Here is a 56544-nt window from a genome sequence, read left to right on the forward strand (position 1 = left end):
CTCGTGTGCATTTTGTTTTGTGCAAACCGCACGCGAGACCGCGGGTGCAGCGCGCACCCGGTCTTCCCTGCGCCCTCATTTTCGAGGGCAAGGAGATTTCTGGCAAAGCTCGGGCGCGACGCGCCGCGAGATCGCGAACGCGTATTTAGGACTAGGACACCGTCATTGCGAGCGCAGCGAAACAATCCATCTCGCCGCGCAAAGAAAAGGATGGATTGCTTCGCTTCGCTCGCAATGACGAATGGGCTTTTTGAAATTCGAATCGGAAATGTGCAGCGGCGCTACCGGAATGCGTCGCCCCTACGACGCGACCGCGCCAAACCGCGCCAGAAACTGCTTCTCGGCCTTGGCTGCGGTCCATGGCGTCAGATATTCGCGCACGGTTGGTTCGGGCAGGCCGGGGTCTTTGCCGAACAGACGCTTGGCTTCGGCTTCGGCAAAGCCTGCCAGATGGGTGGCTTCGAGATAGGCCGCGCCGCGGTCGGCGGCCTTGATCGCCTGCGTAATGGCATCCGCCAGTACCGGCGGCAGGCCGAAGCGGATATGGATCGCGGCCAGCAGGCGTTTCTCCACCACCTTGTAATCGCCGCCGATCACAGCCTTGAACGGCGAGATCATGTCGCCGATGACATATTCCGGCGCATCGTGCAGCAATGCGGCGAGCCGGAATTTGAGATCGACGCGCGGCATCTGCTCGCGCAGCACGGCTTCCACCAGCAGCGTGTGCTGCGCCACCGAAAAGATATGCGCACCGCTGGTCTGGCCGTTCCAGCGCGCGACGCGGGCGAGGCCATGGGCGATATCGGCGACCTCGATGTCGAGCGGCGAGGGGTCGAGCAGATCGAGCCGCCGCCCCGACAGCATCCGCTGCCAGGCTCGGGTCGAGACATCGGAAGATTTGCCAGCCATCCTTCTTGTCGTCATTTGGCCTTGAGGCGGGGCTTGCGATGTTGTCCGCTGCAGGTCTCGTGGCAGAAGCACGTGACCAGATGGTCGTTGACCATGCCGGTGGCCTGCATGAAGGCGTAGACGATGGTCGGGCCGACGAACTTGAATCCGCGCGCGCCGAGCTCCTTCGATATTTTGATCGACAACGGCGTCGAGGCCGGCACGCTGGCGGTGGTCTTGAACTGGTTGACCTTCGGCTTGCCGTCGACGAAGTCCCACAGGAATTTCGAGAAGCCCGCGCCTTCTTCCATGATCTTGAGATAGCCCTTGGCGCTGTTGACGGCGCCTTCGATCTTGGCGCGGTTGCGGACGATGCCGGCATCGTTCATCAGCGCGTGGACTTTCTTCTCGCTGTAGCGCGCGATCTTCTCCGGCTGGAAATCGTCGAAGGCTTTGCGAAAGTTCTCGCGCTTGCGCAGGATCGTGATCCAGGAAAGGCCGGCCTGAAAGCCGTCGAGGATCAGCTTTTCATACAGCGCGCGGTCGTCATACTCAGGCACGCCCCATTCGGTGTCGTGATAGGCCATGTAGAACGGATCTTCGCCCGGCCACGGGCAGCGGGTCTTGCCGTCGGCGTGCAGGCGTGCGGAACGGCTCATTGAACTTTGCTCATGCGACGGTCTGCTTCGGCGGCGTGCGCACGTCGTTCGGATCGGTGAGGCGGATCGCAAGCCCGCCGGCCGACAGTGTCAGGCCGGCGTCGAGCGCGTCGGCGACGCGATCGGTCCGCACCAGCGCGATGCCGTGGCCGCCGGCGGTCGATCCCATGGTGCCGACCGGCTTGTCGCCGGCGACGACGGGGATGCCGGCCTCAGGCGAGAAATCTTCCAGCGTGACCCGAACCGCGCGGGTGCGCGCGGTGCCGCGATGCTGCATCCGCGACACCACCTCCTGCCCGACGTAGCAACCTTTTTCGAAATCGACGCCGTGCAGGCGGTCCATATTGGTCTCGTGCGGAAACGCGTCGCTGTACATGAAATCGAGGCCGCCGCGCGGCACGCCCGCGGCGACGCGACGGACCTCATAGGCGGCTTCATCGACGAGCTCGGCGCCGATCAAATCGGCGACCTTCTGCTTGAGCTCTTCGGGAACCAGGATGCGCCAACCCAGCGTTTCATTGCGCGGGTCGGCAAACGAAAGATCAGGCTTCATCGCGGGCTCACCGTCCCACGCCGCGAGCACGCCGAGGCTGTCGGACAGGTTCTCCACCGCGACCTTGGCGCGCAGCTTATAGAAGCCGAGCTTGTCGGTCAGGCCTTTTGCCAGCGGGCGCGGCACATCGATCAGGAACCCACCGCCGTGACCATCAGGGGCCTCCGTGATCAGGAAATCCGCGGTGATCTTGCCCTGCGGCGTCAGCAGCGCACCGAACCGGCCAAGGCCGGGCCGCAGCAGCGTGACGTCGGTCGTGACGAGGCCGTTGAGGAAGTTGCGGGCGTCCTCGCCCGAAACCTTGACCACGCCCCGGTCGGTAAGAAACGCTGCTTTCATGCGCTGAAATGGCCTGTTTTGGAGGTTCTGCTTCGAACTTCTCTGGAAGTTCTCTTCAAGTTCCTGGGGAAACAAAGGTGCCGGATATCACATGGGAACGTAAGGCGCTAAGGTGCCGTCAACAAGCCCGAGAGGCAGCCTAAAGCGGGCATCGAGGACCGATGAATCAGCGATTTGATACCATTCTAAAATCCGGCACCGTGGTCAATCAGGACGGCGAGGGCCTCCGTGACATCGGCATCACCAATGGCCGGATCGCCGCGATCGGCGGGCTTGGGCAGGCGTCCGCCGCCGAGACGATCGACTGCAAGGGCCTGCACATCCTGCCCGGCGTGATCGACACCCAGGTGCATTTCCGCGAGCCGGGCCTGACCCAGAAGGAAGACCTGGAAACAGGATCGCGCAGCGCCGTGATGGGCGGGGTCACCGCGGTGTTCGAAATGCCGAACACCGATCCCCTGACCGTCACCGAGGCGACCTTCAGCGACAAGATCAAGCGCGCCCATCATCGCATGCATTGCGATTTTTCGTTCTTCATCGGCGGCACCCGCGACAATGTCGCCGATCTGCCGGAACTGGAACGCGCGCCGGGCTGCGCCGGCGTCAAGGTGTTCATCGGCTCTTCCACCGGAGCGCTGCTGGTCGAGGACGACGAAAGCCTGCGGCGGATCTTTGCGGTCATCAAGCGCCGCGCCGCCTTCCATGCCGAGGACGAATACCGCCTCAACGAGCGCAAGTCGCTGCGCATCGAAGGCGATCCGCGTTCGCACCCGGTGTGGCGCGACGAGACCGCGGCGCTGATGGCGACGCAGCGGCTGGTCAATATTGCCCGCGAGAGCGGCAAACGGATTCACGTGCTGCACATCTCCACCAAGCAGGAGATCGACTATCTGCGTGACCACAAGGATGTCGCGTCCTGCGAGGCGACGCCGCATCACCTCACATTGGTGGCGCCGGAATGCTACGAGCGGCTCGGCACCCACGCCCAGATGAACCCGCCGGTGCGCTCGGCCGATCACCGCGACCGCATCTGGTACGGCATCGAGCAGGGCATCATCGACGTGCTCGGCTCCGACCACGCGCCGCATACGCTGGAAGAGAAAGCGAAAACCTATCCGGCCTCGCCCTCGGGCATGACGGGTGTGCAGACGCTGGTGCCTGTCATGCTCGACCACGTCAACGCCGGGCGCTTGTCGTTGCAACGTTTCGTCGATCTCAGCAGTGCCGGCCCCGCGCGGCTCTACAACATCGCGACCAAGGGCCGCATCGCCGCGGGCTACGACGCCGACTTCACGGTCGTCGATCTCAAGCGCTCTGAGACCATCACCAACAAATGGGTGGCTTCGAAGGCGGGCTGGACGCCCTATGACGGCATGCGCGTCACCGGCTGGCCGGTCGGCACCTTCGTGCGCGGCAAGCGGGTGATGTGGCAGGGCGAACTGACGACGCCATCGACCGGCGAGCCGGTGCGGTTCCTGGAGACGTTGAGGGTGTAGCATCGGGTGTCGTCACCCGCGAAGGCGGGTGACCCAGTACGCCGCGGTCTATCGGTTCAATCGCTGGCGTCTCTGGAATGCTGGGTCGCCCGGTCAAGCCGGGCGATGACAGCGGAGTGTGCAGATGGATTACTGCCTCGCCAGCGACAGCGAAAATTCGCCATTGCGTACGCGCGCGGGAAGGCCTTCGACGAATTTCGCCACCGCGTCCTCGCCATAGGTCGAGACCAGTTCGGCCAGCGCCGTGAACAGGCTCGCCTGCGCCAGGCAGTCGCCGTCGACGCCATCGTGGCGCGCCTCGGCCCAGGCCTCATGGAGGTAGCTGAGCGCCGCCTGCTTCTGCTCGTGATCGGGAAGCGGGTCGCGGGCGATGGAATAAGACGCAGGATGGCTCATGAAACTCGACAGACGTTGCGCGCGTTCCCCAGCGGAGCGCATCTGATCGCTAAGCTGTAGCATGCGCCGCAGGGCCTGCTAGGCCACATCTTTAAGAAAGGTTAACGCCGCTCCCGGCATTTGATGGGGTCGCGGGTTCCGCGGAAAAATCCTGCGAAATGCAGTCGAGTAGGGCCTGCGGCGTGGCGCAGACATGCAGCGCGCCGGCCCCGATCAATTCGTCCTTGCTGCCATAGCCGTAGAGCACGCCGATTGCCTGCATGCCGTTGTTCTTGGCGCCGATCATGTCGTGGCTGCGGTCGCCGATCATCAGCGTTCTGGCCGGATCGACCGAAGCGGTCTTCAACGCGTATTCCAGGAGATCGGACTTGTCGACACGGGTGCCGTCGAGCTCGGAGCCGAACACATGCTCGAAATGATGGCGCAGCCCGAAATGCTCGACGATGCGTGTCGCGAACACATGCGGCTTGCTGGTGGCGACAAACAACCGGTGGCCGGACTGGCGGAGCTTCGTCAGCACTTCGCTGATCCCGTCATACACGCCGTTCTCGTACAGCCCGACGTCGGAAAACCGCTCGCGGTACAGCGACACGGCGCGGTCGGCGGAATCTTCCGCACCCAGCAGTCTGACAAAACTGGCGCGCAGCGGCGGGCCGATGCACCAGGTCAGTTCGTCTTCGGTCGGGATGCTGTGATGGTCGAGCTTTTGCAGCGCATACTGGATCGAGCGCGTGATGCCGGGCTTGGGGTCCGTCAGCGTGCCGTCGAGGTCGAAATAAACAGCGTCGAGGGGCATGTCAGTTCGCATAGCGCGCGGTGAGATCGCGTGAAATCTTCGAGCCTTCCTCGATGTAGCGGCGAATCGCGATCGAGGCGGCGGGCGTGCAGGTGCGGTAGGTCTGCTGGAAGCCGTTATAGCCGCGGTTGAAGCCGGCGATCATGCGCGCGCGGCGTTCGCCCGAAGGCGTTTCGGCATCGACCAGCGCCTGCATTTCGTTGCGCCATTTCGCGCCTTCATTGTTGCCGCAGATGCCACGCAAATAGTGCAGCGTGCCGAGGATTTCGGCCAGCCGCTGCAAATCGCGGTCGAACGGCGCGGCGCCATCCTGGGCCCGCGCGGGCGCCAGATGGCAGGCCGAGATGAGGATGAGGACGGCGAAAAAGTGCTTGCGCATTTGGGGGTCCAGAACCCGCCCGATATGCCCCCTCAATGCGCCGGTGGCAAGGCGCTAAACCAGCTTCCGTGCCGCTGCTAAGACCTCCAGGAGGCCGCCGGTGAGCCTGAGATCGCCGAGCGCATCGGGGTCAAACCATCCGAAATCGTCGTGCTCGTCGTTCAGGACCGGCTCCCGGGCGGTCCAGCGCGCCGCGAACGACATGATCAGATAATGCCCACCGCCGCCGGTTCCCGGCAGCACTTCGCGCCAGCCGGCCAGCGCCAGAATCTCGATTCGCAAGCCCGTTTCCTCGTCGACCTCGCGATGCAGCGCCGTATGCAGCGATTCGCCGAATTCGACCCGGCCGCCGGGGAACGAATAAAAGCCCTTGCCCGGCGAGCGCGAGCGGCGGACCAGCAGCACCTTGCCGTCGCGAAAGATCGCGCCGCTAACGGCGAGTTGGGGACGGGTGGGCGGGGCTAGGGAATCCAAGGCCTGTTCCGGAAAAGTGGAAGACGGTTTCGGGCCGGATCATGCCCGATCGATGCGGGAAGGTCTAATGCGGGCTACGGATTTGTGCGGATACGGCCGAGCTGAGGCGGCTAGTTCGACATGATGGTTTCGACGTCGGCCTCGGTGGCGCCGTTGATGATACCGCCGGCCAGCGCCACCAGCGGCTTGACCCAGCCGGTGGCCTGCTCGGCGAGCGTGGCGCGGGTCTTGTCCTGGCGGGCTTCGCGCATCGCCGAGCCTACCGCGGTCAGGATCGAGGTCATGGTGTTGGCGACGTTGTCGAACTCGGTGCGAATCTTGGGGTCGGCCAATTCGTAGGCCTCGATCGCGAGATCGCGGGCCTTGAAATTGGAAGCCCAGAAATGCTCGGCGTAGGACAGCGGGGTCCAGGTCAGAAAATCCTCGGCGCATTCCGGCATGTCCGGAACCATCTCGAGCAGCATGATGGCTTCGTTGAAATGATTCAGATAGTCGGTGGCAAGCCCGGTGCGGGGGTTGATGTTTGCGGCGCGCAGAACCGCGGCGCGGGCCTCATCGATGGGGCCCGTGCGTGGCGGCGGTGTCGGGCGATCGGGTCGCGCTGCTGTGGCGGCCGGTAAGCTCATCTGTTCCAGTGTTAACAACTGGGGTTAAAAGGGATTAAACGGACACCCATTCGGGTTAGATTATGTGCGGACGTTTCGTAATTACCTCGCCGCCGGCGGCACTTAGGCAGATTTTCGGCTATGCCGAGCAGCCCAATTTCCCGCCGCGGTACAATATTGCTCCAACCCGGCCGATCCCGGTGGTGATGCTGGAGAATGGCGGCCGGCATTTCCGGTTGATGCGCTGGGGCCTGGTGCCGGCCTGGGTCAAGGACCCGCGCAAGTTCTCGCTGCTGATTAATGCCCGCTCCGAGACGGTGCGGGAAAAGCCCGCCTTCAAGAACGCCATCAAGCGGCGGCGCTGCCTGATTCCCGCCGACGGCTATTACGAATGGCAGGATTCGAGCGGCCGCAAACGGCCGTTCTTCATCCACCGCCGCGACGGCAAGCCGGTCGGCTTTGCCGCATTGGCCGAGACCTGGATGGGGCCGAACGGCGAGGAGGTCGACAGCGTTGCGATCGTCACCGCGCCGGCCAGCCGCGATCTGGCGGCGCTGCATCACCGCGTGCCCGTGACGATCGCCCCCGAGGAGTTCGAGCGCTGGCTCGACGGGCGGACCAATGATGCCGACGACGTCATGGCGTTGTTGACCGGCCCCGCGGAAGGCGAATTCGCCTGGCACGAGATTTCGACGCGGGTCAATCGCGTCGCCAATGACGACGCGCAATTGCTGCTGCCGATCACGGAAGAAGAGCGCGCGGCCGAGGAGCCGAAGCCGAAGAAGGCCGTGCGCAAGGCGGCAGCGGCGCCGGAGGATGAAGGACAGGGGAGCTTGTTTTAACTCCGCGTCGTCCCGGCGAAGGCCTGGCGAAGGCCGGGACCCATAACCCCAGGAAGAAGTTTTGCGAATGGTCTCTGCTACCGAGCCTTCATCGAGAGATCACGCGGTATGGGTCCCGGGTCAAGCCCGGGACGACAGTTGAGGCGAGGCGACACCTACCGAAAAATATTCAGCGCCGCATATTGCAGCAGCATGATCGTCTTGGCATCCGCGATGCGGCCGTCGGCGATCATCGCGAGTGCGGAATCGATCGGCAATTCCAGCACCTCGATGTCCTCGCCTTCGTCGGCTAGGCCGCCGCCGCTGCCGATCCGCATCGAGGCTTCATACTCGGCGACAAAGAAGTGCAGTTTCTCCGTCACCGCGCCCGGGCTCATGAAGGCCTCGAACACCTTCTTGACGTCATGGAGTCGATAGCCGGTTTCCTCTTCGGCCTCGGCGAGGATTCGTTCCTCCGGCGATGCATCGTCGAGCATGCCGGCGGCGGCTTCGATCAGGAGATCGTCATGGCCGTTGACGTAGGCCGGCAAGCGGAACTGCCGCACCAGCACCACGGTACGCAAGGCAAGATTATACGGCAGCAAGGCTGCGGCGTTGCCGCGGTCATAGACTTCGCGGGTTTGCGTCTGCCATTCGCCGTTGCCGCGGCGGTAGTCCAGCGTGATGCTCTTCAACAAGTACCGGGCATGGGAGAGGACACGCTCGTCTTTGATGCGGATGCGGTCGGAGATGGTCATGGTGCCTGCCGTTACATGGCGTTTTCAAGCGAAGTCGGAATCGGTTCGCGCTAGGAAAACGCGTCAAACAAAAGCCTACGGCGTCGGCTCGCGGCCGTCGAGCCATTTGGCAAAGACGATCGTCTGCGCCTCGGCATAGCCGTTCGACTGGTAGAACGCGCCAGCGCGGGCGTTCTCGCGCCGGACCATCAATTGCACCTTGGCCATGCCGGCTGCGCGCAGCCAATCCTCGGCCGCGTTCATGATGACGCGGCCATAGCCGCGGCCGCGGCGTTCCGGATCAGTCGCGACGTAATAGACCCAGCCGCGATGGCCGTCATGGCCGACCATGGCGGTCGCCACGATGGCGCCGCCGTCGCGGCCAATCAGCACGGTCGAATTCGGCCCGCGCCGCGCCAGCGCGATGTCGGATTCCGGATCGTTCCACGGCCGCGTCAATCCGCAGGCCTGCCACAGCGCGACGACGGCGGGGATGTCGGCGTCCGCGATCGGCGCGATGGCGAGTGGCGGAAGCGGCTTTGGCACTGGTGCGTTCACAGCACCTTGCCGGGGTTCATGATCCCGGTGGGATCGAGCATCGCCTTGATGCTGCGCATCAGTTCGATCGCGACTTTGTCTTTCACGTCGGGCAGTTCGTCGCGCTTGAGCACGCCGATGCCGTGCTCGGCCGAAATCGATCCGCCCATCCGCAACACGATCGCGAACACGACCTCGTTGACCTCGTGCCAGCGCGCCAGGAAGTCCGCGGTATTGCCGCCGACCGGCTGGCTGACATTGTAATGGATGTTGCCGTCGCCGAGATGGCCGAACGGCACCGGCCGCGAGCCCGGGATCAACTTCACCACCGCCGCGTTGGCCTCTGCGATGAAATCAGGCACGGCGGCGACCGGCACGGAAATGTCGTGCTTGATCGAGCCGCCTTCCGGCTTCTGCGCCGCCGACATCTCGTCGCGAAGCTTCCAGAACGCCGAGCGCTGGCTGAGGTTCGCCGCGATCACGGCGTCATCGACGATGCCTTCTTCCATGCCCTTGGCCAGGATCGATTCCAGTGCGTCGCGGGCATCATCGCGTGAGGATGACAATTCCATCAGCACGTACCAGGGGTGCTTGCACTCCAGGGGATCGCGGATGTCGATGCCGTGACGGATGCTGAAATCCACGGCGATGTCGGCCAGCAGTTCAAAGCTGGTCAGGCTGCCGGCCGCCTCGTTCTGCGAGATCGACAGCAGCTTCAGCGCCTGCGCCGGCGATTGCAGGCCGACATAGGCGGTCTCGATCGCACGCGGGTTTGGGAACAGTTTTAGCGTCGCCGCCGTGATGATGCCGAGCGTGCCTTCGGCGCCGATGAAGAGATTGCGCAGATCGTAGCCGGTATTGTCCTTTTTCAGCTTCGACAGCGAGTTCAGGATCCGCCCGTCGGCCAGGACCACTTCCAGGCCGAGCGCCATCTCGCGCGCCACGCCGTAGGCGAGCGCAGCCGTGCCGCCCGCGTTGGTCGAGAGATTGCCGCCGATGGTGCAGCTTCCTTCGGCGCCGAGCGACAGCGGAAACAGCCGGTCGACGTCGCGGGCGCGCTGCTGGGCGACCTGCAGCACCACCCCGGCCTCGCAGGTCATGGTGTTGGAGGCGGCATCGACCTCGCGGATTTTATCGAGCCGCCGCAGCGAGACGACGACCTCGCCATTATGCGGCGTCTGGCCGCCGACCAGCCCGGTATTGCCGCCCTGCGGCACCAACGCGATTTTATGCGCGGTGGCGAGTTTACAGATTTCGGACACTTCCGCGGTCGATCCCGGCCGCAACACCAGCGGCGAGCGCCCATGAAACAGATCGCGCTCCTCGGTGACGTAGGGCGCGATATCGGCAGCATCCGTCACCGCATATTTGTCGCCGACGATCGCGCGGAATTTCGCGATCAGTTCGGGCGGAATCTGTGGCGCGGCAGGCTGGACGATATTCATGGTCTGGTTTCACTCCCGTCCGATTCACTCCCGCCCGACTGCGGCGCGGCGCAGCCGGTCGTTGATGGCTTCGCCCAGTCCATCGTTGGGAATGGGCATCACGGCGATGGTTTGCGCCGCCTTGCTGTCGAGCGCGCGAAGATAGCCGAACAGATTGGCGGCGGCCTCGCTGAGATCGCCGCGTACGGACAGATTCATCACCGCGGCGGCGGCGTCAATTCCCGAAACTGCATCGCTGCCGAACGCCAGCAGCGCCTCGCCGGGCTCGATCTGAATTGCACCGAGCCGTACACGTGTTCTCGGAGCATAATGCGACGCCAGCATGCCCGGCGCCAGCGGCTGGGCGCTGTCGCTCTCGGCGTCCGCAGGCGGTTGCTCGAGCGCACGGCCCAGCACGCGCTCGATGTCGGCGCGCGGCAGGCCTCCCGGGCGCAGCAGCATCGGTTCGTCGAAAATCCCGACAATGGTCGATTCGACGCCGACCGCGACCGCGCCGCCATCGACGATCAGGTCGATCCGGCCCTCCAGATCGCTTTGCACATGGGCGGCCGTCGTCGGCGAGACGTGCCCGGACAGATTGGCCGACGGCGCCACCACCGGCCGGCCGAAGACGCGCAGGATGTCGCGCGCCACAGGGTGTGCCGGTATCCGAATCGCGACGGTCTCGAGCCCTGCGGTGGCGAGGTCGGCGACCGCGCACTGTTCGGTCTTCGGCAGCACCAGCGTCAGCGGCCCCGGCCAGAACGCCTCGGCCAGCCGCAAGGCGGCCGCGTCAAAACGGCCGATTTCGCGCGCCGCGGCGAGATCGCCGACATGGGCGATCAGCGGATTGAAGGCCGGCCGGCCCTTGGCTTGGTAAAGCCGGGCGATTGCGGCCGCGTTGGTGGCATCGGCGCCCAGCCCATAAACGGTCTCGGTCGGGAACGCGACCAGCCCGCCTTCGCGCAAACAACGCGCTGCAGAGGCCACCGCGGCCTCGCTGGGGGGCAAAACCGACGTTTTCAGGCTTGTATTCACAGGGATTAATTCCTCAAATCGGTGCCTTGCGGTGACCGAAACCGGCAGCTATAAGCCGCGTTCTTAGTCGGAGTGTGGCTCAGCCCGGTAGAGCACTGCGTTCGGGACGCAGGGGTCGCAGGTTCGAATCCTGCCACTCCGACCATTAAATCAATGGCTTGCGCGACCTTCTCGCGGCCTCTTATTGACCAAAAATCCCGGTTTTGCACGCAAAATGCACGCAGCATTTTCGGGGCGCACGAGACGGTCTTTATCACGCACCCGATGGTGCAGGAGAAGGCCGTCAGGAGCACGTTGAGCCCGGGCACCCGCGCGACGTTCTGCGAGCGTATGGCGAATCAACGTTGCGTTGATGCGGTCCTCGAGACCGGCCCTCTTCACCAGATGCGTCATCGTCAATGATGAAGCCGTCATCGAATCGCTCGCCGGTGCTACTGAGGTTCGATCCTGGCTTCCGTGACGGCCGCTGCCCAGCGCTCCGCTTGGGCATTCACAAACGCCGCGAAGGGTTCGGTCGTGTCACCCTGCGGCTCGAAACCGAAGTCGAGGATTCTGGCCTGCACGTCCGGCAAGCGAAGCGTACGATGCGGTCGATCTCGATCGCGAGCTTATCGATGATAGGCATCGGTGCCTGACACGCTGCTGGCCGTTGTTGCCGGCCGATCGCCGTGATGAATTCGAAACAGGGAGATGAAAATGCAGGAACCGGAAGGACGCGAAATCGGTCGCATCTATTTTCCCTCATCTCCCAGCGAATTCATAACTGCATTCGCTCATTTCCATCGGGCCGAGATTGCCCGCATGGCCGGATGGCGAGATCGCATCGACCGGACCACCAATTGGGCCATTACGCTGGTCGCCGCGATGCTCTCGGTCTCGCTTTCGACGTCGAATGCGCACCACAGCGTGCTGATGTTTGCGATGGTGCTGGCATTCTTCCTGCTGATGATTGAGTCGCGGCGCTACCGCTTCTTCGACGTCTATCGGTCTCGCGTGCGCCGGCTGGAGCGCAATTACTACGCCAAGCTGTTTGATCCCGGCGTGAAAGCGGAGGAGGACTGGCAGCGCATCATGGCTGCCGATCTCTTGGCGCCGACATTCGTGATGTCGATGGCAGAGGCCGTGTCGCGAAGGTTGCGACGCAACTACATCTGGATATTCCTGATCCTGCTGGGCGCATGGGCGCTCAAAGTGACCTTTCCCTCCTTCAGCGGCGAGGTCCCGCCGGCTCTCACCTTCCACGATTGGGTCAGGAATGCCGGCGTGGGTCCGGTTTCCGGCTGGATCATATCGGCGGTCATGCTGGCTTTTTACGGCTGGATCGTCATCGCTGCATTGAGGACGCGCGGCCGTCAGGGCGAACTCGCGCATGGCGATGCTCATGTGTGAGGCGTGCAGGCATGTCTTTCGAACTTGGAGGTGGGACTGCAAGCAACGAATCGATGTCAGCGAACTTTTTCTACGCGACCTTCACGCAGCGGCGGAATCGAATTGGTATTCGCCGTGGTGTGATTGAATCATCGCGATCCGTGGCGGGCGTTCGATCCCCGGCCTCTTGCTTGCGGAGGTTCGAGAACGACCTGCTTCAGATCGCTGCCGCCGCTCACCACGACGATGACGAAATTGAGTTTGCCATTGTCGTCCATCAGGCTTCCGCCAATGGCTCGTCCCGACGCTACTTGTTCCGCGATGATGACGGCGTCCGACAGCTCTTGCCGGACGGTCCGCAGTGCCATGACGTTGTTCCTGTCGTCCGGATTGAGGTCCTTCAGGTGCGACACTGTTTCCGCGCCGATCGTGTCGCCGGTTTTTGCATCGATCGCATGTTCCCAGACACGGTTATCCTGGACTGTCTTCACGCGATAAACCGGGGAGCCCGACGCGCCATCGAAGCTGATATCCGCGGTTCTCGAGCCGGCGTGCCGCTTTTCAGCGATTCCCATCGCCTGGCGCAGCGATAGCTGTGCCGCACGGAATGCCTCGAGCTCGCGGCTCACCGCCTCCTGGTGGATGCGATCGTCCTCTGCGCCTTCCTCCTGAGCTGCCTGCGTGGCCGATAACGGGGGTATCGCAAATGGTGGAGCAAGCGCGAGGAGGGAGAGAAGGATGACCGCAAATCGTTGCTTGTTTGACATCGGCTGCTTTCGTTGTTTGCACGTGCCGGATTGAAAGTCGGGCGATTATCAATTGCCGCTGGCGAGATGCCGCCTGGTTGAGACGCCGGACATCGGCGCAGGTTCCAGTTCGTCTGGCGGAGGGGATACCGACCAGACACGGTTGCCGCGCGCCCTGTCGTAACCGTACTGGAACAGCGCGCGCATATAGGCGGTGTCGAAGCCGGAGGTCGGCGAAGCCGGCTGATCGCCTTCGATGTAAGTCAGGTTGAATCCGAACTTGTTGCGGCGGGCGAAGATATAGGTGCTGTACAGAATCGAGCGGGTCTGGATTTTCGTCATCGTCGACGACGACCGCGCGGCGATTTCGACAGTGGCATTCCGAACCAGCTTGAATTCACGCTCGACCTTGTTGTTGATCAGGATGTAGAGCTGCAGATTGTCCAGCTTGCCCGGCTTGGCATCGTGCAGCAGGTAGGCCTCCGGCAGCGTCAGGACAGGCGCGGTCACGCCGCCATCGACGTGCATCTCCTCGAAACGCTTGCCGTTGGCTTCCGCGCTCACCAGCATCGGCGGAAACACGACGGGCAGGCTCGCCGATGCGGCGACGACGTCCCGGAACAGGTTCAATGCTGCGGGCGTGCGGAGCGAGGCGATGCGTCCCATGTCCCAGATCGCGGTGCGCTGCGAATCGAGATTGGTCGTGACGACGAGCAGTCGCCGCCCCTTGGCGTGTTCGGCTGCGACCGACGCGACGAAGTCGGCATCGATATATTTGGCCACCAGTTCGCGCAGCCGGGCGTTGCCGAACAGGCCCGCCCCGAAGATGGCATTGAACGGGTTCGGTGCGTCGAGAAGGCTCTCGGCGATGCCGCTGGTGTAGAGCTCACGCAAGGTCGCGTCATGGCCGGGACCGAGAAACGCGAATGGCGCGATGAGCGCGCCGGTGCTGACACCCGACACGATCGAGAACGAGGGACGGCTGCCGGTCTCGGTCCAGCCGATAAGCACACCGGCGCCATAGGCGCCGTCGGCCCCGCCACCGGATAACGCAAGGTAGGTGCGGGGTCCGCGCAGCATGGCCTGTGCGGGATATTGCCGGAATGTGGCGGCGGGCTCGTCGGCGTAGCGGCGCAAATCCGTCAGATCGAGGACGCGCGCGGAGGATGCCTCCGCAACACTGTGCGGCGTCCTCGGCAGCGACGAACATCCGGCGGTGAGAAGGCTGAGCGCTGAAACCATGGCCAAGGCTACGGATGTCCGAAGACCGATGCAGTTCATGACATTTCCGGATTGGAAGTGAGCGCTCAGGGGCAACCCGCCGCGTATCGGGAGTCGCTTCGCCATTCGGCCCATCGGGATGCGGCGACCATTCGCTCCGTCAGGCGCCGGCGATTGCTGGACGGCGGCGGCTCTCGCCGCTCCGGCCTGGACCGGATTCCGTCACACGCATCCGGACGCACCGCCGGAAAAAGGGCCGTTTTGACGCCATAAGACACATCCGAACCAATCAAGTGAGTAATCACTTACTAAAGTTGGCTGACTGAAAAGTCAATAGCGGATCATGTATACGGTATCAAAATACCTTAACGGATTGGTGAAAGGATTCAGCCTGCGCACTGCAGCAGACGGCAAATAGGGTAGGGTCTGGGAGTGACCAAGCATATCACCGACCGCGCAAGGATGGCCCGTCACTGGCTGATCCTTGCAGACGATCTGACCGGAGCCGCCGACTGCGCCATTGCGTTCGGCAGGATGGGGCGTGAGGCGGTCGTGACGTGGGGTGACGCCACAAAGCCGTCGCATCGCCAGGCAGCTGTTTGGGCTCATGACGTCGCAAGCCGCGGCCTTTCGTCCGAAGCCGCGGTGGCGCGCCATCTCGGCGTGCTGGCGCGCTTGCCGATGTCCGAACGTGCGCTGTTCAAGAAGATCGATTCAACGTTGCGAGGACAGCCCGCGGCGGAACTGGCCGCGACGCTTGCCCATCTGAAGTCAGGGGCCGAGCGGATATTTGGCGTGCTGGCACCAGCCTTTCCGGCAACCGGCCGCACCACCGTCGATGGCCGGGTCCTCGTTCACGGCGCGGCCTTGGAAGAAACCGAGCTGTGGCGGCGCGATCACACCTATCCAAATGCCGATCTCGTCGACATTCTCGCGGCCGCCGGAATTTGCAGCGAGAAGGTCACGCTTGCCGCTGTGCGTGGGGGCGATCTCGGAGCCAGGTTCGCAACGATGGCGGATCGGTCGGCCACCGTGGTTGCCATCTGTGACGCCGAGACCGAGAATGATCTGGCCCTGATCGCGGAGGCGGGGCTGCATGCATCGCCTGCGAGCGTCTTCATCGGCAGCGCGGGTCTTGCGCATGCGCTGGCGAATCTGGAGGGACGTGGCGGCAGCGAAGCGCTGCGTATTCCCGCCAGCAAGTTCGGAACGCTCACCGTCGTCGGTTCGCTCGCCGCTGCCTCCCGTGTCGCGGCACGCCGCTTGAGGGAGACGGGAACCGCCGCATATTTTCCGGTCGAATTGAAAGCCCTGGCTGGAAATGATGTCGATCGCGCGGAACTTGCTTCCGGAGTGATGGCGCGTCTCGCTGATGGTGGCGATGCTCTCGTCGAGATATCGCTGAACGATTCTCCAAACATGTCGGTAGGGCCGCTTCTGGCCCACAATCTCGCGACAGCGCTGCAAGTCGCCGCGCCCGTGATCGGTGCGATTGCGGCAACGGGCGGCGAAACCGCGGCAGCGCTCTTGTCGGGCCTTGGCGTCAACGCTATCCGTCTTGCCGACGAGATCGAACCCGGCGTGTCGCTCGGCCTCACGCTGGGCCCGCTGTCCGTTCCTGTCGTCACCAAGGCGGGCGCATTCGGCGACGAGGATAGTCTTGTACGCATCAACGAGCGCCTTCACGCCGTTCGAACCAGAGGAAGTTTTGCATGAGCCGCCCGACGATTGCGATCACGATGGGCGATCCCGCCGGCATCGGGCCCGAAGTGATCATGAAGGCGCTGGCCCAGGAGGCGACGCGGGCGATCTGCAATCCGCTCGTGATCGGCGACGCCAACCGGCTGCGCAAGGCAGGCCGGCTTGTCGGCGCGTCGGTTGCGGTCGATGCACTCGGCGATGCCAAGCAGGCGGACTTTGCCGCAAGCGCCGTGCAATGCCTGGACCTGAAACTGGTGCCGGACGATTTGCCGTTCGGCCAGGTGTCGGCAGCAGCAGGTGAGGTCGCCTATCGCTGCATCGAAAAGGCCGTCGAGGTGGTGCAGGCAGGCGGCGCGCAGGCGATCTGCACTGCGCCGCTGTCGAAGGAAGCTCTTCACGCAGCCGGCCACAAATTTCCGGGTCACACCGAATTGCTGGCGCATCTCACCGGAACGCCCGAAGTCTCGATGATGCTGGTGTCATCGAAGCTCCGCGTCATCCACGTCACCACGCATATCGGTCTACTCGATGCGATCGAGAAGATCGAGCCCGGCCTCGTCGAACGCGTGATCTCGCGCGGACACGGCGTACTGGTACGCGCCGGCATCGCCAATCCAAGAATTGGTGTTTGTGCGATCAATCCGCATGCCGGCGAAAACGGGTTGTTCGGCCGCGGCGAGGAAGCGGCGAAGATCGCGCCCGCGATTGACGCCTGCCAGCGCCGTGGCTGGGATGTACGCGGCCCGCTGCCGGCGGACACGCTGTTCTTCCTGGCTGGCCGCGGCGATTACGACATGGTGGTTGCCATGTACCACGATCAGGGTCACGGCCCCATCAAGGTACTCGGGCTGGAAGCGGGTGTTAACATCACGGTCGGCCTGCCCATGATCCGGACCTCGGTCGATCACGGCACGGCTTTCGACATTGCGGGCAAGGGTATCGCGGATGAGCGCAGCCTGATCGAGGCGCTGCGGCAGGCGGCCGATCTGGCGCCGGACGCGGATCTCCGCGATCGTGTGTGACTAAGTATGGGTGTTTAATCCGGCGCTCCTGATCGCGCAGGCAAATTGCGGAGGCTCCATTGACGTCGTCGAGCGGGGACACGACATATCCCCGCACTGTCGATCCACGTCACCGCTCAGGAGAAAATATGGACGCGCCGCCTAATATCGATCCCGTCACAGCGCATCCTGACGGTGACGTCGTGCACTGGCTGACCAACGGCACGCGCGATCAGCGCTTCATCGACAATATTTTCGGTGAGCTTTGTGTCCGGCTCCAGCAAGCCGGCATTCCCGTCAAACGGGCGTCGCTTCATATCCTGATCCACCATCCGCAATGGCTTGGCGCCCGGATCAGGTGGGAAGACGGGATGCGCGAGGCCGAGATTGCGAGAGTGGACTACGATGTTCAGGAGCGATCCGAATATATCGGCAGTCCTGCCAACGAAATCCATGACGGTGTCACCGAGGTACGCGAAAATCTCGAGCGCGATCCCTCGCTGGGCCGCAAGCACGCCGTCTATGACGAGATGCGGGCGAAAGGCCTGACCGACTATGTGGCGTGGCCGCTCTATCATACGCTCGGCAAGCGGCACATCGTGACCTTCGCAACCGACCGGTCCGGCGGTTTCGACGCCGCGCATATCGCAGGCCTGTTGAAACTGTTGCCGGTGCTGGCGCTGGTCAGCGAAATCCGGGTCAAGAACCGGCTGGCGCGTACGCTACTGGAAACCTATGTCGGATCGCATGCCGGCGAGCTCATTCTGGCGGGCGCCACCAGGCGCGGAACCGGGACCACGGTACGCGCCGCCATCATGATCTGCGACTTGCGTGATTTCACCCGGATCTCCGACAACTGGCCGCGCGATGACGTCATTGATCTCCTGAACGGCTATTTCGACGCGATGTCGGAGCCGATCGCGCGGCATGGCGGCGAAATACTGAAATTCATCGGCGACGGTCTGCTCGCCATTTTTCCGCTCAGCCAGCCCTCGGCCTGTGCAAATCTGCTGCATGCCGTGACTGAGGCCCGTCAGGCCATGACGGCGCTGAACGAAAAGAACAGCGAAACCGGCCGTGCGCCGCTGAACTACGGCATCGGCGTCCACGTCGGCGACGTCATGTACGGCAATATCGGGTCGCGCAGCCGGCTCGACTTCACGGTTATCGGTCCGGCGGTCAACATGGCTTCGCGTCTTGAAGCCCTCACCAAACAATTAGGGAAAACGGTGCTGCTGTCCCGCGCGTTCGCCGACTCTGTCGAAGGCGATTTCGATCTCGAGCGCGTCGGTGAACATCCGGTGCGCGGCTTCAATGACCCGATCGAGCTGTTTGCGTATCACGGCTGAATGCCCGATCTACGCCCGCGCGTCTCCGATCGCTTGACACAAGGCGTTCTTGTTCTCATTATGTTCTCTCTGCGAGAACCTCGTCGAAACGTCATGGGCGAACGGTCGGATGGCAACGACAGCCACCATCCTCCATGCGGACCTGGATGCTTTCTATGCCTCGGTAGAGCAGCTGCTTGATCCATCGCTGCGCGGCAAACCCATTGCCGTCGGTGGTGGGGTTGTGCTTGCCGCGTCTTACGAAGCCAAGGCCTTCGGTGTCCGCGGCGGCATGCCCGGACGGCAAGCGTGCGAACTCTGTCCGCACCTCATTTTTGTCAGCGGGCATTTCAGGGAATACCAACGGCTGGGCGATGCCGCCATCAAGGTGATCGGCGATTTCACGCCCCTCGTCGAGCGGATCTCCATCGACGAGGCCTTTGCCGACGTCGCGGGCTGCACCCATCTGTTCGGTCCGCCTGCCGAAATCGCGATGGCCATCCGCCAACGCGTGCGCGCGGAGCTTGGCCTTCCGATCTCGGTCGGTGTCGCGCGCACCAAGCATCTGGCGAAAATTGCTTCGCAAGTGGCCAAACCCGATGGGCTCGTCGTTGTCGATCCCGATACGGAGCTCAGATTCCTTCACCACCTGCCGGTCGAGCTGATGTGGGGCGTGGGTCCGGCGACGCGGACACGGCTGGCCGAAATCGGCGTGCTCACGATCGGGCAACTGGCAGCGACACCGGGATGTTCGCTCAAGCGGGTGCTTGGTTCCGCGGCAGGGACGAAACTCGCGTCGCTGGCGTGGAATCGTGATCCACGGGAAATCAAGACTCACCGCCGGGCTCGATCGGCAGGAGCGCAATCGGCGCTTGGCAGGAAACCCGCCGAAGAGCGGGTTGTTCGATCCACCTTGCTTCACCTTGCTGACCGAATCGGCAGCCGGCTGCGCGCCAAGTCCAGGCCTGGGCGGACCGTGACGGTCCGCGTTCGCTTCGCCAATCTGAACTCAGTCACGCGTTCGGTCACGCTCGACGCGCCGGTCTCCGCGACCCTGATTCTGGCCGAGGTCGCCGAGGAGCTGGTGCGCGCTGTCCTCGCCGATCATCCTCACGAGAAAACCATTTCGCTCCTGGCGATTTCCGTATCGCATCTTGGAGAGCAGCGGGATGTGGAGCTCGAGCTCCCGCTCGGACTTGACGATGAAGCACGCCGCCCCGGCACCAAAAGAGGCATGGCACGTGGGGCGGCTGACCATGCGGTCGATAAAATCCGCGATCGCTTCGGATGGGATTCGATCGGCTACGGATCGGTGGCGCTGGGCGTCTCTTCTTCCGTTCCCGACGCGTTTCGCAAACTCGCCGAAAAGGACCTGTGAACTTCCTCCTCAATACGAAAGCGTTGCCGGGAGCGATCCAGCGACAGATCGAACTAGAGCGTTTTCCAGCGAAGTGGATACCGGTTCGCGTCAAGAAAACGCGTCAAAACAAGAATCTAGAGCTCCGTTCCGATTCCATCGGAACGGAAAAGGCTCTAGTCGCGCGCTTAAAGCCCGGTTCGCGCTTTCCAGCTCTTGCCTGATTTCGGGTCGTAGCGCCCCCCACCGAGGTGCTCGTGGCCCCAATTCATGATCTGCAGCAGGACGGGCTCCAGGCGCTTTCCTTCGTCGGTCAGCTGATAGGCGTATCGGACAGGGTTTTGCTGGTAGGGCTCGCGTTTCACCAGGCCCCATTCCGCAAGCCGCTTGAGCCGTTCGGAGAGAATGTTGGACGGGACGCGTTCAGCGCTGTCCTGCAGCGCCTGAAAGGTCTGCTTGCCGTGCCACATCAGGTCACGAACGATGAGCAGGGTCCACTTGTCGCCCACGACTTCCAGCGCACGCGCGATGGAGCATGTCGATCGGAAGTCATGTTTTGCCATGGCGAACGTGCCCGCTTTTCCAGCACCGAACCTGCCCGGAACGGTGTCCCTCGACAATTTATCAGACCGACTTGCATTTTTAAAGTGTCATGGCTAGTGTAACTTTCGATTTTAAAGTGACTGGCTGCCGCCGGGCGGCTGATCGAGGTGGCGACGTCATGAACAGAATCGTACTCGCCCATGCTGCCGCGGCGGCAGCGGCCTTGATCGCAGGGGCTGCCGTCGTTGCCACGCGCTCCGTCATTGGAGAGATCGACCCGATCTCGCTGGTCTTCTACCGCTATCTGATCTCGATCGCCTGCTTTGCGCCGTTTCTGCTGGCGATGTGGCCGCGCGGCGGCCTTGCGCTATCCGAGTGTGCAAAGATCGCCGGGTTCGGGATTCTGTTCTTTGTGCTTTTTCCCTGGGCCTTCAATGCATCGCTCCAGTACGTGCCGGCCGCGCGTGGCGCGGTTGGTCTGGCGACGATACCGATCCAGACCCTGATCGTCGCAGCTGCCTTCGGCCGAGAGAAGCTGACCACCGCGAAGGTGGCAGGTGTCGTGCTGGCGTTTTCAGGCATCGCCGTGGCGTTTGGCACCGCTGCATTCGGGCGGGGAAATACCGATTACATGGTCGGAGACGCCCTGATGCTCCTGAGCGTCTTCTGCGCCGCCATCTACTCCGTTTTCAGCCGCGCAACCCTGATGCGCCACGGGCCGATTTTCGTCACGGCATTGGCGATGGCATTCGCCGTCGCTGTCTTGTTGCCGGTTGTTGGTCTCCAGCAAGGCAGCGCTGCTCTGCCGGCGCTCAGTACAAAAGGATGGATCGCGGTGGTGTTTCTTGGCACAGTTGCCGGTGTTCTGCAGTTTTCGCTTTTCATGTGGGCATTGCGCTGGCTGCCGCCGACGACAACCGTGTTGTACCTGACGCTCAATCCGATCACGGCGATGGCGCTGGGCATCGCGATGCTCGGCGAATCGCTGACGGTGGAGCTGGTCGCCGGTATGGCCCTCGTTCTCGTCGGGATCCTGGTTGGCACCGGTGTCGTCTCGGCCAACAGGAATTGGGCCCGGCAGACGTCGTCGGGCCCGGCCCGCTAGAGGAACACCTCGGTTCGGGATGTCCGCTTGGTCCTGCCCAATCGACCGGGTCCAGATCGGACCCGGCCTTCGGAGATCCACCCTCAAGCGTATCGTGTCGGCGCAGGGCCGCTCACCGGCATTTTGATGAAGTCCTTGTAGGGCATGTGAATATCGATCCACCGAATCCTTCCACCGGACACGGCGTCGAGTTCGACGATCGAAAGCTGACTGCTTTCACCTGAAAGCAGGTCGGTTTCGCGTTCCTGGGTGATCATTTCCATCTCCTGTTGCTGATCAGCGCCCTTTGTCGCGCAGGCGAGGCACGCATTCTGTGATGGCGAGCACAGGCCGGATATTCGGCCTGCCCCCACACCTTCGAACGGTGCGCGAGGCCGCCGACAGCGCCGGCAACCCAAATTCGACGGGGCAAGGAGGGTGGCGGTCTCCGCAAGCGCCCAATATAACCCTTGTTGCTTCGCCAAGGAGGTGAGTGGTTGCGCGATCGTTATCAAGGCAAGTCCCTGAACCGGCTGGAAGATGTTCGCTTCCTCACCGGGCGCGGGACCTATGTCGCCAATGATCGCGTGGCTGATGTGCTGCACGCCCATGTCGTCCGCTCGCCTCATGCTTTCGCCCGCATCGTCAAGCTCGGTCTGGACGCGGCGCGCGCGCTCCCCGGCGTCGTGGCGGTGCTTTCCGAGGCCGACCTCGCGGCCGACGGGATCGGCGAATTGCCCTGCGTCACCGTGATTGACGCGGTCGAGCCGATCATCGCGCCGCCGCGCCCCGCGCTGGCCCGTGATTTCGTGCGGCATGTCGGCGATCCCGTCGTCCTCATTGTGGCGGAGACGCTGGAGGCGGCGGTGGCGGCCGCCGAAGCGGTCGACATCGCCTATGAGCCCAAGCCCTGCGTCACCATGGCGACCGCGGCGCTAAAGCCGGACGCTCCGCTGCTTTGGAAGGAGGCGCCGGGCAATTCCGCTTTCCTATTCCATAGGGGCGACGCGGCGGCAGTTGACCTGGCAATGGCAGAGGCCGCGCATATCGTCGAATGCGACCTGTTCAACAATCGCGTCGTGGCCGCTCCCCTGGAGACGCGCGCCGCGATCGGCTTTCATGATCGCAAGACGGATCAATTTCTGCTGTCGGTGACCGGTCAGGCCGTCCACGACACCCGCAAGGTGCTAGCTAGCGCCGTCTTCAAGATTCCGCTCGAGCGCTTGCGCGTGGTGGTGCCTGATGTCGGCGGCGGTTTTGGGATGAAGAACTATGTCTATCCCGAATATGTGCTGGTGCTGTGGGCCGCAAGGAAGCTCGGCCGCCCGGTCCGCTGGGTCTGCGAACGATCAGAAGATTTCGTCAGCTCGGCGCATGGCCGCGATTTCTTTTCCCGTGCGCGGCTCGCACTCGACACCGACGGCCGGTTTCTCGCGCTGGAAGTGAAGGCGGTCGCCAATATGGGCGCGTATCTGTCGACCAGCGGCCCGATCAGCTCCACCAATGCGGCCGGCAGCGCGATCGGCGGCGTCTATGACATCCCCTCGGTGTTTTACGAAGTGCGCGGCGCTTTCACCAACACGCCGCCGATCGACGCCTATCGCGGCGCCGGCAAGCCCGAAGCCAATTATCTGATCGAGCGGCTGGTGAATCTTGCAGCGATCAAAACCGGCATCGACGCCGTCAAATTGCGCCGCCGCAACATCGTCAGCAGGTTTCCGCATCGCACCGCGATGGGCATGAAGATCGACGGCGGCCGCTTCAAGGCCAATCTGGACGACGCGGTCGCGCTCGCCGATCGCGACGGTTTTCGCAAGCGGCGCAAACAATCTGACAAGGCCGGCCTGCTGCGCGGCCTCGGGATTGCCTGCTTTCTCGAAACGTCCCGCGGTGTGCCGTTGGAAATGGCGCGGGCCGCGTTCGAGGCCGACGGTACGGTGTCGCTGGCGGTCGGTACGCAGTCCAACGGTCAGGGCCACGAGACCGCCTATCCGCAGGTCGCGGCCGACCTGCTCGGATTGCCGATCGATGCATTCCGCTTCCAGCAGGGCGACACGGATTTTCTGCCGGGCGGCAACGGCCATGGCGGCGCGCGTTCGATGCATATGGGCGGTACCGCTTTGGTGATGGCGATTGAGAGGTTGATCGAGAAGGGCCGGCTGATTTCAGCGCATCTGCTGCAGGCGCCCGCCGGCCAGGTGATGTTTGTCGATGGCCGCTTTGTCGTGAAATCCTCCGAGCGCGCCATCGAGATCGGCAAGGTAGCCGATGCCGCACGGGATGCCGCCAATCTGCCGGAGGGATTGACGCCGGGGCTTGAGGGAAGCGCGACCAACAGTTCCGAGCTCTACAATTTTCCGAACGGTTGCCATGTCGCGGAAGTCGAGATCGATCCCGATACCGGCGTCGTGCGGCTCGATCGCTACACCATCGTCGATGATTTCGGCCGCCTCATCAATCCGCGCGTGGCGCTCAGCCAGGTGCATGGCGGGGTGGCGCAAGGCATCGGACAGTCGCTGCTGGAGCACATCGTGTTCGATCCCGAGGGGCAGCTGCTCAGCGGCTCCTTCATGGACTACACGCTGCCGCGCGCGCAGGACCTGCCGAATTTTGCCGGCGGCCTGAACGAATCGGCGCCGACCAAATCGAATCCGCTCGGCGTAAAAGGAACCGGGCAGGCCGGCAGCATCGCCGCGCCGCAAACCATCATGAACGCCGTGCTCGATGCCTTGTCACCGCTCGGTATCAATGAACTGGACATGCCGGCGACGCCGTATCTGGTGTGGAGCGCCATACAGAAAGCACGAACATCAGGACGGATTTCGAAATGGGCCAGGCCGCCTATGTCGCCGTCGATTGGGGCACCAGCAGCTTCCGGCTTTGGCTGATGGAAAGCTCCGGCGACGTGCTGGCGGAACGACGCAGCGATGAAGGCATGATGGCGGCCGCCAAGATCGGCTTTGCCGCCGTGTTGCAGTCGCATCTCGATGCCGTCGGCGCCGCCGATCACCTGCCTGTCATCATCTGCGGCATGGCGGGCGCCCGGCAGGGCTGGGTTGAAGCGGGATATATCGATACGCCGGCAAGCCTCACATCCATCCTGCAGCGTGCCGTCCCGGTTCCCGGTCAATCCCGCGATATCCGCATCCTTCCAGGCATCGCGCAGCGCGACCCCAAAGCGCCGGACGTGATGCGGGGCGAAGAGACCCAGTTGCTCGGTGCCCTCGGCGCAGATGGTGAAGCGCTGGTCTGCATGCCCGGCACCCATTCGAAATGGGCGAGCGTGCGTGGTGGGACCGTCGAACGCTTCACCACGTTCATGACCGGCGAACTCTTCAGCGCCGTATCGCAAGGGACGATCCTGTCGCTGGCCGTGGCGAACGCGGGCGAAGCCGTGGATACCCAGGCCTTCAGATCGGCTGTCGTTGCCGCCTTTGAGGCGCCTGCATTTGCGGCCAATTTGCTGTTCCAGGTGCGCTCGGGTCAGCTTCTATTTGGCGGCAGCCCGGCCTCGGCCCGCGAGAAAATATCGGGAACCCTGATCGGCCTCGAACTGGCGGCGGGACTGGCCGGCGATCGGTCGAGACGCGACATCACTTTGGTCGCGTCAGGCAGGCTCGAGGCGCTGTATCGATTGGCGTTTGACAGTCTTTCCGTTGCGGTCCAATCCATCGATTCCGATGATGCGGTCCGCCGCGGTCTTGCCTTGGCTGCCAAGGCCATCTGGACTTTATAGAAGGACCAAATTTGTGAACCCTGTTCCATTCCCGCCGATGAAGCGTCCGCTGGTCGCGATCCTGCGCGGCGTGAAACCCGAAGAGGCCGAGGGCATCGTCGACGTGCTGATCGAAAACGGCATGACGGCGATCGAGATCCCGCTCAACTCCCCGGATCCGTTCCGCTCCATCGAGATCGCGGTCAAGAAGGCTCCCGCCGATATCCTGATCGGCGCGGGCACCGTGCTGACGCCGGAGGATGTCGAGCGGCTCCATAACGTTGGCGGGCGGCTGATGGTTTCCCCGAACGTCGACGCCGAAGTCATTGCCAGCGCCTGGGACCGCGGCATGGTCACGATGCCCGGTGTGTTTACGGCGACGGAGGCGCTGCTGGCGGCGAAGGCCGGGGCTTCTGCGCTGAAATTCTTTCCGGCCGGTATTCTGGGCGCGTCGGGAATAACCGCGATCCGCGCCGTTCTTCCCGCAGGCCTGATGATCGCCGCCGTGGGCGGCATCTCCGACAAGAATTTTGCGGAGTACACCAAGGCCGGAATTCACGCCTTCGGTCTCGGCACCAGCCTTTACAAGCCGGGCATGACCGCGGCCGAAGTAGCCGAACGCGCCAGGGCAACGATCCGCGCCTACGATTTGGCGATGCGGGAACAGAAATAATTCAGCGAACGGCTGCGGGCTTCGCCCTCATCGCCCAACGCGCCATCCGTGTGGACTGCCACCGTCGACTCCATCCTTCAGAAACGTGCGCGACTTTGTCGGCGAATTTCGGGGACAGAACCCGGAGGCAACTACGGCGTGACACGAATCAGCTGACCAGGCTGCGTTGGATCGCTGCGACTGTAGCGCCAGATCGACCGGTCGGGGAACGCTTTGCGCAGCGCGCCGACATCGGTCCCCACACGGGCATGAAGAATGGCCGCGTCCATGGATGGCGGATTGCGCACAAGGTCCCAATCATGCATGCCGAGGCCGCTGGAGGTGTCGTGAATGACGATCGCCTTCCCGGTCACGGCTTGCTGCACCAACCGAAACGGCTCCTGGCGCGAAAACACCTGGAACTGGAAAGCCGTCAGCACCAGCGGCCAGATGCCAACTAGATACAGCACGCAGGCAATCGGAGCGAGCGGCAGCATCGCGCGATCCATCGACCGCTCCAGTCTCGCGGTGACTGAAGGGAGCGCCGAAACGATGGTGACCATCATCAGAGGGAACGCATCGAAGTAAAAGCGAGGGCCATAGCGGTTGCCGCCGTAATCGGCGTAAATCACATAGGCCAGCACGAAGCCCGGAAAAATCAGATCGTAATAGGCGAGCTTGCGGTCCTTGAATTTGAGTACGAGGCAACAACAATACACGATCAGCAAAACCGGCGACGTCCACAACGCAAGTTCGACCAGGCGACCCGCGGTTATCGCCACCCCATTGAAGATCCGCAAGGGGTCGAGGCTTACGAAAATATTGGATACCTCCGGCGTGTTGATGACGTAATATGCGGTGCGGAACGGGCTGCCGGTGATCAGATAATGATAGAGCATCAGCAGCAGCAGTACCGGGATAAGTCCTGCCGCCAGAAGTCCGATCAGGCGCGGCCATGCGTTCCGCCGCTGCCGGGTCAACCACAACAGCGTCGCCGGAATCAGCGGCAATACGTCGAAATAGCGTGTCGCCCCCAGCATACCGACGATGGCTCCCGCCGCGACCAGCCTGTGCCCCCGCGGAATCTCACCATCCGGCAGCAGGCAGAGGCAGAGGCAGAACGACAGGATCAGCAGTGACGAGAGGACGTGCGGAAAATACGAAGCCGCGTTCATGACGTAGAACGGGGTCAGCGCAAAAAGCGCCGCCGCAACGACAGCCGCGGATGGATTACCAACACGCCGGCATAACGCGGCAAGCGCCACGACGCTGCCTCCACCCAGCAAGGCATTTACCGTCCATGGCGGTATTCCCAGCAGCAACCCTGCCGAGAGCACCATCGGCCATGCCGGTGGGGACTGGCTGACCCATTTGGATTCGAAAAGATAGGTGCGGAACGGGATCAAATCCGTCCCCAGGATTGGCGGGGCTTCCCACAATCGAAATCCAGCAAACGCGCGCGCCTGAAACAGATAGCAGTCCTCGTCGCCGGAATTCGGAAACCGGTCCAGGATGAAGTAGGCCACTGCCAACGGCAGCAGCACCGCGGCGATGACGGTCACGGCTATGCACCAATTCGTCCGTGTCCCGATCCAGGAAACGATCTTCCCGGTTATTCGACCAACCTCGCCAACAGAGCTGATTGCAGCGCCGATCATAATGACACCGATGCAGAGCCCGGTTTCGATGGCGAACGTCCAGCGCAGGTCGTCCAACTGACCTGCGCAGTCGCCCGCGATCCGGCCAGGGCATGGTGTCAACCAGAGGGCTCGTTGCAGCCATGGCACAATAAGTACAAACGCAAAACCCAGTCCCAGCAGAGCGAGCCAGCGAGATCGCGGCAACATTCTCCCTTGTCGAACACCCAGCACGTCAAGGCTATCCGCATTCATGGCTAGATCCCTTGCGCGTCACGCATACGATTCAGGCGCTCTCGCTGTTCCACTGCAATGGTAGGACAGCGTGAAGCCAATACGAAAATCGCAAAATAATGCCGGCCGGTAATTCTCGGAAAGGGCTGCAAAACAGGGCTCCTCAATGACGCCGACCAATGCGCGATGTTGCCCTTTTGCCTACGCTAGATTCCGTAATGTTCGCTTAAATAAATCGCATGATTTGAAGCGCCGGGCGCAACGGTCCGGTGGCTTGCGTGCACGGCGCGGGCCTGCCGGCAGGAACAAGCTCGCCAGGCCAATGGTTAAAATATCTTAAATCGAACCCTGAGGCGGCTTGATGCAGCTCACGTCACCGGCCCCGGCGTGAACAGGGTGAGATCGTTGTGGATGCCCCAGCGGTCGGACCACACTTTGGTGCGGCCGCTCGCGACGTCGAGGATCAGGCGGAACAGGTCCCAGCCGGTTTCCTCGATCGTGGCCTCGCCGGTGGCGATGCGGCCGGCGTCGAAGTCGATGAGGTCCTTCCAGCGCCGCGCCAGTTCCGTGCGCGTCGATACCTTGATGACGGGGGCGGCGGCGAGGCCATAGGGCGTGCCGCGCCCGGTGGTGAACACCTGTAGCGTCATTCCCGACGCAAGCTGCAGCGTGCCGCAGATGAAGTCGCTGGCGGGCGTCGCCGCGAAGATCATGCCTTTCTTGCGCACGCGCTCGCCCGGCGCCAGTACGTCGACGATCGCGCTGGTGCCGGACTTGACGATCGAGCCTAGTGATTTCTCCACGATATTGGCGAGGCCGCCCTTCTTGTTGCCGGGCGTGGTATTGGCGCTGCGGTCGGCGTCGCCCTTGGCGAGATAGCCGTCATACCAGTCCATTTCGCGGATTAGCGCGCGGCCGACATCCTCGTTGGCGGCACGCCGCGTCAACAGATGAATGGCGTCGCGCACTTCGGTGACTTCGGAGAACATCACGGCCGCCCCGGCGCGCACCAACAGATCGGCGGCGAAGCCGAGCGCAGGATTGGCGGTCACCCCCGAAAACGCGTCCGAGCCGCCGCATTGCAGGCCGATCACAAGGTCGGAGGCGGGGCAGGTTTCGCGGCGGCGCGCATTGAGCACGGCAAGCCGCGCGTCCGCCATTTCCATGACGGCGTCGACGATGGCGCCGAATCCGTCGAACGCCTCGTCCTGCATCCGCACGACGCTGCTGTCCGTCCCTTCCGGAAGCAGCCGCTCGGGAACAAGTTTTTCGCAGCCGAGGCCGACCACCATGACCTCGCCGCCGAAATTCGGGTTCAGCGCGAGGTTCTGCAGGGTGCGTATCGGCACGATCGCCAGCGGCGCATTGATCGCAACGCCGCAGCCGTAATTATGCGTCAGCCCGACGACGTCGTCGACATTGGGATATTTCGGCAGCAGTTCGGCCTTGATGCGCTTGATCGCAAATTGCAGCGTGCCGGCGACGCATTGCACGCTGGTCGAGATCGCCAGCACATTCTTGGTGCCAACCGAACCATCGGGATTGCGAAACCCTTCGAACGTATAGCCTTCAAGCGGAGCCTGCGGAGCGGGGACGGCGGTCGCGAGTTCGAGGCTGTCGAGCTCGGGCGGCGTCGGCATGTCGATGCGCGCTTCGTCGACCCATTCGCCGGCCAGGATCGATTTTGCCGCGGTGCCGATCACCTCGTTGTAGCGGCGGATCGGCGCGCCCGGCGCAATATCCGACAGCGCCACCTTGTGGCCCTGTGGCACGAAGGTGCGCAGCTCGAGACCGCAGGCAAAACGGCTCTTCGCCGGCAATCCGAGATCGTTGACCACGATCGCGACATTGTCGTTGGGGTCGAGGCGGATGTAGCGCGGCTCAAAGGCCTGCGCCGTCGCAGTTCCCGTCACAAAATTCTCCTTAAGCGTATTCCTGCGGCATCCCCGCGCCAGTCCGGACAAGTATAGGCCGTTTTGGCGAATATATGAAACTCACGCACCTGACGCATGGCGATGATCAGCTGCCGCACGCATTCAGCCATTGTGACGAGGCGGGCCAGTGCGCTAGCCTCGGTGCCAAGAAAATGTACCAAGAAACGCCAAAGAGAAAACGAAGGGGCAAGCATGGGCAAGAAGATAGCGATCGTCGGAGCCGGCGCCGTCGGCGGATATGCCGGCGCGCACATGGTGCAGGCGGGCGAAGACGTGACGTTCATCGATCCCTGGCCCGAGCATGTCGAGCATATGCGCAAGCACGGCCTGCGCGTCACGCACGCGATGGATGTTCCGGAATTCTCGGTTCCGGTACGCGCGCTGCACGTCACGGATGCGCAGCAGCTTGCGAAGGAGGCGCCGGTCGACATCGCCTTCGTCTGCATGAAATCCTACGACACTGCCTGGGCCACCATGCTGATCCGGCAATATCTGGCGCCGGACGGCTATGTGGTGTCGCTGCAGAACTGCATGAATGAAGAAACCATCGCCGGCATCGTCGGCTGGGGCAAGACGCTCGGCTGCATCGCCAGCAGCATCACGGTCAATTTGCCCGAGCCCGGCCACATTCACCGCGGCGCCGGCAAGCACGGGGCCGCGCACACGGTGTTTCGCGCCGGTGAAGTGCACGGCCGCATCACGCCACGGGCGGAGGAAATCTGTCGCCTGGTCGGTTACACCGACAGCGCCAAGGTCACGAGCAATCTGTGGGGCGAGCGCTGGTCCAAGCTGGTCGCCAATGCGATGGGCAACGGGCTCTCCGCCTGCACCGGCATGACCGGCGGCCAGATGCTGGAGAGCGAGCCGATCCGCCGCTTCTCCACCCGGCTCGGCAGCGAGGCCATTCGCGTCGGCCAGGCGCATGGCTATCAGCTCGAGGAGATCCTGCATCTGCCGCCGGAGACCATCGCGCGGGCCGGCGAGGGCGACGAGGCGGCGATGCGCGCCTGTGACGAGCAGCGTTTCGCGGACGGCAAGCGCACGGCATCAGGGCAACGTCCCTCGATGGGCCAGGACATGCAGAAGGGCCGGCGCACCGAAATCGAATTCATCAACGGCTTTGTGGTTGATGAGGGCGAGAAGGTCGGGCTTGCGTGCCGCGCCAATGCCGCGCTGACCGATATCGTCATGCGCGTCGAACGGGGCGAGCTGAAGCCGGATCCGCGGCACATCACCGAGCTGCGGTTGAACTGAGCCCAAGGCCGCGCGCGATGGCAGGTCAGGCTCGGTGCTGTCGCCGCGCTGGACCTCTGCTGCGCCAGCCTTTAAGTAATCCCGATGGACATTGCATCGGACGCGCCGCAGTCGCGCTATTTTCAGTCGCAGGGGCTCAAGCTTCATTTCACGGATTGGGGTAACGCGCAGGCACCGCCATTGCTGCTCGTGCATGGCGGCCTCGATCACTCCCGCAGCTGGGATTATCTGGCGCGGGCGCTGGCTGCGGATTATCACGTCGTGGCGCCCGATCTGCGCGGCCACGGCGATTCCGGCTGGGCGTTCGGCTCCAGCTACAGCCTTGCCGACCACGTTTACGATCTGACTGGCCTCGTGAAAGCGGAAGGTTTTGAGAAGGTCGCCATCGTCGGCCATTCGATGGGCGGCATGGTGAGCCTGACCTATGCCGGCGCCTTTCCGGATAGAGTCTCGAAGCTGGTCGTGCTTGACGGCGTCACCAATTTTCCGGCGCGGCGCCCCAAACCCGCCGACGTCAGGATATCGGATTGGGCCGGCGACCTCGACAAGCTGGCGCAGCGGAAAATCCATCGCTATCAGACCGTGGCCGACGGCGCCGATCGGATCGTCGGCCGCAACCCGCGGCTGACGCGCGCGCAGGCGATGCATCTGGCCACCCACGGCATGAAGCGCAACGACGACGGCAGTTTTAGCTGGAAGTACGATCCCTATTTGCGCGCGCGTGCGCCCTACCGGCTGTCGCTCGAAGACAATATCGGGCTGTGGTCACGCATCGCGTGCCCGACATTGCTGGTCGCGGCCAGCGAAAGCTTTCTGCCCGATCCCGAGAAGGCCGGCGTGATGTCGCATTTCAAGCACGCCGAACTCGCCAAGATCGCCGGCGCCGGCCACTGGCTGCAGCACGACAGACCGGATGAGGTGCTTGGGCTGATCCAGCGGTTTCTTGGAAGCGAGTAGTAGCGTAGCCCGGATGAGCGAAGCGATATCCGGGATTTTCATTTCCCGGAATCCCGCATATCGCGTTGCTCATGCGGGCTACGTGCTTACGCAACCTTGAGCGCTGGTGTAGCACGGCCCGGCGGTTCATCGATTTCCTCCACACCGGCAGCCGTCCGGCAGATCATCATCGCTTCACGCAAGGTCCCCGCGGCAATGTCGGCTTTGGCCGCCTCCCGCAGTTCTTCCAGCGATTCCTTGTCGAGGTTCTCGGCCCAGCAACCGAGCATGATGATTGTGGCCTTTGGCAATTGGCGACGAAGCCGCCGAACCGAGTACCGCATATGGGCGGGACTGCTGGCGTCGAGGTAGGACAGGCAGACGATCGCGACAGCGGTGAAATCCAGCTGCACGATCCTGGTCGACGAAAGGGCGTCCGCAGGCTCGACCCGTGCACCGAGGCCATGCGCGTTGGAAAGCTGCGCAAACAGCACCGCGGCGGCTTCGTCGAGCGGGGTGCGTCCGGCCAGGCAGAGCACCGGCGCTTCTCCCTGCCAGCTGGGCGGTAGATCGGCTTTTTGCACGACCGGCAAATTGCTTGATATCGCGGCATCCGGGACGGTTTCGACCGCGGCCGCCGCCTCCGCATCCAGGGTCGGCGAGGTCACCTCGGGGATCGAATCATCCTGGGTGGAAAGGTCGCTGGCAAACTCGGTAACGGCGTCGCGAATCTTGATCATGCGCGCCTGGTCCAGGGCGTCGCGCTTGGCATCTGCCTGCGCCAGTTGAAGGCCTCTCAGGGCGACCTCGTCGAAATAGGAAGACAGCGATTTCTCCTTCAGGAATTCTTCGGCCTTTCCTGCCGCCTCGATCGGATCGCCGGCAAGCATTCGCTGGTAGAACATTTCCGGCGGCGACAACGCAGGCCTGTCGCCAAAAATCACGTCGAGAAATTCGAGCCGCTCGACATGGCGTCCGAGGACGACGAGGCAAACCGTCAAGGGCGTTGCAAGGACGAGCCCGATGGGCCCCCACAATGCGGTCCAGAACGTCGCTGAAGCGACGATGGCGACGGGAGAAAGTCCGGTGCTCTGGCCGTAGGCGAGAGGCTCCACCACCTGGCTGATGATCGGTCCGACTCCCAGAAAAAGCACGACCGTCCATACGAGCATCGACCAGCCGGGATCGACGGCGGCCGCCAACGCCAGCGGAAAAGCCGCCGAGATGGCTGTGCCGATGTAGGGGACGAACCGCAGCACGGCCGCCAGAATGCCCCAGAGGATCGCGCTGGGAATACCTATGAACGATAGTCCCGCCCCGATGATCACGCCGAAAGTGGCGTTGATCATCAACTGAGCCAGAAACAGCCGGCTGAGACGCGTCGCCGCATCGTCCAGCGCCGCTGTCGTGCGTTGCAGATCATGCGAGCCCGCCAATCGAATTAGGCGGTTTCGCAGATCCTCACGCTGGATCAGGATGAAGATGACGAAAATGATGATGATGCCGGTGGTCGCAAGCGGGTTGAGCAATGGTGCGATCAGGGTTCGCAGGTTCTCCAGGGCTCCCGGGTCGGGCTGGCGCACTTCAACGGGGATCGGCAAGGCCGTGACGGCAGCATTTGGCGCGCCAAGACGCGGGATCGCCCCGCGGACCGATTTGTCATCCTTTGGCCTGTCGAGCTCCCGGCTCAACTCCTGGAGCATATCCGCCGCGCGCTCGAGGGTGCCGCTGCTCGCCGTGACGCCGCGCACCGACTTGATCTTTTCACGCATCGTCGATTGATAAACCGGCAGGTCTCCGGCCAGCTGGGTCAATTGATTGGCGATCAGGGTGCCAAGGCCGAAGATCACGGAGAATGCCAGAAAGACGATGCCCACGACCGCCAGGCTGCGGGGAACGCGGGCGCGCTGCAGCAATCCGACCGGCGGTCCGAGCACAAAGCTGAGAAGAATAGCGAGCGCGATGGGTACGAATATTTCTCGTCCGAAATACAGCGCCGCAATGAACAATGCGGCGAGGATCGAGCAGGCGACGGCACTCAGCAAAGCCAGCAACTCGTCCATCGTGCGTCCGGTGCTGACTTTTCGGGTGATCAAACTCATTGAAGCTTTCTAAGGCGGGGCGGGAAGTAGATGCCGGCGGAACAAAATGGTCTGAATATCCAGTAGTGAACCAAGGCGCGACCGGCGCATAGGTTGCACTGGTTGGGGCAGCCTATTCACCGGAGACCACGGAACCATTTTGCGAACTGCGAACCAGCCTTTCTTCGAAGGCACTTTGGCGAGCAGGTTGCCAGCCCGGTGCGGTCCGCGACGTCGAACTAATCCGGCAGCAACGCGTTATTCCTGATGCAAAAAGGCAAACCACGCTGCGCCGGCCCAATGGACATGCAGCCCGTCGATCACAGTTCGACGAGGCCGGCACCGTTGCTGCCTGCAATGCCCGGCTCGGACGAAGCGGATCGTTTGAGAGCATCACTGCCGAAAACCAAACTGACCAGAGCCGATGCTGTCCGCGCTGCGAAGGCAAGAATCATGCGGCGCAATTCACTGCGAAAGCAGCGGCTGGCGCAAAAGGCATGACACCGGAAAAACCTCAGCTCCTGGAATCGTTTTCTCGATCCAGCTCTTGAAGGTATGACAGCCCATGCACGGTCAAGCGGTGCTCGTTCGTCTCACCGTCGATGTATAATTTCATCAGATGCCTTGAAAGACGCTCGCGGGTGCCCTTCGTCTCGGAACGGTCCGCAAGGGCGCCGTATATGCTCAGCGCGCGGTCAACGGGTAGCGTTTGCATTGGGCCATCTCATCGGTTGAGTTCGATCTGAAGAGGTAAAGCCCGCTCCTCCGTATCGTTCCGGAATTATGCTGATGCAATTGTAAGCGTCAGGTTCGGAAAAACACGAAATAGACAATTGCCAGAGTGACCACGGCAATACTCAGGCTAATGAGGAGCAAAAACAGTATCGACGGTCCAGGTTCGGCCTGGCGAGCTTCCGTTGGCGTTTCGATAATGACGCCGTGTTTTTTGATGGCCATACGGTTCCTTCGCTCGTTCCAGCGTTTCCTGGGCATTGGCAGATAGCCCCCGGATCGAGGTCGGGTTGGTCGAACACCGGTGTTGGCTATCCCTTGCTGGAGACCAAGCCGCCGGGGTCACGATGGTTCCGGCCAATAAGCGACCCGTTGGCTCTACCCACCCTACGGACCACGCCGTCTAGTACCCCGCCATCTGATGCGGCCGGAACAGCCGGCCCTTTTCCACCACCAGCACGACGCCGAGCGACGCCAGCGTGCACAGGAAGAAGCCGGTCGCGAACGGCAGCAGCGTGCCGTCGTAATCCTGGCCGATCGTGGTGCCGATGCCGATGCCGAGCAAGGTGGTGATCGATCCGTACAGCGACGAGGCAGTGCCGGCGATGTGGCCCTGCGGCTCCATCGCCAGCGCGGTGAAGTTGGCGATCATCAGCCCGAACGCGAACATCATCGACGCCGACAGCGCCATGAACAGCGGCAGGGGCAGCATCTGCAGCTTCACCGCCGCCAGCATGATGGCGGATACGGCAACATAGCCGAGCAGTGCGGCGTGTGAAATCACGCGCATGCCGAGGCGATTGACGAAGCGGGAGTTGACGAAGCCGGCGATGGCGGTGCCGATCGCGATGCCCGCGAACGCAATGGGGAAATAATGTCCGAGCTTGTAGATCTCGGTGAACACCTGTTGCGACGTGAACACGTAAGCGAACAGCGAGCCGAGCACGCCGCCGGAGACCAGCGCATAGCCGAGCGTCTGGCGGTTGGTCACGGTCTGGCGGAAGGCATCGAGGATGTCGCGGACGGCAAGCGACCGGCGCAGCGGGACGGGCAGCGTCTCCGGCATGCGCCACGCGCTCCAGATCAGCGTCACCACGCCATAGGCCATCAGCACGATGAAGATGCCGCGCCATTGCGTCAGCATCAGCACCGCCTGGCCGAACGACGGCGCGATGACAGGCACCGCGATGAACACCATCATCGCCAGCGACATCACGCTCGCCATGCGGCGGCCGGCGTAGCAATCGCGCACGATCGAGGTGGCGATGACGCGGGTTGCCGAGGTGCCGAGGCCCTGCAGCGCGCGCGCCAGTAGTAACGTCTCGAACGAGGGGGCGGCGATCGCAAGCAGGCTGGCAATGAAATAGACGGTCATGCCGCCGAGCAGCACCGGCCGGCGGCCGAAGCGGTCGGACAACGGCCCCATCACGAACTGGCCGACGCCGAACCCGACCAGGAAGATCGACAGCACCATTTGCGGGCGGTTGGCGTCGGTGAGGTGGAACGCGGAGCGGATGTTCGGCAGCGCCGGCAGCATCATGTCCATCGCCAGCGGATTCAGCGCCATGATCGAGGCGATGATGACGACGAATTCGGGGAAGCCCATCGGGCGGTGGCCTGAGGAAACCCAGGCATTGGCATTGATTTCAGACACTTACGACCTCATTTCAGGCTCTGAACCTATTACTTTTGTTGCGTCGCACAATGCCCAATCCGGGATGGCTGCCCGTCGGGCTGGGATGGGGTTGCGGGGTAGCTTGCTGAAAACGAAGGCACACGGTCGCGGCACGAACAGTGCGTTCCCCGCAAGAGGGGGAGGGAGCCGACCTTTCGTGTGGCCGGCCTCTTGCGAAAGAGTCGGTCGGTAAGTTGCTTCTGGTATTCAGAAAATGTGTCAAGCCCTGAAATAAAAAACATTTCTGTTTTCCAGAACAGAAAATCAGTTTACAAGATAGCCATCCCGTCCCACTCAGAGGGCGTCGGCCGTCGTCACGGACGTTGGACGGGTTGCGGTGGACGCTGATGTTGCGATCGACGAGCGCAGCATGAGCGTACGGCAAAGACGCGTGGTCCTGGCGCCCCGTTGCTGGCGTCACGCTCCTGAGAGGCCAAACGCCGATCAGGGGCAACGGTGGCAAGAAAGCCCGTTCACCGGGGAGAGCGCGTTATAAGCCGTAAAGCCATTGCGCAGGGAATGTCGGATCGCCTCCGCTGCCCTGTATGCTCGTGTGCATTTTGTTTTGTGCGAACCGCACGCGAGACCGCGGGTGCAGCGTGCATCCGGCATTCCCTGCGCCCTCTCTTTGAAGGGCGAAAATTACCTGCAAACCTCGGGCGCATTGCGCCGCGGGAACGCGAAACTATATCCTCGTCGTCCCGGACAAGCGAAGCGCGATCCGGGACCCATAGCCACCGAAACCAGCGATGGAAAGAAGGTCGACGAACAGCGCCTCTCAAAACAAGGCGCCGCGGCGTATGGGTCCCGGCCTTCGCCGGGACGACGAGAAAGCGGACTTGTCCCGCCGTAGCCCAAGGGGCGAAGGCGGATTGTCTTACCCGCCCCTTTGCTTTAATCCCCACCCATTGACCGCCTCGAAACGGAGACACCGTGCCAGACCAACCCTTACGCATCGGCACACGCAAGAGCGTGATGGCGCTGGCGCAGACGGATGAGGTCGCGCGGCTGCTGCGCGCCGCCAATCCGGGCCTCGATGTCGAGATCGTCAAGTTCGAAACCCGTGGCGATCAGGACCAGACCAGCAAGCTGCTGCGCCATGGCGGCAAGGGCGGCGCGTTCGTCGCTGAAATCCGCAAGGCCATGCGCGCCGGCGAATTGCAGGCCGCGATGCATTCGCTGAAAGACGTTCCCGGCAATGAGGAGACGCCGGGCCTCGTCATCGCGGCGACGCTGCCGCGCGATGCCGCCAATGATTCACTGGTGCTGCGTCCGGGCCTGTCGTTGGAAACCTTCAAGGCCTCGCGCGGCAAGGGCTTCAAGATTGGCACCAACGCCGTGCGCCGCGCCGCCTATCTGCGCCGGCTGTTTCCGGAAGTCACCGTGATCCATTACCGCGGCGCCGCCGACACCCGGATTGCAAAACTCGATCGCGGCGACATGCAACGGCTTCCCGATGGCGGCGAGGTCGGGCCGGCCGACGCGCTTGTCATGGCGCGCTCGGGCCTCGAGCGCATCGGCATGACGTCGCGCATTGCCTATGATTTCTCCGTCACCGAAATGCTGCCGTCGGTCGGCCAGGGCATCGTCGCGGTCGAATGTGTCGAGAAAGACTGGGTCACGCGCGGGTATCTGGCTGGCATCGAGGACACGTCCTCGCGGCTCTGCGCCGAGGCCGAGCGCGAGGTACTGTGGGTGCTGAACGGCCATTGCAATTCGCCGATATCAGGTCACGCGACGATTTCAGGCAACGAGATGACACTGACCGCTGCGGTGCTGGATGAGACCGGTTCGCGCTTCATCGAGGCGTCGCGAACGGCGGCTGCGGACCGCCCCCGCGAACTCGGCCGCGCGGTTGGCCTGGAATTGCTTGACAAAGGCGCCGCCGAAATCATCGCGCGCAACCGGCCGGACGAGCATTAAAGCGTTTTCGAGCGAAGTGGGCACCGGTTCGCGTGAAGAAAACGCGTCAAACAAGAATCTAGCGCGCGACTTCGCTCCATTCCGGGCAGGTGCGTTGATCGACCGGCACCAGCCACGCCTTGTAGTTGGTCTTGTCGATCACCTCGGCCGGCAGCATCACCTTCTCCGGCAGCGGTTCGCGCTTGAGATGACGCACCGCCGCCCGCGTCGCCGTGCAGCCGATCTTGAACATGTTGAAGTCGACGCTCGCGAGCATGCCACCGGCTTCGATCTGCTTCACCGCCGGGAGAATGCCGTTGATGCCGATCACGATCGCCGTCCGGTTGGCGGCCTTGAGCGCGTCGAGCACGCCGAGCGCCATGCTGTCATTGGCCGACAGCACCGCATCGATCTGCTTGTGTTCAGTGAGCAGCTTCTCCATCCCGCGCTTGGCGTCGGGGGTCTGGTAATTGCCGACCGCCGAGCCCAGCACCTCGATGCCCGGGAATTCGCCGAAGGCACGCTGGTAACCGCGCAGCCGCTCGCGGTTGGTCGGGGCGGCCGGGGTACCCTCGATGACGACGATCTTGCCCTTGCCGCCGAGATGTTCAAACAGATAGCGCGCCTCGCGATACCCGATCTCGAAATCATCGGCGCCGACATAAGTCACAAAACTGCCCGGCAGCGGATTGGAGACCAATATCACCGGAATCCTGGCCTCGTTGAGCAGCTTCACCGAAGGGATCATCGCGACATCATCGACGGGAATGAAGATGATCGCGTCAGGCTTGTCCTTGATGACTTGCTCCACCATCGCCTTCTGTTCGTCGACATTGTCAGGCTGCTTGGGCACGAAGTGCACGACCTTTGCCCCGGCGGTCCGCGCGATCTGGTCGGCGGCAATGCGGAAGGCCTCATAGGCCGGGTTGGTCGAATTCTTGGTGAACACGGCGATGGTCATCCGGTTGTCGGCCGCGGTGGCATGGTGCGCGAACAAAGCCGCTGCGCCGGCTATCAGCATCGCTATCAGATGTCGCATGGTTGCCTCCCTGTGCGTTATTCTCAAGAATCCAACCCCGTCATTGCGAGGAGCGGAGCGACGAAGCAATCCATCTTCACCTTTGCCTTGGCTATGGATTGCTTCGCTTCGCTCGCAATGACGAACTACTCAAAGCCAAAGAATCTTCTTCCGGTACTCAAGATCAGTCAGCAGCGGCGCGGCCGGTCCCTGATGGAACACCGCGCCGCGCTCCAGCGCGAAGACGCGGTCGGCCAGCGCCAGCACGAGATCAAGATTGTGCTCGACGATCACAATGGACGCATGCCTGCGCAACTGGTCGAACACCTTGAACAGCTCGAGGATCACGGTCGGCGCCAGTCCCTCAAAGGGCTCGTCGAGCAGCAGCAGTTTGACATTGCCCGACATCGCGCGCGCGACTGCCACCATCTGTTGCTCGCCGCCGGAGAGATAATCGGCCGCGACGTCCATGCGCTCGGCCAGCCGGGGGAAATATTGCAGGATCTGCGCTTCATCCCACACCACGCCGTTGCTGCCGTCGGTCTTGCGCGCCAGACGTCCGAGCGAGAGATTCTCCCGCACCGTCATGCCGGCGAACAGGCCGCGGCCCTGCGGGACATAACCGATGCCCATGCGCGCGATATCGGGAGCCGGCAGACGGGCGATATCGGTGCCGGCATATTCGATCGTGCCCGACGACAGCGGCACCAATCCGGCGAGCGTCTTCAACAGCGTCGACTTGCCGGCGCCGTTGCGGCCGAGCAGCGCGACGATCTCGCCCTCGCGCACGTCGAGCGAGGCGTCATGCAGGATGTGGCTCTTGCCGTAGAACGTATTGACGCCTTCGAAACGCAGAACCTGCGCCGCGCTCTCCTTGGCTTCGTCGGTGCGGCTGTGCTCCACCTCGGGAACACCGGTGCCGGTATAGATTTCCTGCACCCGGCGGTCGGCGCGGACCGCACTGGGCGGGCCGGTCATCAGCACTTCGCCCTGGTTCATCACGGTGACGGAGTGCGAGAAGCCGAGCACGCGGTCGATATCGTGCTCGACGATCAGCACGGGGATATTGGCGGCGACGTTCTTGACGAGATTCGAGACGCGCTCGCGTTCGGCAGCGGCAAGGCCGGCCAGCGGCTCGTCGAGCAGCAGCACCTGCGGCTTGGAGCCGAGCGCGATGCCGAGATCGACCAGCCGCTGCCCGCCATAGGACAGTTCGCCGCCTTCGATCGTCTCGATGCCTTCGAGGCCGAGGAATTTGATCAGTTCCGCGGTCTCGGCGTGGATGCTTTCATAGCTGTCGATGTCGCGCCAGAAATTGAAGCGCATGTCGCTCTGCGCCTGCAGCGACAGCCGCAAATTCTCGTAGATCGACAGGCCCTTGAACAGATTGGTGATCTGGAACGAGCGCGCCAGGCCCTGATGGCAGATCAGGTCGGACGGCACGCCCTGGATCTCGCGGCCGTTGAGCTTGATGGTGCCCTTGTCGGTCGGAAACAGCCCCGAGACCAGATTGAACAGCGTGGTTTTTCCAGCGCCGTTCGGGCCGATCAGCGCATGGATTTCACCGGCGCCGACCGTGAGGCTTGCATTGTGGACGGCGCGGATGCCGCCAAAGCTCCTGGAGAGGCCATTCACTTCCAGCACGGTGCCGGTGAGCCCCTTCGGCATCAGGAAGGCCGGCAGCGGCAGGCCCTCGTAGATCTTGCGCCGGCTCATCGCGGCGGACTCCTCCAGCGCCGGCCACCAGCGTTTGCTCAGCCGCGCCCAGATGCCGACCAGCCCGTCCGGCGAGAACAGCACAAAGGCGACGAAGATCAGTCCGAACCACAGCAGCCAGTCCGAGGTCCAGATCGAAAACAATTCGCGGAACAGAATGAAGAACAATGCGCCGAGCGCCGGCCCCAGCATGCTGCGCATGCCGCCGATCACGACGATCGCGAGCAGTTCGCCGGAAAACGGCACCGACACCGCTTCTGCCGAGACGAGGTAATTCTGAAATCCGATCAGCCCGCCGGCAAAGCCTGTGACCACTGCCGAGATCACGAAGACGCCGAGCTTGTAGCGCTCGACCGGATAACCCTGGAACGTGGCACGCAACTGGTTCTCGCGGATCGCCACCAGCACATGGCCGAACGGCGAACGCACCAGGCGCAGCAACAGATAGAGCACGCCGAGGCTGAGCACCGCGACGACGATGTAGTAGTTCAGCGCGTTGTCGAGATCGAAGGCGCCGATGCTGCCGCGCTTCAGGCCGCCGAGGCCGTCTTCGCCGCCGGTCACCCTGGTCCAGCGGAAGGCGGTGGTGTAGGCCAGCGCCGCCAGCGCCAGCGTCAGCAGCGAAAAATAGACGCCGCGCCGGCGCAGGATGACGATACCGACGGCCGCGGAGGCGACCGCCACCACGACCAGCGACAGCAGCAATGGCAGCCAGATCGAGCCGGGGAACCAGTTGAGCTGGATCAGGCCCGCCGCATAGGCGCCGATGCCGAACCAGGTGCCATGGCCGAACGAGACGAGGCCGGTGTAGCCGACGCACAGGTTGAGTCCCATGGTCGCGATCGCCAGCGCCACCACCATGGTGCCGGTGTTGTGCGACAGGCCAAGCGCCTGCATGCCGAAAGGCAGCGCGATCAGCGCGAGGGCCGCCAGCAGCAGCGGCCGGTATTTCGAGGCAGGCGGCAGCTTCATTCGAATTTCTCGATACGTTCGCCCAACAGTCCGCGCGGCCGCACCAGCAGCACCACGAACATCAGGACATACATCGACGCCTCGCCGGCGGCGGGCTCGAAATGGATGGTGATGCCGCGCACCACGCCGACCAGCAGGGCCGCGATCACCACGCCCCAGAAACTGCCGAGGCCGCCGATCACGACGACGACGAAGGCGACCGTGATGATGTCGGCGCCCATCGCCGGCTGCACGATCGTGATCGGCGCAAAGAACGCGCCAGCGAGTGCGGCCATGCCGACGCCGAGCATCACGATCGCGGTCATGTATGGCTGCAGCCGGATGCCCAGCGCCGCGACCATGTCGGGGCGCTGGATACCGGCCCGCACCACGCGGCCAAAGGAAGTCTTGTGCAGCAGCAGCCAGACCCCGACCAGCACCCCGATCACGACAGCGAGAATGAGCAGGCGGTATCGCGAAAACAGGAAGTCGCCGAGGAACACCGAACCGCGGAGCGCGGGCGGGATCGCCGCCGAAATCGGCGGCGCGCCCCAGATGATGCGGATCGCCTGTTCAGCAACCATCGCGAGCCCGAACGTCACCAGCAGGCTCAGGATCGGATCAGCGGAGTAAAAACGGCGGAGGATGTATCGCTCGAACAGGATGCCCAGCATGGCCACCGCAATCGGCGACAGCACGACGGCGGAGCCGAAGCCGAGATATTTGGTGATCTCGACGGAGACGTAGGCGCCCAGCGCGAAGAACGCGCCATGCGCCAGATTGACGACGCCGCCGACGCTGAAGATCAGCGACAGCCCGAGCGCGATCAGGAGATAATAGCCCCCGAGCACGAGGCCATTCACCACCTGTTCCAGCAAGAACGCGAATTGCATGTGCCTACCTTGAACAAGAGCGGCGCCGGCTGGTCGATGCCGGCGCCGCTCACACCAAACGGGGTTAGCGCGCCAAGTGGCGCGTCAGGCCTTCATCTCGCAGGGGTTCTGCGTCTTGGTCGGATAGATCTTCTCCAGCGGCTCTGCCGCCACCGGCACGGCGTCACCAAGCACCAGCATGTCCCACTTGTCCTTCATCTCGCCCTTCGGCTTCACCGTGAACGGATAGGCCTCCTGCACCAGCTGATGGTCCCAGGAGCGGAAATAGCCCTTGCGCGCCTTCATGATGTCGAACTCGGTCTGCTTTTCGAAATGCGCGATCAGCGCGTCGCTCTCGGTCGATTTGATCTCGTTGATCGCCTGCGCCAGCAGCTTGAGCGTAATGTACTCGATCCAGGCGTGGTTCTCCGGCGGCTTGCCGTATTTCTGGGTAAACGCCGCGACAAAGGCCTTGGAGGCCGGGTTGTCGAGCGTGTGATACCAGACGGTCGGCCAGGTGCCGCTGAGATTGCCTTCGCCCGCGGCCCAGGCGTCGCCGGTGTTGAGGTTGAAGCCGACCAGCGGGTAGGGGAAGCCGAACTCGGCATATTGCTTCACGAGGTTGGTGACCTGGTTGCCCGCGAGGTTGCAGCACACCACGTCCGGCTTGGCTTGCCGCACCTTCAGCAGATAGGGGCTGAAATCGGTGACGTCGGTCGCGATCAGTTCGTCGCCGGCCAGCGTGGCGCCGTTGGCGTCGAAGAAGGTTTTTGCGGCCTTCAGCAGATCGTGGCCGAAAATATAGTCCGCGGTCAGCGTGAAGAATTTCTTGCCCTTCACCATGCCCTTTTGATTGAGCGCGGTGCCGACGGCATTGACCATCACCGTGTTCGGAATGTCGCAGTGGAACGAGTAGCGGTTGCAGTTCTTGCCGCGAAGCGCGTCGGAGCGGGCGCCGGTCGAGAAGAACACCTTCTTGTTGCGCTCGGCGACCTGCATGATGGTGAGCGAGGAGGCCGAGGAGATTTCGCCGAGCAGCACCACGGCGCCGTCCTGCTCGATCATGCGCTGGGCCTTGGTCGAGGCGGTCGCGGGATTGACCGAGTCTTCCGATATCAGGTCGATCTGCTTGCCCATGATGCCGCCGGATTGATTGATCTCTTCGGCGGCGAGCTTGACGCCGAGCTGGGCGTAGCTGCCGATCGCGCCGAGAAAGCCGGTCAGCGGCACGAGATGTCCGATCTTGATCCGGGTTGCCTGGGCGCGGACGATCGCTGGAAATCCCAGAGCGGAAGCGCCGGCAAACGCGGCGCCTGTCTTCAACAAAGTACGTCGGCTGTAGCTGAACATGGCGGGTCTCCTCCCTGGGGGCGCGTCACGACGTCCTGCCTCCGATTCTCGCTATGCGAGGATGTGAGAGACGTTTTTTTATTATTGGAGGATAATTCCGGACGCAGCCGCGCCTGTCAACGCCAAATGCGTCGCAGATTCGCTTCAGCCGATTGGGGAGAGGCGTTAGGAGGACTTCGCGGTGTCGCGGGCGCCGAACTCGGCGGACAACCGGGCGGCGGCGGTTTGCACCAGTTTGGCCCGGCTTTTCAGCACCTGGTCGGACATCCGCCAGATCGGGCCGGAAATGCCGAGCGCCCCGATCACGTCGCCGGTAAAATTGTAGACCGGCACCGCGATGCAGCGCACTTCCGCGTTGTACTCGCCGTCGTCGATCGCGATTGCGCTGCGCCGGATTTCGGCAATTTCGCGCAGCAGCACGGCAGGATCGGTGATCGACTTGCCGGTCGAAGGCTTCAGTTCGACACGTTCGAGGAACCGCTTCAATTGGTCGGGGCGCAGCGAGGCCAGGATGATCTTGCCGAGCGCGGTGCAGTGCGCCGGTCGCACCACGCCGACCCGGTCGGTGAGCTGGAACGCGCCGGAGCCGCTGGTGCGGGCAATAACCACGACGGAATCGCCCATGCGGACCGCAAAATGCCCGCTCTCGCCGGTTTCCCGCGAGAGATCTTCCAGCACCGGTGTTGCGAGATTGACCATCTCGATTTCATCGAGCGCGCTGGCGGCGAGCGCGAACAACGGCCGGCCAACGCGGTAGCGCTTGGAATCCCGCTCCTGCCGCATGTAGCCCAGCGTGACGAGGGTCTTGGCAAGATGGAACGTGGTGGAATTATGCAGGCCGACAAGCTTGCTGAGTTCAGCGAGGCTAATGCCCTCGCGGTGGCGCGCGACTTCCTCCAGGATCGAAAACGCGCGTCCGAGCGACTGCACGCCGCCGCGCTGACGCTCCTCGGCGTCGTCGTCGATGTTGGGCGCGTTCGATTGCACCAGCCGGGCGACCGCCGTCTTGCGTGGCGTGGCGGGCTTCTCGCTCGTCTTCGGCTTGATTCGCGATTTCACGGATGGGTCTCCAGGAGGGCAGGGCCGAATTCTATCAGGCTGCCCTCGTCAATGAATAGCATGATGCTCCGCTGCGGGCCTGTCCATCTCTATACCACAATAGCAATTGACGTACAGTATTATGAGAAATAGGGTCCGCCCCTGTCGGCCGCGCTAATCAAGACGCGGTGTCCAGGTTTATTGAGCAGGGAGAGAGTGATCCGATGGCGCGCAATATGCTCAACGGGGCCCAGGTCATCGTCGACTATTTGATTCAGGAGAAAGTGCCGCAGGTGTTCGGCCTGTGCGGCCACGGCAATATCCAGTTCATCGATGCGCTGTACGAGCGTTCCGACGACATCAAGACCATCTCGGTCCACCATGAGAGCGTCGCCGGGTTCATGGCCGATGTTTATTACCGCGTATCGGGGCGGCCGACCGCGACCTTCACCTCCTGCGGGCCGGGCTCGGCCAATCTGCCGATCTCGCTCGGCAACGCGTTCCTCGATTCGGTGCCGTTCATGGCGGTGACGGGCAATGTGCCGACCAGCCAGTTCAATCGCGGGGCGTTTCAGGAATTATATCGGCACTATCAGGCGGACTTTCCCTCCACGGTGCGTTCCTATTGCAAGAAGGTGTTCCAGCCGACGCGGGGCGAGATGGTGCCGCTCGCGGTTCGGCAAGCCTGGAAGACGATGATGTCGGGACGTCCGGGTCCTGTCGTGCTGGATGTTCCCTTTGACGTGTTCATGGAGTCGGCCGCCGAGGAGGCGCCGAACGCGCAGGCCTGGAACGCCAACATCTCCAGCCGCTGCGGCGCCGATCCCGAGGGCGTGGTGAAGGCGGTCGATATGCTGCTCGGCGCCGAGCGGCCGGTGATGATCGTGGGGCAGGGCGTGCGTTATGGCGGCGCGGCCGAGGAATTGCTGAAGCTCGCCGAGCGGCTTCAGATTCCGGTGGCGGCATCGGCCAGCGGCCTTGGCGCGATCGATTGCAACCATCCGCTCGCGCTGGGGCTGGTCGCACGTGCCGGTCATTACCAGGCCAACCACGCGACGCGTCAGGCCGACGTGCTGCTGGCGATGGGGATGCGGTTCGACGATCGCACTTCGAGCTCGTGGATCCCTGGTTACTCCTTCACCATTCCGCCGACGCGGCTGATCCATGTCGACATCGACCCCGAAGAGATCGGCCGCAACTATCCGGTGGCGCTCGGGCTGATGGCCGACGTGCGGACGTTCCTGCGGCAGGTTCATGCCGAACTCGACCGCCGCGCCGATCTGACCAAGAAGGCTGACAGCCGCAAAAAATGGCTGGCGCAGATCGATACCTATCGACAGGAATGGGACAAGTTCGTCGCACCCGGATTTTCCGACGACACCATGCCGATCAACCCGCAGCGCGCTGCGCTCGAGATCGACAAGGCGCTGCCCGAGAATGCGATCCTCGTCAGCGACATCGGCGTGCACCACAATTGGCTGCTGAGTTTTTGCAAGCCGAAGCGGCCGGACTCGCTGATCGGTTCGATGGGGTTCGGCCCGATGGGTTTTGGAGTCGCCGGCGTGATGGGCGCGAAATTCGCGGCGCCCGACCGGCCCTGCGTATCCGTGTGCGGCGACGGCGCCTTCTTCATGCACGCCAACGTGCTGGGAACGGCGGTCGAATATAATCTGCCCGTGGTCTGGGTGGTCTGGAACAATTACGCCTATGCCTCGATCCGCGGACTGCAGCGCGGTTATCTCGGCGGCCGCGAACTGGCGACCGACTTCCATGATCCCGTGACCGGCCAGCGCTATAATCCGGATTTTGCCGCGATGGCGCGCTCCTGCGGCGTCGAGGGCGTGCGGGTCGATCGCGCCGGCGATATCGGCGAGGCCGTCCGCAAGGGCATCGCCGCCAACAAGCCCTATCTTATCGACGTCGATATCGCCGCCGATATCAATCCCACGGGCGCCGGCATCTGGGAATTGCCCGGCCTTGGCCAAAGCAAGGCGGGCATCGGCACCCGCTATCAGCCCGTCTGATTTTGAACGGAGGAGAGCGCATGTTGCTTGCAGGCAAGAAAGTCGTCGTCGTCGGTGGTTCCTCCGGCATCGGTCTTTCGACCGCGCAAATGGCCAAGCGCGAAGGCGCGGATGTGATTGTTTCGTCCCGGAATGTCGAGCGCCTCGACAAGGTGGCGGAAACGCTGAACGCGATCGCGATCCCGGCCGATGTCACCAGCGACGAAAGCATCGCAAAGCTGTTTCGCGCCTGCGGTCCGGTCGATCATGTCGTGGTCACGGCGGCCCAGCTGCGCACCGGACCGTTCAAGACGGTCGCGATGGAGGACGTGCGGTCCACCATGGAAAGCAAGTTCTGGGGCGCATGGCGGGTGGCGCGATCGGCCGAGATTCGCCCCGGCGGATCGCTGACACTGGTCTCCGGCTTCCTCAGCGTTCGCCCGCGGCCGAATTCGGCCATCGTCAGTGCGGCCAATGGCGCGCTCGAATCGCTGGCAAAAGCGCTGGCGCTCGAACTGGCGCCGGTGCGCGTCAATGCCGTCTCGCCCGGCGTGATCGATACACCGATCCGCGCCGCGATGCCGGAGGAGGCGCGCCGTGATATGCTCGCCAAAACCGCCGCGGCGTTACTGGTCGGTCGGGTCGGGATCGGCGACGACATCGCGCGGCAAATACTGTCGTTCATGGCGAACGGCTTTGCGACGGGATCGATCATCTATATCGACGGCGGCGCGCTGGTGATCTGATCGTCGCGGTAACTGAGGAGCACCAAATGGCTTCAGAGGATCACGGCGCTTTCATCCGCAACATCGCCGAAGTGCCCTGGCGCGAATTCCCCAATCATTTTGGCGGCGCACTGTCGAAACCGCTGGTCATGCCGGAGACGGCGGGCTCGCGCCACATCGACTACCGGATCTCGATGTACCAGCCGATGGCCCATGTCGCGCGCCACAAGCACCAGGTCCAGGAACAGATCTATCACGTGCTCGAGGGTGAGGGGCTGATGGAAATCGCCGGCAAGAACCAAGTCGTGCGCAAGCACGACTTCATCTTCCTGCCGCCCGGCGTGGAACACGCCATCTCGAATTCCGGGCTGGTCGATCTGGTGTTTCTCGTCATCACTTCACCGGTGACGGATGACGAGAAGCCGGTGTGACTCGACAGCGACATTACGCCGCAAGATCGAGCAGCAGGCACGATGAGCCTCTAATCAGCACCTTGCGTCCGTTTGACGTGAGGACCGGCGCATCGCCGTTGATCGTAACGAGTCCAAGCGCAATCAGGCCTTGAATTGTGAATCGATTCATCCGCTGTGGCCGGGATGTTGAGTTGCGCAAGTTCTTCAACACTTCCCACTGGTCGGGCGTCAGTTCGAAGTCGACTTCGTCGTTCATGGCGTCCAAGGACTCCCTTAGGTTCTTGGAGTGCGTGATAGCGGCCGCTCATGAAATTCGTGCGACCACAACGAGTCAGGATTTGGACGTGCGATGATGCGCCGTCACATCATCGTGTCATTGGAAACTTTCAACTGTCGCGAATCGTGACAATGCTGCATTGCGTCAAGGCGCCATAATCCTTAACCGCGCCGCACGCTGGCGCCGCCATCCACCGGCAACGTTACGCCGGTGATGAAACTCGCCTCATCGGAAGCAAGAAACAGTGCGGCATTGGCGACGTCCCAGCCGGTGCCCATCTTCTGACGCAGCGGAACCTTGCTGTCGCGCTCGGCTTCGACCTCGGCGCGGGTCTTCTTGAACTCGCGCGCGCGGGTATCGACCGCCATCGGCGTGTTCATCAGGCCGGGCAGGATGACGTTGGCGCGGATGCCATATTGCGCGTTCTGGTAGGCGAGCTGTTCGGTAAAGGCGATCATTGCCGACTTGGTCGCCTTGTAGGCGACGTATGGATAGGTCGTGATCGCCGCCATCGAGGAGATGTTGATGATGCTGCCGCTCTGTTGCTGGCGCATGATCGGGATGACATGCTTGGCGGCGAGGATGCAGCTTTTCAGATTGATCGCGACGCAACGATCGAATGCCTCCTCGGTGATATCAAGCAGTTCGGCGTCGCCGCCGGACAGGCTGACGCCGACATTGTTGTGCAGGATATCGACGCGGCCCCAGCGGCCATGCGCATCCGCCACCATCGCCTTGATGTCGGCATTCTTGGTGACGTCGGCCCTGAAGGCGATCGCCGTGCCCTGTTTGGCCGCGATCAAGTCGACGGTCTCCTGCGCCGATTCGAGATGGTGATCGACGCACAGCACCCTTGCGCCCTCGCGCGCGAAGGTGAGCGCGGTGGCGCGGCCGTTGCCGATGCCCTCGCCGGGGCTCTGGCCGGCGCCGACGACGATGGCGACACGATCTTTCAGGCGCATTTCATTCCACTCCCGGAATCGGGTACTGTTGCAGTACCTCTTTGTAATAGGGCTCGTTGTCCATCTTCATCGTCGCCAGCACGCGCACCACCGCGCAGTAGAACGCGATGGTGACCAGATCTCGGCGAAGGTCGCATCCGACATCGCAAGCTCGCGCACCATCTCGCGGGCGCCGCGCAGGATTGCTTTCGCCAGCGGTTCGAGGTTCGAGGGTTTGCCCTCGGTCTCGGCCATCATTGCCTTGATGTCGTCGTCGGTGACGCCGAACTCCTTGCCGATCTTCACATGATGGGTGAATTCGTATTCCGACCTCTCCATCCAGCCGACCTGCAGGATCGCAAGCTCGCGCAGGCGCGGATCGAGCTTGCTCTTGAAGCGGATATAGCCGCCGATGCCGTTGAAGGCGCGCGCCATGTCGGGCGAATTGACCAAGAGCTTGTGCAAATTGGTGTTGCGCTTGAGCATGTCGCGATATTCAGGGGCGACCTGGTCGGCTTCGAGATACGGCAGGCGGGCCATTTTATTGTTTTCCTTATTGGCAAGTTCGTCCGGCCGCGTCGGACGCGACCGCGCTAGGTCGGCTCAGCCATAGAGGGCTTTATGCTCGCTCGCGTAATTGGCGTAGGAATCCTTGATGCTCGCGAGATTGAGCAGCATGGTGGCGACGGGCTTGTCGTCGGTGGCGAACACTGTGGTGCGCACCCACATGCTCTCGGTCCGGCGGCTGCCGCTCAGCGCCACGACCTCGCGTTCGGTGACGTAGTTCTCGCCGGCGAATAGCGGCCCGCGCAGCAACCGGATTTCCTGATCCGCGAACAGTCCGACCGCGGGGCCTCGCACCGGCAATCGATCCTCGCGCGCGCGGTATTGAAACAGCACGCTCAGCATCTCCATGGGGAGAATGGCCCGACCCCAGGGATTGCGTTCCTGCGAATAATAGGCCGAAGGTTCGGTGATCACCTTCAGCTTCTCGGCCAGCGAAAACGGATAGAGATCGCCCATGTTCTGGTCGAAATCCATTTTCACGGTTTGCCGGCCGGTCTTCATGCCGACCTTGAGGTCGGCGAGGATCACGGGGTCGGCGAGCGGCTTCAGTTCGCCGAGCCGCCGGTGCAGTGCCGTTGCCGTCCCATCGCCGCCGACGGAGGCGGTGCCGCGCAAAATTTCGGTGCCGTCGCGCTTGGTCATGCCGATGCTGCAAACGGTCTGGCCCGGCTTCGACTTTTCGATGTTGGCCTGAACTTCCTCGCCCTCGAAAGCGGGATTGCGATAATGCGCCGAGAGACAGCCGCTCTCGAACCAGGCCTGGCCCCAGATCCGTTCGCACAATGGCGCGAACTGGCTGAAATGGGTCGGGCCTTCGATCGTGCCGCCCTGAAAGCCCAGCTTTTGCGCTGTCGCATCGTCGTGGATCGAAGCATGGGCGTCGTAGACCTGCGCTTGCAGCATCTGCTTTGGGCGCCGCCACGGCCCGACGAGCACGTCGCCGCTCTCCAGTATCTCGGTCGTGAATGCCGCTTCTGTCATCTCTGAGGTTTCCTTGGCTCTCCCGTTTGCCGTCCAGCGTTTCAAAGAAGACAGGTTTCGGCAAGGGTGCGACCGTAATCCACATCGCAGCCGAGATATGTCCTGCCGCCATGCATTCAGGCTGGGCACGCATAGCAAAACCGGTGCATTCTGGGCCCAATTAGACCGGTTCAAAATAGCCGGCAGAGCGATAGCCGCGATGGGGAGCGAAAAAATGGCGTTGACGGACGTTGGGCTGGACGACAAGTACCGGCTGGATGCGAAACGCATCTTTCTTTCCGGTACGCAGGCGCTGGTCCGGTTGCCGATGTTGCAGCGCGAACGCGACCGCGCACAGGGGCTCAACACCGCAGGTTTCATCTCGGGTTATCGCGGTTCACCGCTCGGCATGTACGATCACGCGCTGTGGCGTGCGAAATCCTTCCTCAAGGAACACAACATCGAGTTCGCGCCCGGCCTCAACGAGGATCTGGCGGCGACGGCGGTGTGGGGCAGCCAGCAGGTCGGAATGTTCCCGGGCGCCAAGGTTGATGGCGTGTTCGGCATCTGGTACGGCAAGGGTCCCGGCGTCGATCGCTCGATGGACGCGCTCAAGCATGCGAACTCGGCCGGCACTTCGCCCAATGGCGGCGTGATCGCGCTGGCCGGCGACGATCATGGTTGCCAATCCTCGACGCTGGCCCATCAGAGCGAACAGGTCTTCGCGGCGGCACTGATGCCGGTGGTCAACCCTGCGACGCTGCAGGATTATCTCGACCTCGGGATTCTTGGGTTTGCGCTGTCGCGCTACTCGAGTTGCTGGGTCGGCTTCAAGGCGATTTCCGAGACGGTCGAAAGCTCGGCCTCGATCGTCAGCGATCCCGATCGCATCAAGATCATCATCCCGACCGATTTCGAAATGCCGCCAGGCGGGCTTGGCATCCGCTGGCCGGACGCGCCGCTGGAGCAGGAGCGCAGGCTTCACGGCCCGAAGATGCAGGCGGTCGCCGCCTTCACCCGCGTCAATCGCTTCGACCACATCGTGCTGGATTCCAAGCCGGCGCGGCTCGGCATCATGGCGACCGGCAAGGCCTATCTCGACCTGCGCCAGGCGCTGGCCGATCTTGGTATTACCGACGCCGAAGCGCAGGCGCTGGGACTGCGCATCTACAAGGTCGCGCTGACCTGGCCGCTGGAGGAGCACGGCGCACGCGCGTTCGCCGAAGGCCTGCAGGACGTGCTTGTGGTCGAGGAGAAGCGCGGCTTCATCGAGGATCAGCTGCTGCGCATCCTCTACAATGTCGATGCTATGAGGCGGCCTTCGGTGGTAGGCAAGCGCGACGAGACCGGCGCGATGCTGCTGCCAAGCGAAGGCGAACTCACGCCCACCATGGTCGCCGCGGCCGTGGTGGCGCGGTTGCGCCGGCTCGGCCATCGCAGCCCGGCGCTGGAACAGCGCCTCGCCAAGCTCGAAGCGTTCGACCGGCCCGCGGAGGGCATTGGTGCTGCAAAGCTGCAGCGGACGCCGTATTTCTGCTCGGGCTGCCCGCACAATACCTCCACCAAAGTGCCTGAGGGCAGCCGCGCGATGGCCGGCATCGGCTGTCACGGCATGGCGCTCTCGGTGCCGAACCGCCGCACCGCGACGATCTCGCATATGGGCGCCGAAGGCGTCACCTGGATCGGGCAGGCGCCGTTCACCAGCGAACAGCACGTGTTCCAGAATCTCGGCGACGGCACCTACACGCATTCGGGCTTGCTGGCGCTGCGCGCGGCTTCCGCCGCCGGCGTCAACATCACCTACAAGATCCTCTACAACGACGCTGTCGCGATGACGGGCGGCCAGCCGGCCGAGGGCGGCCTGACCGTGTCGCAGATCGCGCATCAGGTTTCCGCCGAAGGTGCCAAGCGGCTTGCGATCGTCTCGGACGAGCCCGAGAAATACCCCAGCAACTATTTCCCCGCTGGGGCGACTGTTCATCACCGCCGTGAGCTCGACGCCGTGCAGAAGGAGCTGCGCGACGTCAAGGGCCTTTCGGTCCTGATCTACGACCAGACCTGCGCCGCCGAAAAGCGCCGCCGCCGCAAGCGCGGGCTCTATCCGGATCCGCCGAAGCGTGTCTTCATCAATGAGCGCGTCTGCGAAGGCTGCGGCGACTGCTCGGCTGTTTCCAACTGCGTCTCGGTGCAGCCGCTGGAAACGGAACTCGGCCGTAAGCGCCGGATCGACCAGTCGAACTGCAACAAGGACTTTTCCTGCATCGAGGGCTTTTGTCCGAGTTTCGTCACTGTGCATGGCGGCAAGTTGCGGAAGGCCGATCGCGCCGCGGCTGATCCGTCGGCACTGTTTGCGGACTTGCCGCTGCCGACACCGCCCGCGCTTGACGGCGCGTTCAACATCCTCGTCACCGGCATCGGCGGCACCGGCGTCATCACCATCGGTGCGTTGCTCGGCATGGCCGCGCATGTCGACGGCAGGGCCTGCTCGACGCTCGACTTCACGGGATTGTCGCAGAAGAACGGCGCGGTCATGAGCCACGTCCGCATCGCGCCGTCGGCGGACGATCTCGCCAATGTCCGGATCGGGCCCGGCACCGCCAACCTCATTCTCGGCTGCGACATCGTCGTTGCTACCAGCATCCCGGCGCTGAGCCGCGCCGAGCGCGGCCTGACGCGCGCGATCGTCAACGCCGATCTGTTGCCGACCGCAAGCTTCGTGATCGATCCCGACATCGATTTCCAGGCCGGCGCGATGCGCGAGGCGCTCAACGAGGCCGTCAGCGCCAGCGATCTCGATATCCTCGATGCGACCGGTCTTGCCTCATCCCTGATGGGCGACAGCATCGCGACCAATTCCTTCATGCTGGGCTTTGCGTTTCAGCGCGGCGCGATTCCGCTGTCGCTGGAGGCGATCATGAAGGCGATCGACCTCAACGGCGCGGCGATCGAGATGAACAAGCTGGCGTTCTCTTGGGGCCGGCTTGCCGCGCACGACCTGCAACGCGTGGTCAGCGCCGCGCGCTTCAAGGCGCAGGGCGCCGCACCGGTCAAGCGGACGCTGGACGAGACCATCGCTCACCGTGCAGGCTTGCTGACCGACTACCAGAACGAGGCCTATTCGAAGCGCTACCTCGCCGAGGTCGCGCGCGTGCGTGCCGCCGAAGCCAAGGCTTCGCCTGCAGCGCAGGACCTCACCGAAGCCTTTGCAAGGGGCCTGTTCAAGCTGATGGCCTACAAGGACGAGTATGAGGTTGCCCGGCTTTATTCCGACGGCGAGTTTGCACGAGCATTGAAGGAGCAGTTCGACGGCGACGCGAGCGTCAAGGTCAGCCTGGCGCCGCCCTTGTTGGCGCGCCGCGACAAGGTGACCGGGCATTTGCGCAAGCGCGAATTCGGTGGCTGGATCCTCAAGGCGTTCGATGTCCTGACGCGCTTCAAATTCCTGCGCGGCACCGCGTTCGATCCGTTCGGCTATACCTCCGAGCGCCGGATGGAGCGGGCACTGCCGGGCGAATATTCTGACATGATCCTCCGCCACCTCGACACGGCCAAACCGCAGGACTGGCCGCGGCTGGTGGCGCTGGCGAAAACGACTGACCTCGTGCGCGGCTACGGCCACATCAAGGAGGCCAATGTCGCGCGCTACCGCCAGGAATGCATGCGGCTGGAGGGCACGATCGGGCAGGGGGTTGCGCAAGCCGCGGAATAGGTTCCGGGCCACCGGCCGCGGATTTTTCGCGGCCGGCGTAGTCAGCGGGTAACCTTGCCGAAAATTTCGGCTGGAAAAGGCCTGCCGGCTTCCTACATGATCCCAGTTATCATTATTTTTAGTCATTTCAGGAGGCCCATAATGGTCCTGAAAAGCGCTTTAGCTGCAGCGGTTTGCACGGGGTTTTTGGCATTGGCCGGCTCCGCGACGGCGGCCGAGTATCGTCCGGGTGAGTTGCTCAGCCTTGATCTTCCCAACGCGGTATTGTCGCCCAAGCGGATCGGGCCGGAGGCGCGGTTCGGGCCGGTTCGGATCGAGGCAAGGTCGGAGGACACGGAGGCGGATCTGGATTCGACCATCTGGCCCAAGCTGCCGCCACGCAAGGCGCATGTCGCCAAATCTCAGGCCGAGAAGACCAGCACTGAGGCGCCGCGTGCCGCAGCGCGTGCCAGACTGGCGAAACCGCGCAACAATCCGCTCGATGCGCAGGCGCGCGATACCCGGATTCAAACCTGGCCGTGCAGGTCCGGCGGCATCTGTAACTGGCAGCGATAGAAGCGGTCGCTTACGTTCAGGGTTTTCCGATCAGAAAGAAGACAGCCACGATCAGCACGGAGAGCGTCGTGATCACGCCGAGCACGGCGGCGGCGATCGCCGGCAATTGATGCGAATCCAGCCATCGTTGCAACGCGTTGCCCATCGCTCTCCCTGACCTGATCTTGATTTGCCCAGCGCCTTGCGGGCAGTCTATTTATAGCGATCTATCCCACGCAATCCAATGCCGTCCATGCGGCTTTCGTCTTCCCCGCGACACTTTACGCCTTCGGGAGCATTCAATGGAAAATCTGCAAACGCAGGGCATTGCCCTGCCGAGGCTCGGGCTTGGCACTTTTCGGCTGCAGGGCGATGCCTGCCGCGCGGCGGTTGAAAGCGCGATTGCGCTGGGCTACCGGCATCTCGACACTGCGGAAATGTACGGCAATGAGGAGCCGATTGGCGCTGCGATCGCGGCCTCGCGCATCGCCCGCAAGGACCTGCATGTCACCACCAAGGTCTGGAACGAAAACCTGGCGCCGGACGCGATCCGCCGGGCGTTCGATGCTTCCTTGAAGAAACTGCGGCTCGATCAGGTCGATCTCTATCTGGTGCACTGGCCGTCGCGAAATATGAACCTGCCGGCGATGTTCGAGACCTTGATGAAGCTGAAGCAGGAAGGTCGCACTCGCGCCATCGGGGTCGCCAATTTCAACATCGCGCTCTTGAAAACCGTGGTCGAGGAGATCAAGGCTCCGATTGCCTGCAATCAGGTCGAATACCACGTGATGCTGGATCAGACAAAGCTGCGCAAATATCTCAGCGCCAAATCGATTCCGCTGGTTGCCTATTGCCCGCTGGCGCAGGGCCGCGTGGCGTCGGACGAAGTTTTGACCGCAATCGGGCGCAAGCATAATGCCAGCGCCGCACAGGTGGCGCTGAAATGGTTGCTCGACCAGGACGGGGTCGCCGCGATCCCGAAGGCCTCGCGCGCCGAAAGTCAACGGGCCAATCTCGACGCGCTGAAGCTGCGGCTTGATGACGACGATCGAAAGGCAATCGCGGCCTTGCCGAAGGACAAACGTTGTGTAAATCCCGCCTTCGGGCCGGCGTGGGATTGAAGGCGATTCCTCCTTTTCCGTCCGCCGGAATTCAAGGTTTTTCGCTACACACGGGCTGAGGTCCAGTCCATACTGGGTGGCATCAAAGGGAGGTCTAGAAAATGCG

54 protein-coding genes and 1 tRNA gene (1 of these 55 only partly in view) are annotated in these 56544 nt (G+C 63.0%); 23 read left to right on the forward strand and 32 right to left on the reverse strand.

The features are described from left to right. A partial coding sequence (locus tag JQ567_RS23265) for a hypothetical protein (RefSeq protein ID WP_212440962.1) occupies window positions 1–238 on the forward strand: 238 nt, incomplete at its 5' end. A gap of 62 nt (window positions 239–300) precedes the next feature. Here the strand turns inward: JQ567_RS23265 and JQ567_RS23270 are convergent. The 3 genes from JQ567_RS23270 to JQ567_RS23280 are packed head-to-tail and all read right to left on the reverse strand — an operon-like array spanning window position 301 to window position 2439. Further along, a complete protein-coding gene (locus tag JQ567_RS23270) occupies window positions 301–909 on the reverse strand; it encodes a hydrolase (protein ID WP_409363629.1) in 609 nt (202 codons plus the stop codon). An 11-nt stretch (window positions 910–920) separates the two neighbouring features. Beyond that, entirely contained in the window at window positions 921–1547 is a 627-nt protein-coding gene (locus tag JQ567_RS23275; protein WP_212440963.1) for a DNA-3-methyladenine glycosylase I, read from the reverse strand. Window positions 1548–1557: 10 nt separating this feature from the next. Then, the gene (locus JQ567_RS23280) at window positions 1558–2439 is read right to left on the reverse strand and encodes a folate-binding protein YgfZ (RefSeq protein WP_212440964.1); all 882 of its coding nucleotides are present in this window, start codon (window positions 2437–2439) and stop codon (window positions 1558–1560) included. Between the two features lie 161 nt (window positions 2440–2600). Between JQ567_RS23280 and JQ567_RS23285 the strand changes: the two genes are divergently transcribed. After that, a complete protein-coding gene (locus JQ567_RS23285; RefSeq protein ID WP_212440965.1) occupies window positions 2601–3935 on the forward strand; it encodes a dihydroorotase in 1335 nt (444 codons plus the stop codon). 129 nt (window positions 3936–4064) lie between these two features. Here JQ567_RS23285 and JQ567_RS23290 read toward each other — a convergent pair whose 3' ends face one another. The 5 genes from JQ567_RS23290 to JQ567_RS23310 form a co-directional block, all read right to left on the reverse strand. Next, on the reverse strand, window positions 4065–4331 hold the full coding sequence (locus JQ567_RS23290) for a hypothetical protein (protein ID WP_212440966.1): 267 nt from the start codon (window positions 4329–4331) through the stop codon (window positions 4065–4067). Window positions 4332–4422: 91 nt separating this feature from the next. Next, on the reverse strand, window positions 4423–5127 hold the full coding sequence (locus JQ567_RS23295) for an HAD family hydrolase (protein WP_212440967.1): 705 nt from the start codon (window positions 5125–5127) through the stop codon (window positions 4423–4425). Window position 5128: 1 nt separating this feature from the next. Continuing rightward, a complete protein-coding gene (locus tag JQ567_RS23300; RefSeq protein WP_212440968.1) occupies window positions 5129–5506 on the reverse strand; it encodes a TIGR02301 family protein in 378 nt (125 codons plus the stop codon). Between the two features lie 54 nt (window positions 5507–5560). Then, window positions 5561–5980, reverse strand: a complete 420-nt coding sequence (locus JQ567_RS23305; protein WP_212440969.1) for an NUDIX hydrolase — start codon at window positions 5978–5980, stop codon at window positions 5561–5563. Between the two features lie 110 nt (window positions 5981–6090). Beyond that, on the reverse strand, window positions 6091–6606 hold the full coding sequence (locus tag JQ567_RS23310; protein ID WP_212440970.1) for a hypothetical protein: 516 nt from the start codon (window positions 6604–6606) through the stop codon (window positions 6091–6093). A gap of 62 nt (window positions 6607–6668) precedes the next feature. On the opposite strand from JQ567_RS23310, the gene JQ567_RS23315 reads away from it, so the two are divergent. Next, on the forward strand, window positions 6669–7427 hold the full coding sequence (locus JQ567_RS23315; RefSeq protein ID WP_212440971.1) for an SOS response-associated peptidase: 759 nt from the start codon (window positions 6669–6671) through the stop codon (window positions 7425–7427). A gap of 155 nt (window positions 7428–7582) precedes the next feature. Here the strand turns inward: JQ567_RS23315 and JQ567_RS23320 are convergent, their stop codons facing one another. From JQ567_RS23320 to JQ567_RS23335, 4 genes are all read right to left on the reverse strand, one after another. Then, window positions 7583–8164, reverse strand: a complete 582-nt coding sequence (locus JQ567_RS23320) for a GDP-mannose pyrophosphatase (RefSeq protein WP_212440972.1) — start codon at window positions 8162–8164, stop codon at window positions 7583–7585. 75 nt (window positions 8165–8239) lie between these two features. Further along, window positions 8240–8689, reverse strand: a complete 450-nt coding sequence (locus tag JQ567_RS23325) for a GNAT family acetyltransferase (protein ID WP_212440973.1) — start codon at window positions 8687–8689, stop codon at window positions 8240–8242. Between the two features lie 8 nt (window positions 8690–8697). Further along, window positions 8698–10125 (reverse strand): FAD-binding oxidoreductase, encoded by a 1428-nt coding sequence (locus tag JQ567_RS23330; protein WP_212440974.1) that lies wholly within the window; start codon window positions 10123–10125, stop codon window positions 8698–8700. Window positions 10126–10149: 24 nt separating this feature from the next. Then, window positions 10150–11142: an L-threonylcarbamoyladenylate synthase gene (locus JQ567_RS23335; RefSeq protein WP_212440975.1), complete on the reverse strand. Its 993-nt coding sequence runs from the start codon at window positions 11140–11142 to the stop codon at window positions 10150–10152. A 68-nt stretch (window positions 11143–11210) separates the two neighbouring features. Between JQ567_RS23335 and JQ567_RS23340 the strand changes: the two genes are divergently transcribed. Together JQ567_RS23340 and JQ567_RS23345 are read left to right on the forward strand one after the other, a co-directional pair. Next, window positions 11211–11287, forward strand: a tRNA-Pro gene (locus JQ567_RS23340). A gap of 551 nt (window positions 11288–11838) precedes the next feature. Beyond that, window positions 11839–12531, forward strand: coding sequence for a DUF2270 domain-containing protein (locus JQ567_RS23345; RefSeq protein ID WP_212440976.1), 693 nt, complete (start codon window positions 11839–11841; stop codon window positions 12529–12531). Between the two features lie 128 nt (window positions 12532–12659). Here JQ567_RS23345 and JQ567_RS23350 read toward each other — a convergent pair whose 3' ends face one another. Together JQ567_RS23350 and JQ567_RS23355 are read right to left on the reverse strand one after the other, a co-directional pair. Beyond that, window positions 12660–13277, reverse strand: a complete 618-nt coding sequence (locus JQ567_RS23350; protein WP_212440977.1) for a PepSY domain-containing protein — start codon at window positions 13275–13277, stop codon at window positions 12660–12662. A 48-nt stretch (window positions 13278–13325) separates the two neighbouring features. Beyond that, the gene (locus JQ567_RS23355) at window positions 13326–14498 is read right to left on the reverse strand and encodes a patatin-like phospholipase family protein (RefSeq protein ID WP_249165660.1); all 1173 of its coding nucleotides are present in this window, start codon (window positions 14496–14498) and stop codon (window positions 13326–13328) included. A gap of 411 nt (window positions 14499–14909) precedes the next feature. Here JQ567_RS23355 and JQ567_RS23360 point away from each other — a divergent pair, with 411 nt between their 5' ends. The 4 genes from JQ567_RS23360 (at window position 14910) to dinB (ending at window position 19885) form a co-directional block, all read left to right on the forward strand. Next, a complete protein-coding gene (locus JQ567_RS23360; RefSeq protein WP_312017452.1) occupies window positions 14910–16193 on the forward strand; it encodes a four-carbon acid sugar kinase family protein in 1284 nt (427 codons plus the stop codon). Next, entirely contained in the window at window positions 16190–17200 is a 1011-nt protein-coding gene (gene pdxA / locus JQ567_RS23365) for a 4-hydroxythreonine-4-phosphate dehydrogenase PdxA (protein ID WP_212440979.1), read from the forward strand. The genes JQ567_RS23360 and pdxA overlap by 4 nt, the downstream gene beginning before the upstream one ends. A gap of 128 nt (window positions 17201–17328) precedes the next feature. Then, window positions 17329–18528 (forward strand): adenylate/guanylate cyclase domain-containing protein, encoded by a 1200-nt coding sequence (locus JQ567_RS23370; RefSeq protein WP_212440980.1) that lies wholly within the window; start codon window positions 17329–17331, stop codon window positions 18526–18528. A 109-nt stretch (window positions 18529–18637) separates the two neighbouring features. Further along, window positions 18638–19885: a DNA polymerase IV gene (gene dinB, locus JQ567_RS23375; protein WP_212440981.1), complete on the forward strand. Its 1248-nt coding sequence runs from the start codon at window positions 18638–18640 to the stop codon at window positions 19883–19885. Window positions 19886–20052: 167 nt separating this feature from the next. Here the strand turns inward: dinB and JQ567_RS23380 are convergent, their stop codons facing one another. Then, the gene (locus JQ567_RS23380) at window positions 20053–20427 is read right to left on the reverse strand and encodes a helix-turn-helix domain-containing protein (RefSeq protein ID WP_212440982.1); all 375 of its coding nucleotides are present in this window, start codon (window positions 20425–20427) and stop codon (window positions 20053–20055) included. A gap of 158 nt (window positions 20428–20585) precedes the next feature. On the opposite strand from JQ567_RS23380, the gene JQ567_RS23385 reads away from it, so the two are divergent. Continuing rightward, window positions 20586–21512 (forward strand): DMT family transporter, encoded by a 927-nt coding sequence (locus JQ567_RS23385; protein ID WP_212440983.1) that lies wholly within the window; start codon window positions 20586–20588, stop codon window positions 21510–21512. Window positions 21513–21595: 83 nt separating this feature from the next. Here JQ567_RS23385 and JQ567_RS23390 read toward each other — a convergent pair whose 3' ends face one another. Further along, entirely contained in the window at window positions 21596–21769 is a 174-nt protein-coding gene (locus JQ567_RS23390) for a hypothetical protein (RefSeq protein WP_212440984.1), read from the reverse strand. Between the two features lie 219 nt (window positions 21770–21988). Between JQ567_RS23390 and JQ567_RS23395 the strand changes: the two genes are divergently transcribed. From JQ567_RS23395 to JQ567_RS23405, 3 genes are read left to right on the forward strand one after another with little or no spacing between them, the layout of a single operon-like run. Then, window positions 21989–24379, forward strand: a complete 2391-nt coding sequence (locus JQ567_RS23395; RefSeq protein WP_212440985.1) for a xanthine dehydrogenase family protein molybdopterin-binding subunit — start codon at window positions 21989–21991, stop codon at window positions 24377–24379. Then, window positions 24319–25227, forward strand: coding sequence for a 2-dehydro-3-deoxygalactonokinase (locus tag JQ567_RS23400; protein ID WP_212440986.1), 909 nt, complete (start codon window positions 24319–24321; stop codon window positions 25225–25227). The genes JQ567_RS23395 and JQ567_RS23400 overlap by 61 nt, the downstream gene beginning before the upstream one ends. A gap of 13 nt (window positions 25228–25240) precedes the next feature. Continuing rightward, a complete protein-coding gene (locus JQ567_RS23405; protein WP_212440987.1) occupies window positions 25241–25879 on the forward strand; it encodes a 2-dehydro-3-deoxy-6-phosphogalactonate aldolase in 639 nt (212 codons plus the stop codon). A 131-nt stretch (window positions 25880–26010) separates the two neighbouring features. Here JQ567_RS23405 and JQ567_RS23410 read toward each other — a convergent pair whose 3' ends face one another. Beyond that, window positions 26011–27750, reverse strand: a complete 1740-nt coding sequence (locus tag JQ567_RS23410) for a glycosyltransferase family 39 protein (protein ID WP_212440988.1) — start codon at window positions 27748–27750, stop codon at window positions 26011–26013. 347 nt (window positions 27751–28097) lie between these two features. Beyond that, the gene (gene garD, locus JQ567_RS23415; protein ID WP_212440989.1) at window positions 28098–29642 is read right to left on the reverse strand and encodes a galactarate dehydratase; all 1545 of its coding nucleotides are present in this window, start codon (window positions 29640–29642) and stop codon (window positions 28098–28100) included. 213 nt (window positions 29643–29855) lie between these two features. Between garD and JQ567_RS23420 the strand changes: the two genes are divergently transcribed. Beyond that, complete coding sequence (locus JQ567_RS23420) at window positions 29856–30917, forward strand: ketopantoate reductase family protein (protein ID WP_212440990.1); 1062 nt, start codon at window positions 29856–29858, stop codon at window positions 30915–30917. An 84-nt stretch (window positions 30918–31001) separates the two neighbouring features. Further along, window positions 31002–31874 carry an alpha/beta fold hydrolase gene (locus JQ567_RS23425; RefSeq protein WP_212440991.1) on the forward strand — a complete coding sequence of 291 codons (873 nt, stop codon included), beginning with the start codon at window positions 31002–31004 and terminating at the stop codon, window positions 31872–31874. An 86-nt stretch (window positions 31875–31960) separates the two neighbouring features. Here the strand turns inward: JQ567_RS23425 and JQ567_RS23430 are convergent, their stop codons facing one another. From JQ567_RS23430 to JQ567_RS23440, 4 genes are all read right to left on the reverse strand, one after another. Continuing rightward, window positions 31961–33955 carry an AI-2E family transporter gene (locus tag JQ567_RS23430; protein WP_212440992.1) on the reverse strand — a complete coding sequence of 665 codons (1995 nt, stop codon included), beginning with the start codon at window positions 33953–33955 and terminating at the stop codon, window positions 31961–31963. Window positions 33956–34254: 299 nt separating this feature from the next. Further along, window positions 34255–34389 carry a hypothetical protein gene (locus JQ567_RS38665; RefSeq protein WP_283816544.1) on the reverse strand — a complete coding sequence of 45 codons (135 nt, stop codon included), beginning with the start codon at window positions 34387–34389 and terminating at the stop codon, window positions 34255–34257. A gap of 349 nt (window positions 34390–34738) precedes the next feature. Next, complete coding sequence (locus JQ567_RS23435) at window positions 34739–34891, reverse strand: hypothetical protein (RefSeq protein ID WP_212385849.1); 153 nt, start codon at window positions 34889–34891, stop codon at window positions 34739–34741. A 178-nt stretch (window positions 34892–35069) separates the two neighbouring features. After that, window positions 35070–36320 (reverse strand): multidrug effflux MFS transporter, encoded by a 1251-nt coding sequence (locus JQ567_RS23440; protein WP_312017453.1) that lies wholly within the window; start codon window positions 36318–36320, stop codon window positions 35070–35072. Window positions 36321–37274: 954 nt separating this feature from the next. Here JQ567_RS23440 and hemC point away from each other — a divergent pair. After that, on the forward strand, window positions 37275–38264 hold the full coding sequence (hemC, locus tag JQ567_RS23445; protein ID WP_312017454.1) for a hydroxymethylbilane synthase: 990 nt from the start codon (window positions 37275–37277) through the stop codon (window positions 38262–38264). Window positions 38265–38322: 58 nt separating this feature from the next. On the opposite strand, the gene JQ567_RS23450 is transcribed toward hemC, so the two are convergent. The 5 genes from JQ567_RS23450 to JQ567_RS23470 form a co-directional block, all read right to left on the reverse strand. Continuing rightward, window positions 38323–39282: a sugar ABC transporter substrate-binding protein gene (locus JQ567_RS23450; protein WP_212440993.1), complete on the reverse strand. Its 960-nt coding sequence runs from the start codon at window positions 39280–39282 to the stop codon at window positions 38323–38325. A gap of 129 nt (window positions 39283–39411) precedes the next feature. After that, a complete protein-coding gene (locus tag JQ567_RS23455) occupies window positions 39412–41949 on the reverse strand; it encodes a branched-chain amino acid ABC transporter ATP-binding protein/permease (protein WP_212440994.1) in 2538 nt (845 codons plus the stop codon). Further along, window positions 41946–42821, reverse strand: coding sequence for a branched-chain amino acid ABC transporter permease (locus JQ567_RS23460; protein WP_212440995.1), 876 nt, complete (start codon window positions 42819–42821; stop codon window positions 41946–41948). The genes JQ567_RS23455 and JQ567_RS23460 overlap by 4 nt, the downstream gene beginning before the upstream one ends. 84 nt (window positions 42822–42905) lie before the next feature. Next, on the reverse strand, window positions 42906–44150 hold the full coding sequence (locus JQ567_RS23465) for an ABC transporter substrate-binding protein (RefSeq protein ID WP_212440996.1): 1245 nt from the start codon (window positions 44148–44150) through the stop codon (window positions 42906–42908). A 165-nt stretch (window positions 44151–44315) separates the two neighbouring features. Continuing rightward, a complete protein-coding gene (locus tag JQ567_RS23470) occupies window positions 44316–45209 on the reverse strand; it encodes an IclR family transcriptional regulator (protein ID WP_212440997.1) in 894 nt (297 codons plus the stop codon). A gap of 203 nt (window positions 45210–45412) precedes the next feature. Here JQ567_RS23470 and JQ567_RS23475 point away from each other — a divergent pair, with 203 nt between their 5' ends. From JQ567_RS23475 to JQ567_RS23485, 3 genes are read left to right on the forward strand one after another with little or no spacing between them, the layout of a single operon-like run. Continuing rightward, on the forward strand, window positions 45413–47212 hold the full coding sequence (locus tag JQ567_RS23475) for a thiamine pyrophosphate-binding protein (protein ID WP_212440998.1): 1800 nt from the start codon (window positions 45413–45415) through the stop codon (window positions 47210–47212). 20 nt (window positions 47213–47232) lie between these two features. Further along, window positions 47233–47937 (forward strand): SDR family oxidoreductase, encoded by a 705-nt coding sequence (locus tag JQ567_RS23480; RefSeq protein ID WP_212440999.1) that lies wholly within the window; start codon window positions 47233–47235, stop codon window positions 47935–47937. Between the two features lie 26 nt (window positions 47938–47963). Continuing rightward, a complete protein-coding gene (locus tag JQ567_RS23485) occupies window positions 47964–48347 on the forward strand; it encodes a cupin domain-containing protein (RefSeq protein ID WP_212441000.1) in 384 nt (127 codons plus the stop codon). A 13-nt stretch (window positions 48348–48360) separates the two neighbouring features. Here the strand turns inward: JQ567_RS23485 and JQ567_RS23490 are convergent, their stop codons facing one another. The 4 genes from JQ567_RS23490 to JQ567_RS23505 all read right to left on the reverse strand — a co-directional run bounded on the left by JQ567_RS23490 (window position 48361) and on the right by JQ567_RS23505 (window position 51095). After that, a complete protein-coding gene (locus tag JQ567_RS23490) occupies window positions 48361–48585 on the reverse strand; it encodes a hypothetical protein (protein WP_212441001.1) in 225 nt (74 codons plus the stop codon). Window positions 48586–48767: 182 nt separating this feature from the next. Further along, on the reverse strand, window positions 48768–49568 hold the full coding sequence (locus JQ567_RS23495; protein ID WP_212441002.1) for an SDR family NAD(P)-dependent oxidoreductase: 801 nt from the start codon (window positions 49566–49568) through the stop codon (window positions 48768–48770). A gap of 66 nt (window positions 49569–49634) precedes the next feature. Then, on the reverse strand, window positions 49635–50087 hold the full coding sequence (locus JQ567_RS23500; protein WP_249165653.1) for a carboxymuconolactone decarboxylase family protein: 453 nt from the start codon (window positions 50085–50087) through the stop codon (window positions 49635–49637). Window positions 50088–50150: 63 nt separating this feature from the next. Next, on the reverse strand, window positions 50151–51095 hold the full coding sequence (locus tag JQ567_RS23505) for a hypothetical protein (protein WP_212441003.1): 945 nt from the start codon (window positions 51093–51095) through the stop codon (window positions 50151–50153). A gap of 214 nt (window positions 51096–51309) precedes the next feature. Between JQ567_RS23505 and JQ567_RS23510 the strand changes: the two genes are divergently transcribed. Together JQ567_RS23510 and JQ567_RS23515 are read left to right on the forward strand one after the other, a co-directional pair. Then, complete coding sequence (locus tag JQ567_RS23510) at window positions 51310–54783, forward strand: indolepyruvate ferredoxin oxidoreductase family protein (protein WP_212441004.1); 3474 nt, start codon at window positions 51310–51312, stop codon at window positions 54781–54783. 141 nt (window positions 54784–54924) lie between these two features. Beyond that, window positions 54925–55338: a hypothetical protein gene (locus JQ567_RS23515; protein WP_212441005.1), complete on the forward strand. Its 414-nt coding sequence runs from the start codon at window positions 54925–54927 to the stop codon at window positions 55336–55338. Window positions 55339–55354: 16 nt separating this feature from the next. Here the strand turns inward: JQ567_RS23515 and JQ567_RS38670 are convergent, their stop codons facing one another. Further along, a complete protein-coding gene (locus tag JQ567_RS38670; protein WP_283813476.1) occupies window positions 55355–55483 on the reverse strand; it encodes a hypothetical protein in 129 nt (42 codons plus the stop codon). Between the two features lie 136 nt (window positions 55484–55619). Between JQ567_RS38670 and JQ567_RS23520 the strand changes: the two genes are divergently transcribed. Next, window positions 55620–56438 (forward strand): aldo/keto reductase, encoded by an 819-nt coding sequence (locus JQ567_RS23520; RefSeq protein ID WP_212441006.1) that lies wholly within the window; start codon window positions 55620–55622, stop codon window positions 56436–56438. Between the two features lie 101 nt (window positions 56439–56539). Next, on the forward strand, window positions 56540–56544 hold the 5' portion of the coding sequence (locus tag JQ567_RS23525; RefSeq protein WP_212441007.1) for an acetyl-CoA C-acyltransferase. Its footprint extends 1168 nt past the window's final position; only the first 5 of its 1173 coding nucleotides appear in the window; the start codon lies at window positions 56540–56542; its stop codon lies off the right edge, out of view.

Source organism: Bradyrhizobium sp. AUGA SZCCT0431 (assembly GCF_018131065.1).
Classification (GTDB): Bacteria; Pseudomonadota; Alphaproteobacteria; order Rhizobiales; family Xanthobacteraceae; genus Bradyrhizobium.

Excerpts from the sequence above, each read along its gene's own strand:
- JQ567_RS23490 (WP_212441001.1), bottom strand. The coding sequence starts at position 48,585 with ATGAACGACGAAGTCGACTTCGAACTGACGCCCGACCAGTGGGAAGTG.
- JQ567_RS23400 (WP_212440986.1), top strand. The coding sequence starts at position 24,319 with ATGGGCCAGGCCGCCTATGTCGCCGTCGATTGGGGCACCAGCAGCTTC.
- JQ567_RS23280 (WP_212440964.1), bottom strand. The coding sequence starts at position 2,439 with ATGAAAGCAGCGTTTCTTACCGACCGGGGCGTGGTCAAGGTTTCGGGC.
- JQ567_RS23500 (WP_249165653.1), bottom strand. The coding sequence starts at position 50,087 with ATGGCCCGCCTGCCGTATCTCGAAGCCGACCAGGTCGCCCCTGAATAT.
- JQ567_RS38670 (WP_283813476.1), bottom strand. The coding sequence starts at position 55,483 with ATGGGCAACGCGTTGCAACGATGGCTGGATTCGCATCAATTGCCGGCG.
- JQ567_RS23435 (WP_212385849.1), bottom strand. The coding sequence starts at position 34,891 with ATGGCCATCAAAAAACACGGCGTCATTATCGAAACGCCAACGGAAGCT.
- JQ567_RS23515 (WP_212441005.1), top strand. The coding sequence starts at position 54,925 with ATGGTCCTGAAAAGCGCTTTAGCTGCAGCGGTTTGCACGGGGTTTTTG.
- JQ567_RS23380 (WP_212440982.1), bottom strand. The coding sequence starts at position 20,427 with ATGGCAAAACATGACTTCCGATCGACATGCTCCATCGCGCGTGCGCTG.
- pdxA (WP_212440979.1), top strand. The coding sequence starts at position 16,190 with ATGAGCCGCCCGACGATTGCGATCACGATGGGCGATCCCGCCGGCATC.
- JQ567_RS38665 (WP_283816544.1), bottom strand. The coding sequence starts at position 34,389 with ATGATTCTTGCCTTCGCAGCGCGGACAGCATCGGCTCTGGTCAGTTTG.
- JQ567_RS23310 (WP_212440970.1), bottom strand. The coding sequence starts at position 6,606 with ATGAGCTTACCGGCCGCCACAGCAGCGCGACCCGATCGCCCGACACCG.
- JQ567_RS23505 (WP_212441003.1), bottom strand. The coding sequence starts at position 51,095 with ATGACAGAAGCGGCATTCACGACCGAGATACTGGAGAGCGGCGACGTG.
- JQ567_RS23410 (WP_212440988.1), bottom strand. The coding sequence starts at position 27,750 with ATGAATGCGGATAGCCTTGACGTGCTGGGTGTTCGACAAGGGAGAATG.
- JQ567_RS23370 (WP_212440980.1), top strand. The coding sequence starts at position 17,329 with ATGGACGCGCCGCCTAATATCGATCCCGTCACAGCGCATCCTGACGGT.
- JQ567_RS23275 (WP_212440963.1), bottom strand. The coding sequence starts at position 1,547 with ATGAGCCGTTCCGCACGCCTGCACGCCGACGGCAAGACCCGCTGCCCG.
- JQ567_RS23290 (WP_212440966.1), bottom strand. The coding sequence starts at position 4,331 with ATGAGCCATCCTGCGTCTTATTCCATCGCCCGCGACCCGCTTCCCGAT.
- JQ567_RS23465 (WP_212440996.1), bottom strand. The coding sequence starts at position 44,150 with ATGTTCAGCTACAGCCGACGTACTTTGTTGAAGACAGGCGCCGCGTTT.
- JQ567_RS23390 (WP_212440984.1), bottom strand. The coding sequence starts at position 21,769 with ATGATCACCCAGGAACGCGAAACCGACCTGCTTTCAGGTGAAAGCAGT.
- JQ567_RS23460 (WP_212440995.1), bottom strand. The coding sequence starts at position 42,821 with ATGCAATTCGCGTTCTTGCTGGAACAGGTGGTGAATGGCCTCGTGCTC.
- JQ567_RS23480 (WP_212440999.1), top strand. The coding sequence starts at position 47,233 with ATGTTGCTTGCAGGCAAGAAAGTCGTCGTCGTCGGTGGTTCCTCCGGC.
- JQ567_RS23450 (WP_212440993.1), bottom strand. The coding sequence starts at position 39,282 with ATGCGACATCTGATAGCGATGCTGATAGCCGGCGCAGCGGCTTTGTTC.
- JQ567_RS23485 (WP_212441000.1), top strand. The coding sequence starts at position 47,964 with ATGGCTTCAGAGGATCACGGCGCTTTCATCCGCAACATCGCCGAAGTG.
- JQ567_RS23295 (WP_212440967.1), bottom strand. The coding sequence starts at position 5,127 with ATGCCCCTCGACGCTGTTTATTTCGACCTCGACGGCACGCTGACGGAC.
- JQ567_RS23520 (WP_212441006.1), top strand. The coding sequence starts at position 55,620 with ATGGAAAATCTGCAAACGCAGGGCATTGCCCTGCCGAGGCTCGGGCTT.
- JQ567_RS23430 (WP_212440992.1), bottom strand. The coding sequence starts at position 33,955 with ATGAGTTTGATCACCCGAAAAGTCAGCACCGGACGCACGATGGACGAG.
- JQ567_RS23495 (WP_212441002.1), bottom strand. The coding sequence starts at position 49,568 with ATGCGCCTGAAAGATCGTGTCGCCATCGTCGTCGGCGCCGGCCAGAGC.
- JQ567_RS23300 (WP_212440968.1), bottom strand. The coding sequence starts at position 5,506 with ATGCGCAAGCACTTTTTCGCCGTCCTCATCCTCATCTCGGCCTGCCAT.
- JQ567_RS23270 (WP_409363629.1), bottom strand. The coding sequence starts at position 909 with ATGGCTGGCAAATCTTCCGATGTCTCGACCCGAGCCTGGCAGCGGATG.
- JQ567_RS23385 (WP_212440983.1), top strand. The coding sequence starts at position 20,586 with ATGAACAGAATCGTACTCGCCCATGCTGCCGCGGCGGCAGCGGCCTTG.
- JQ567_RS23510 (WP_212441004.1), top strand. The coding sequence starts at position 51,310 with ATGGCGTTGACGGACGTTGGGCTGGACGACAAGTACCGGCTGGATGCG.
- JQ567_RS23455 (WP_212440994.1), bottom strand. The coding sequence starts at position 41,949 with ATGAAGCTGCCGCCTGCCTCGAAATACCGGCCGCTGCTGCTGGCGGCC.
- JQ567_RS23330 (WP_212440974.1), bottom strand. The coding sequence starts at position 10,125 with ATGAATATCGTCCAGCCTGCCGCGCCACAGATTCCGCCCGAACTGATC.
- JQ567_RS23350 (WP_212440977.1), bottom strand. The coding sequence starts at position 13,277 with ATGTCAAACAAGCAACGATTTGCGGTCATCCTTCTCTCCCTCCTCGCG.
- JQ567_RS23355 (WP_249165660.1), bottom strand. The coding sequence starts at position 14,498 with ATGGTTTCAGCGCTCAGCCTTCTCACCGCCGGATGTTCGTCGCTGCCG.
- dinB (WP_212440981.1), top strand. The coding sequence starts at position 18,638 with ATGGCAACGACAGCCACCATCCTCCATGCGGACCTGGATGCTTTCTAT.
- JQ567_RS23475 (WP_212440998.1), top strand. The coding sequence starts at position 45,413 with ATGGCGCGCAATATGCTCAACGGGGCCCAGGTCATCGTCGACTATTTG.
- JQ567_RS23320 (WP_212440972.1), bottom strand. The coding sequence starts at position 8,164 with ATGACCATCTCCGACCGCATCCGCATCAAAGACGAGCGTGTCCTCTCC.
- JQ567_RS23420 (WP_212440990.1), top strand. The coding sequence starts at position 29,856 with ATGGGCAAGAAGATAGCGATCGTCGGAGCCGGCGCCGTCGGCGGATAT.
- JQ567_RS23425 (WP_212440991.1), top strand. The coding sequence starts at position 31,002 with ATGGACATTGCATCGGACGCGCCGCAGTCGCGCTATTTTCAGTCGCAG.
- JQ567_RS23285 (WP_212440965.1), top strand. The coding sequence starts at position 2,601 with ATGAATCAGCGATTTGATACCATTCTAAAATCCGGCACCGTGGTCAAT.
- JQ567_RS23315 (WP_212440971.1), top strand. The coding sequence starts at position 6,669 with ATGTGCGGACGTTTCGTAATTACCTCGCCGCCGGCGGCACTTAGGCAG.
- JQ567_RS23345 (WP_212440976.1), top strand. The coding sequence starts at position 11,839 with ATGCAGGAACCGGAAGGACGCGAAATCGGTCGCATCTATTTTCCCTCA.